The sequence below is a fragment of the Pseudomonas sp. KB_15 genome, assembly GCF_052114525.1.
In the GTDB taxonomy this organism is placed as follows: Bacteria; Pseudomonadota; Gammaproteobacteria; order Pseudomonadales; family Pseudomonadaceae; genus Aquipseudomonas.
Genome location: NZ_JBFREX010000054.1, coordinates 1 through 47,287, shown reverse-complemented (window position 1 = coordinate 47,287; position 47,287 = coordinate 1). Strand labels below are relative to the sequence as shown.

The window sequence follows — 47,287 nt, the reverse complement described above, 5'->3', positions numbered from 1 at the left end:
CTGCTACAAAGGGTGGCGCGGCTGAAATTGCTTAACTGACTGGCATTAGGCGTTGCGCCTGCGTTTTGTTGTGTGGGAGAAAAGAATGTCAGATGAGTCAAATGATCAGTTCGACGTTGTGAGTCAAGTGATCAAGGTGCTGTCGGAGCATTTTCCGGTTGGTCGTCGAGAAATTGCGTTGACTTCGCGATTGGTCGAGGATTTGTATGTTGACTCCATCAGTCTGGTTGAGATTGTCATGGCGCTAAATGAGACGTTCGGTATTGAATTTCCTGAGGATAAAGTTGGGTTGTGGAGGACAGTGGAAGATGTTTGTGAGTCGGTGATGACTTCAACAAGTTGCCGGGCGTTGGATTTGAAGTAAGTAAGCAGGTGCCTTGCGTCTATAGATGCAAGGCGTTTTGTATGCTTTTGGTTTGTTTTTGGTGATTTTTCCTACAAAAAAAATCGTAGTTTCATTTGGTAATAAATCAGTTTTCCTACGGAATCCTCCCACTCAACTTCCTATAGTCACGCAGCTTGTCATCTTGAGCCTGACCACCCCTGGGCTCAATTGCGCTTCAGTACCTTTCTATAGAGATGTCTCAGAGTATGGACAGTGCAGCTGATCAAACGCCGGTCAAGGCATTCGTTTTTGACCACTGGCTATTGCAAAGTGATGGAACGCTGATGCGAGATGGAGAAGGCGTTCACGTCCCGCCCAAAGAGTTGAACGTATTGCGCCTGCTGCTGAAGTCGGCGGGGTCGGTCGTCGGCAAGGATTATTTGCTGGACCATGTATGGCCCGAGATGGATGCCGCCGAAGAATCGTTGACCCGCTGCATTTATGCATTGCGCAAGCTGCTCAGGGAAAACAAGGATTACATTGCGACGGTGTACGGCCAGGGTTATCGATTTACCTGTGCGGTTGTCGAACTCGACACATCCGGTCAGACGAGGGCGGTGGCGCCTTCGCTGGCTGTTCTGCCGTTTCGCAATCTGGGGGAGACGGCAGCGCTGGATCTGCAGGATCTGATGATCCGTCAGCTGACTTTGGCGTTCGGCGAGGTGTTGCACGTCATCCCCTCGGGATTGATGGCGGCCTATGTGCAACCGGTCGATGTGCGGTCGCTGGTCGGGCAGTTGTCTGCGGACTACTGCTTGAGCGGGCGTTGTAGCGGTCCGAGCGATCAGCAGCAATGGTCGGTCGAGTTGATCCGTGGCCGCGATCACGCTCTGCTGCATGGGCAGACACTGGATGCCCGTGATCTCGGGGCGTCGCTTGGGGCATTGACGTGCCTGGTTGCGCAGCGCATTCCCGGTTTGAGCCTTGTCGGTGATGCCTGCGCGTCATACCCGGCAGCGGTGGCATACCTGCGTGGTTTGTGTAGCGTGCAGCAGCACACTCCGCAAAGCCTGCGCGATGCGCTGGTACAGTTTCGCCAGTGCCTGAAGCTCGATGCCGGGCACACACTGTCCTGGTACGGTTTGGCGGATGCGTGGCTGGGGCAGGCAATGATCGGATCGTGTGATCAGGGCCGGGCAATCGATGAGGCACAATCGGCGATTTCCAAAGCCTTGGCGTTGGATCCTGGCAACATCCCCGCATTGGCTCGCCTGGCTTTGCTCACCAGTTTGCGCGGCAGCGAACAGGCGGCCCAGGTGCTTTTCCGACGCTGTTTGCTGACTGCCGATCAGGCTGACGTTCATTACTTTCATGCCTGGCATCACTGGTTCTGGCGGCGCAACGATCAGGCAGCGCAAAGCATCGACAATGCTCTGCAGTACGATCCTGATTGCGTAAGGGCGCAGGTCTTGCGTATGCGCATTACGCTTGCCGCAAATCCCGAGTCGGCCTTGTCGATGGCTCGTCGAGCCCTGCAACAAGGCGCCTCGGGCAATTCGTTGCTGATGATTCTGTATGCCGTGGTGTTGGCTTATTTTGACCAGCACGCGGCAGCCTGGGACGAGCTCGAACAGGCCGGGCTCTGCGAAAGCGCAATCGGTGAACAGGGACTGGCTGCCTGGAATGTGCTGTTCGGCGCCAGTCCATTCAATGCCCGCGACCTGTATGTGAACTGGGTGGCTCTGACCAGGCTGCGATCCGTTGACGGCATTCCATTGTCAGGTTGGTCCGGTTTGTCAGGTGCTCCGGTGATCGAGCCGCTCTGGAGTTCTTTGCAACGAGCGCCTGATGTGCGCTACCAGGCATCGACGCAGGATGATCCTGCACGCGAGCGACCGACGCCGGTCAGCGAGCGGCGTCTGGCATGACACAGTGCAGAATCAAGTGGCTGACGGTGCTGGTGTGCCTTGGCGCGGGTCAGGCGCAAGCCTGGTGCTGGAGTCAGGCGGGGGCGCGACATGCGATCGAACCCGAACTGCTCCGCGCGATTGCCGATGTCGAATCGGGACAGAATCCGAACGCAATGAACTACAACAAGGATGGCTCGCGAGACATCGGGTTAATGCAGATCAACAGCCATCATCTCCCCCGGTTGAGTGCCCAGGGCATCACTGAGCAGCGACTGCTGGGTGATCCTTGCCTGTCGGTTGAAGTCGGTGCGTCGGTGCTTGCCGATTTTATCGCGCGTTACGGCTACAACTGGACGGCGGTGGGTGCCTACAACGCCGGTAATTCACCCCACCGGCAAGCCGCGCGCCTGCACTATGCACGCAAGGTCTGGCAGCGCTATCAGGTGTTTTCCCTGGCTCGACAATGACGGTGCCATGAGAGCTGGCGCAAGATTCTGATCCTCTGCAGGGAGCGATCGGCAGATTTCGATCAGGAAGCCTGCAGCCAGCCTGTCTACCATGCCCGTTCATTTCACAGCCCAGGAGCTGGAACGGTGACAGTTCTGCCGACCCCTGACCCACAACCCTGCGTTCTACGGATACTCAATGGCGCGCTGCAAGGTTGCGAATTTCCCCTCGGCGAAACTACAACATTGTTTGTGGTAGGGACTGTGGATCTGCTGGGAGAGGGGACATTGACTGCCAGCGTCCCAGAGGATGCCATCTTCGTTCCCCTGGAGTCGGGGGGCTGCAATTTTGAGGTATTGGCCGATCAAGTCACGCCGGATGGTCTGCCGCTGCGGGTGCTCAATGAGTCAACGCAAATACGCCACTGTGCCTTCCACACCAGGGTGCAGATCGGCGGCCTGCACATCGCCTTGCGGCCTGAAGACCAATCCTGGGCACCTGAACTGCTCGGGCTGCAACCTGACGCTACCGCTGACGCCGCTGTTGTGTGGTGGCGTGCCCCTCTGTCTGGATGGGTCGCCAGCGGTCTGGCGCTGGCCGCACTGGTCACCGCGGTTGGCATCTGGTCAATGCCCGGGCCCACACCTGAAACCGATGTTCGCGCGTTGATCGCCGGGGTCAGTGACGAGGCCAGGGTGTTGAGCGGTCGTGACAATGCGATCTATGTGTTCGTGGCTTCCGAACGCGATGCCGGCTGGAGTCGGCAAGTGCTGGTGCGCCATAACACGCTGAGCGGCAAAGTGCTGGTGATGGACCAGGAGCGTCGTCGGCTGGAGCATTTGCTGGTCGACCATGATCCACAACTGGCCTGGCACTCCATTGATCTGAAGGATCCATCGATACCGCGACTGTTGCTTAGTGCACAACGCAATCTGCTCACCCCTCAAAAACAGGCAAAACTGCTCGAAGCACTGCTCTCGGCCGCGCCTTATGCCCAGGACATCGCGGTGCAAATACAGGATGACAGCCTGCTCGTCGATCTGGCGCAAGAGGGGTTGCAGCGCCTGTCACTGGCCTTCAGCCGCGTCGAGCACGAGGACAGTGTCACGTTTGCCATTGCAGGCAATTTGCAGGATTCCGAACTGGCGAACGCTCGCCGGTACGTCGACAGCTTTTACCGGCAGTGGGGTAATCGCTACGTGCACTTCACCGTCGAACTCAAGGATGACTCGCTCAAGGACAAGTCGTTCCAGACCGGTCCGCAGGGCTACATCAAGATGACCTCGTCATCCTGGCATTTTCCTACACAACTCTAAAAGGTGACTCATGGCCGACATTGGTATCTCCATCGACTTTGCCGATGACTTTCTCGGGCGTCAGGCCCAGGCATTCGAAAACGGTGCATCCAAACTCAAGGACGCATTGGACAAAGCGCTGGATGACTTGAAGAAAGATGCATCGGACCCTGGCCTGCTGGCCGCTTATCAGGCCGCGTTTTCATCCTACACGGTGTTTCGAAACGCTCAGACCAACACCATCAAGGGCTTCAAGGATATCGACATGGCGATCATCCAGGCAGCTCGCTGACTCTTCCTTTTTGACCGGCCATTGGTACGCGTCAATGGCCATTTTCATGAGTGCATCGCATGGCTATTCAAAACATTTCCCTGTCTGGCATCGGCCAGCCAGCCTTTACGGAATTGCGCGGCCCCCAGGAAGGACCGATCGTATCCCTTGAGTCCCGATTGATCGAAGCGTTTGCCGGTTCCGCGGTCAACAGCGAGCAAGACGTTTCAGCCATCAATCAGATAATGCAGCGCCCGGATATCACCAGTCCCGAAGTATTGGCCCAGTTGCAGGAGCTGACAGGACAATACAACGTGGACATCAACTTGCTTAACGTACTGGTCCGCAAAGCGGTAGGTACTGCCGAAACCCTGTTGCGTGCCTCATGAAGCCTGGCGTGTTGCTGATACTGTTGTGCCTGGCGCTGTCGGGGTGTCGCCAACCCAATCTGCTCGAAGGGCTGGATCAGCAGCAGGCCAATGAAGTGCTTTCGGTGCTGCAGCGCAACAATATTGCTGCGGTGAAAGTCGATGCCGGCAAAACCGGCTACGCGGTGAAAATCGATCAGGTCGATTTTTCCGCGGCCGTCGATTTGCTCAACCTCTATTCCTTGCCTTCGCGGCCGCGCCTGCAAGTGGCAGAGATGTTTCCTGCCGACTCGCTGGTGGCCTCGCCCCGCGCTGAAAAAGCCCGGCTTTATTCGGCGCTGGAGCAGCGAATCGAACAGTCGCTGGGTGTGCTCGAAGGCGTGGTGTCGGCGCGAGTGCATGTCAGTTACGACCTGGAGGCCGGCGAAGGCGGACGCAAGATGCCGCCTGTCCACCTCTCGGCAGTGGCGATCCATGAGCTCGACGCCGACCCGCAATTGCTGATCACCGACATCAAGCGTTTTCTCAAGAACAGTTTTGCGGCGGTCGAGTACGAGAACATCTCGGTGGTACTGTCCAAGCGTTCCCCGACCCAGCATGTCGCGCCGTCCGTGGCCGCAACGCAAGGGCATTCGCACTGGGTCTGGTGGTTGACCGCGGTGACCGCATTGCTGGTGGCCAGTGGCGCAACCTGGGCTTACCGCCAATCAAGCGCAGGGCGGCAGAATGTCCCACGCTGAGTGTTTGGCGCAGATTCTCGCCGAGCCCCTGAGTTATCTGCATCCGCAGCGCCTGCCGATGCCGGAGGGATTTGACCGGCCCGAGGCACGCCATTGGCTCAACCAGATCCTGCTTGAAGGTCTCGAATGGCCAGGCCCGTGGCCTTCGACGCCGTTGACAGCCGTAGCGAAGCAATGGGTTCGCCATTGGCGCCAGCTGACCTACATCGCCAGGCTGATGGGCGCTTATCGCTTGATGCCCGACCTGGCGCGAGGCGCGGCGTTGCTAGGCCTGCCCTTGTCGTTGCGCCGGTTCGCCGGTTACAGCCTCGGTGTTCGATGCGGCCTGCCGATCGGGGGCTCGCCCGTTTCGATAGAGCAGATCGAAGCCGCCGGCCTCAATGCGTTATGGAGTTGGTACGAGCAGGTACCGCCAGCCTTGCTCGAACGCCTGACCTTGCAATTTTCCGAACCGGTTGTTCGCTTGCACAGGCAATGGCCGGTCACGCAACCCGATACAGCTCTTTTCTTTTTGGCGGTGCAACATGCTCGACGCTATCCGAACCCTGACTGAACTCCCCGAGTCGAGCGACGCCCATCTGGCCCGCGAGGACATCGCCGCCGCACGTCGACGCCGGACCTTGCAGCGACAGGCGCAGCGCTGGGCCCGCGATTGTGTCGAGCAGGCCCGGCGTGATGCCGAAGCGCTTCATGCCCAGGCCTTTCAGGAGGGCTATGCCGCGGGCATCCTGCGCGCGACCGGGCAGCTGGCTGACGGCTTGCTGATGTCCCAGGCACTGGGGCTGCAATTGCGCAAAGACCTTGCGCAGGCCGCCCGCGATTTGCTCGCACAAGCCTTGAGTCGTCCCGAATGGCTGGATGACATGCTGGAGCGCTGGCTGAGCGAACAACCGGGCGATTCGAGCGCGGTGTTGCAAGTGCTGCTGCCGATGCATTGTCGGCCGCAGGGCAATGAACTGCGCGAGCGCTTGCGCAGGCATTGGCCCGGTGAACTGGTCCTCGACTATCACCCGCAAGAGCGCTATGTGGCGCGACTTGCGGATCAGTTGCTGGAGTTCGATCCGGAAACGACGCGGCAACGACTGGAGCCGCGGTTGCTGGCGTGCGTTGCGAACCTGCCGGAGTCGGTTCGCGCTCTGGACCGGGCTTCCATGCAGGCGCTCACGGATCTGTATTCGACCTTTGCCGAACGCTCGGCCGGTTCCACTGAAACTGCCCCGACCGAGGTCCGCCATGAAGATTGAAAGCGGTTTGAGTCTGCGCACAACCGAGAGCGCAGAGAGCACAACGGTCGAGTCGCTTGAGTCACATGTGCTTGCGGCCAGCCGGAACGTGCCTGAAAACAAGCGCCCGGACCCCGAATTCGAGCGCTTGTATGAGTTGCTGTCAGCCATGGAGGGGCAGGGAGAAAAGCTCATCCATGAGTTTCTCCGTTCACTTCGAGGTGCAGATGGCGAATCACCCGCGTACCCCACTGCCAAGGCGTTGATGGCGGTCACGCTCCAGGTACTGGTTCGATTGAAGGACGACGGGCTGGAAAAGTCGCAGCTTTACAAGGAAGTCAAAGGTGCCAATGGCCTGGCGTTCAGCATGGACGTCTTCGTCAAGGGCTTCATGCGTGATGTGTTTCAACCGATGGAGGATGAGGCTTGGGAGAGGAGTGAGTGGTGAGTTCAGGGTGCGTCCCGCCGAAATGACGGAACGCACCGGAAGGGTTACACGGTTGTATTGTCCACTGGTCTATTGCCCTGATGAGCGTAGAAAAAACCTGGTAAGCCGGCGATGGCGACGGCGGCTACCACAGCATTGACCGCGTGATTTACCGCTGAAGCGGATAAACCCAGACTGCCAAAGTAAGTCCCGGCGGAAATCGCGGCAGCCATGATCGCTCCGCCGAACGAGGTTCGCATTGCTGAGGTAGTCAGAAATTGATCGGCTACTTGTGAGGTGGAGGGGACGCGCGGGGCGAAAGTGATTCGAAAGCCGTCAGGCGCTGTTTCGCTCTGGAGCCTGTGCATCATTTCGCCACCTGCCACGTCGCTCATGATTTCAACCCCCGCATTGTAGACGCCCCGCAGAATGTCGTGCCCTAGAACTGGAACAAGGGATTCAAGGATCTCTGCGGCCCGGGTCTCCGGGGTTGTGTTTGAAGTGACGAATGTGTCACCAGCGTGTTGCATCCAGTTCATCAGTTGCGCTGTGAACCCGCCATCAGCAGTGGATGGCCCACTACCGGCCGACATGGCATATCCGGCGCCTGAGTTGGGCGCTGTGTGGTCCATGGCTGTACCGAGAAGAAACTGTAAGGCTCCGTACAGGCCTGCATTGGCTGCCGTACCTGGCGGATTGATTTGTGCGTTGTCGTTTAAAGGAACAAACACCTGTGTCAGGTCGCGGGCCAAGGTGAAGAAAGCCATCTGCGGGCCGAATGAGGCGAGGGCGGGAAGCGCCTGCGGCGTGACCAGTGCAACTGCGAATGCGGCCAACGATAAAGATAAAGTGAGCAATCGTGACAGTCGCGTCTGGGTGTTTGCCGTGCCGTTGCATTCATCCCGAAGCGCGCCAAGGATGTTCAGCGCCGGACCGATCATCAGAGAAACTCCGCCAATGACGTTGCGTGTCAGCGGGGAGGCGGCGTTGGACTGCAAGCATTTTTCCAGGGCGAATCCGATCAGTTGGCGGATCGTTGTCAGGGTACCCACGATGAGCCCGGTTCGCAGGCCGTTAATCGTCAGGTTGCTGGCCAGGCGTCCGAGATCTCCTTCGAATTCGTTGCGGCCCAGTTTGCCCAGCAGTTCGCCAAGGGAGTCAACGATGGTTTGGGCGCGTTGTAGAGCGATGCTGGTCCCGTGCTGATGCATTGAGCCTTCGAACAGCGACGGATCATCGATCTCCACGACGGTGTATTCATTTTCCCGATTGACACTGTCGGTGTTGCCATTCATCTGCGATTCGAGGTTGTCCGCAAACTCTTGAACCTGGGCAGGGGCGTTCTCTAATTCTTCTGCAATGACGACATCGAGTTCTTTGGTGAGGTCCTCCATTAGGATTACTGTGTATTCCATTGGCAATGGAGCATTGGACTCGTGAGAGGCGTTTGATTTTTCGTTGAGATGCTGTGCGATGGCTTGGGAGGATTCGTCTGTTTCTATAACCGTTTCATTACGACGAGTCGTCGGAGAGGTGGTGTCGGTCGCGGATGCAGTAGATGAGGTTGAGGTTGAGGATGAGGATGAGGATGAGGATGAGGCAGTTATTCCGGCTATAGTCATGTTTCGCTCTGTATGACGGAGGGGCTTGCTTGCGATCATTCAGCCTCTTGCGCCGTTGCGACTATCAAATAACGCTTCGCACGCGGTACCTGCGACGGTTAGCCGCAAAAAGTGATTTCTAATTAACAGGGGTCCTCGCTCGCAACGTGCTGGCCCGGCTATAATCGCCGCCTCAATTTGCCGCCAATCGAGTCAAACCCGCCCATGTACACCCTGGCCCGTCAGCTGTTGTTCAAACTTTCCCCGGAAACCTCCCACGATCTGTCCCTGGACCTGATCGGCGCGGGTGGGCGTCTTGGGCTCAACGGCTTGCTGTGCAAGGCCCCGGCGAAAATGCCGGTGAATGTCATGGGCCTGGACTTCCCGAATCCCGTGGGGCTGGCCGCCGGTCTGGACAAGAACGGCGCGGCCATCGACGGTTTTGCCCAATTGGGTTTCGGTTTTGTCGAAATCGGCACCATCACCCCGCGTCCGCAGCCGGGCAACCCCAAGCCTCGCCTGTTCCGATTGCCGGAAGCCGAGGCGATCATCAATCGCATGGGCTTCAACAACCTCGGCGTCGATCACCTGCTGGCCCGCGTGGCGGCGGCCAAGTACAAGGGCGTGCTGGGCATCAACATCGGCAAGAACTTCGATACCCCGGTCGAGCGTGCCGTGGACGACTACCTGATCTGCCTGGACAAGGTTTACGCCCACGCCAGCTATGTGACGGTCAACGTCAGTTCGCCGAACACACCGGGCCTGCGCAGCCTGCAATTCGGCGACTCGCTCAAGCAGTTGCTGGCCGATCTGGCCGAGCGCCGCGCGGAACTGGCATTGCGTCATGGCAAACATGTACCGCTGGCGATCAAGATCGCGCCGGACATGAGCGACGAAGAAACCGCACAAGTTGCGCAAGCGCTGATCGAAACCGGCATGGATGCCGTCATTGCCACCAACACCACCCTGAGCCGCGTAGGCGTCGAAGGCATGGAGTATGGCAACGAGGCCGGTGGTTTGTCCGGCGCCCCGGTTCGCGACAAGAGCACCCACACCGTGAAAGTGCTGGCATCGGAGCTGAGCGGTCGCCTGCCGATCATCGCTGCCGGCGGCATTACCGAAGGCAAGCACGCGGCGGAGAAAATCACCGCAGGCGCAAGCCTGGTGCAGATCTACTCGGGCTTCATCTATAAAGGCCCGGCGCTGATTCGTGAATCCGTAGACGCCATCGCAGCCTTGCGCTGAGTTGTAGCAGCTGCCGAGCCTGCGAGGCTGCGTTCGGCGGCGCAGCCGTCGCAAACCCTRTGTGCACGGTGCATCTACAAGACGACGGTATCTGATTTCACGACGGCTGCGCCGCCGAACGCAGCCTCGCAGGCTCGGCAGCTGCTACACCGGATCGTCAGAGTTTTTTGCAGGCATAAAAAAGGGCTCCTCGAAGGAGCCCCTGGGCCGCAGCCCGCCGTCCGGATGGGACGTGCGTGGTTAATTCAGTACAAAATCAGATTGYCGTGTCGGAGTGTTTTGCCCTGTAATTAGCCGACGGCGTGAAGTTCGTTGAGTCTGTGGATTCCCGCAGTGCCGGTCATACCGTCCCAGTTGTCGCCGCGTCCTTCTCGCCAGCCGTTGATCCAGGCTTGACGTACCGACGGTAGAGTAAATGGGCAAAGCTCACGGGATTTACCACCAACGCCATATTGATATCCGCGCAAAAATGCTCTTTCCAACGGATCACGCTTAAGTCTTCTCATAGGGTGTTGCCCTCACTTGTTGACTGTATTTATCGCGTCGACCTCTATTGAGGTCTGGCAGAAAAACTCTGCCGTTGGCGGCTCGTTGCCGGCGTGACGAGCCAAGGTGTTGGCGTCATTGCGGCGCCAACCTGTATTGAGTTCTAACCAATGCGTCACATCGAGGGAATGATCGTTTTGTCATAAGAACGTAACTATTGATGTGCTAAGGCCATAAGTAACAGCGTGTTTTTACCGTATTTATTGGCCAAACCCCGGTATGATCGGCCCTGCGCTGGATGATGGGCTTAATCCTTTAGTGAGAATGGCTCCCGTTGCCGGGAGGCACTATTCGACGAAGGGTCGACTTATGACATTTTGTTGCATCAACTTTTTTATCTGTCCTTGCATCTAAGCTCATTTAACCCGGGCAGCAGGGGTGGAACGGCACACCTTCGTGCCACGCGGGCGCTCTTCGAGAAAAGCGCCTGATTGAAAACCGGACCGGCAATGCGTTGCCCGGTCACTCAGCTAAAGGTTCTGGAATTCCCATGTCCGATCGTTTCGAACTCTTCCTCACTTGCCCAAAAGGCCTTGAAGGCCTGCTCATCGAGGAAGCCGTCGGGCTTGGCCTTGAGGAAGCGCGGGAGCACACCTCTGCCGTGCGCGGCATGGCCACCATGGAAACCGCCTATCGCCTGTGCCTGTGGTCGCGCCTGGCCAACCGCGTGCTGCTGGTGCTCAAGCGTTTCCCGATGAAGGACGCCGAAGACCTGTACCACGGCGTGCTGGACATCGAGTGGCAAGACCACATGCTCAATGACGGCACCCTGGCCGTCGAATTCAGCGGCCATGGCTCGGGTATCGACAACACCCACTTCGGCGCGCTGAAGGTCAAGGACGCCATCGTCGACAAACTGCGCACCCCGCAAGGCGACCGTCCGTCCATCGACAAGCTCAACCCGGACCTGCGCATTCACCTGCGCCTGGACCGCGGCGAAGCCATTCTGTCCCTCGACCTGTCGGGCCACAGCCTGCACCAGCGCGGCTATCGCCTGCAGCAAGGTGCGGCGCCGCTCAAGGAAAACCTCGCGGCCGCCATCCTGATCCGTTCCGGCTGGCCACGTATCGCGGCCGAAGGCGGCGCGCTGGCCGACCCGATGTGCGGTGTCGGCACCTTCCTGGTCGAAGCAGCGATGATCGCCGCCGACATCGCGCCGAACCTGCGTCGTGAGCAGTGGGGCTTCACCGCCTGGCTCGGTCACGTTCCGGCGCTGTGGAAAAAACTGCACGAAGAAGCCAGCGAGCGCGCGGCGGCCGGCATGGCCAAGCCACCGTTGTGGATTCGCGGCTACGAAGCCGATCCGCGGCTGATTCAACCGGGTCGTAACAACGTCGAGCGGGCCGGCCTGAGCGAGTGGATCAAGATCTACCAGGGCGAAGTCGCGACCTTCGAGCCGCGCCCGGACCAGAACCAGAAAGGCCTGGTGATCTGCAACCCTCCGTACGGCGAGCGTCTGGGCGATGAGGCGAGCCTGCTCTACCTTTACCAGAACCTCGGCGAGCGCCTGCGTCAGGCCTGCCTGAACTGGGAAGCGGCGGTGTTCACCGGCGCACCGGACCTGGGCAAGCGCATGGGCATCCGCAGCCACAAGCAGTATTCGTTCTGGAACGGCGCCTTGCCGTGCAAGCTGCTGCTGATCAAGGTACTGCCGGACCAGTTCGTCACCGGCGAGCGTCGTACTCCGGAACAGCGCCAGGTCGAGCGTGAGCAAGCCGCCTACGATCAGGCGCCGAACGAACCGCAAGAACGCAAGTTCAACAAAAACGGCAACCCGATCAAACCGGTGCCGGCACCGGCGCCGGTGGTCGAGCAACCGCGCCTGAGCGAAGGCGGGCAGATGTTCGCCAACCGCCTGCAGAAGAACCTCAAGGCCCTGGGCAAGTGGGTCAAGCGTGAAGGCATCGACTGCTACCGCGTCTACGATGCCGACATGCCGGAATATTCCATGGCCATCGACCTGTATCAGGATTGGGTCCATGTTCAGGAATACGCCGCGCCGAAATCCATCGACCCGGAAAAGGCTTCGGCCCGTATGTTCGATGCCCTGGCAGCAATTCCGCAGGCGTTGAACATCGACAAGAGCCGTGTGGTGGTCAAGCGCCGCGAGCGTCAGAGCGGAACCAAACAGTACGAACGCCAGGCGGCACAGGGCAAGTTCGTCGAGGTCAATGAAGGCGGCGTGAAGCTGCTGGTCAACCTCACCGACTACCTCGACACCGGTCTGTTCCTCGACCATCGGCCGATGCGCATGCGTATCCAGAAAGAGGCCGCCGGCAAACGCTTCCTCAATCTGTTCTGCTACACCGCAACGGCCAGTGTGCATGCGGCCAAGGGCGGCGCGCGCAGCACCACCAGTGTCGATCTGTCGAAAACTTATCTGGACTGGGCGCGTCGCAACCTGTCGCTGAACGGTTTTTCCGACAAGAACCGCCTGGAGCAGGGAGATGTGATGGCGTGGCTCGAAGCCAGTCGTGACGAGTACGACCTGATCTTCATCGACCCGCCGACGTTCTCCAACTCCAAGCGCATGGAAGGCGTCTTCGACGTGCAACGCGACCAGGTGCAACTGATCGACCTGGCCATGGCGCGTCTGGCGCCCGGTGGCGTGTTGTACTTCTCCAACAACTTCCGCAAGTTCGAACTGGAGGCCAATCTCGGTGAGCGTTATGCGGTCGAGGACATCACCGCCCAGACGATCGATCCGGATTTTGCCCGCAACGCCAAGATCCATCGCGCCTGGAAAATCATGGCTCGTTGATGGTTGAACCCTCCTGTAGGAGCGAGCTCGCTCGCGATGAACCTGAGAGCGCGACGTTTACCCAGTAAGCACGCGTTTTCGTTATCGACCATCGCGAGCAAGCTCGCTCCTACAGGGCGCCGATCAGTGCTGGTCAAATTAGTGGCTAATAGCTATAACTCAACGCATGGCCAAAGGGTTTCTCCGCACCTGGCGTTTTGAGTTTGCGTTTTATGTCGTTGCACGCCGTGCGCCCAAAGATCCTGGGTTTTATCCGTGAAGATGTCTCGGCCTGGCTGGTCGCGCTGCTGGTATTGCTTGTCGGCGGGGTGCTCACCGGGTTGTTGGCGTGGTCGACGCTGAATCTGTTTCACCATCAATTGCGGCAACGTTTCCAACTGCTGGCCAGTGAACGTTACAGCCGTATCGAAGAACGTTTCGAAGATCAGGAGCAGCGCCTCGATGGCCTGCGCCGGTTTTTCGCCAATTCCGATTCGGTTTCCCGAGCGGAATTCGACGGTTACACCCAGCCTTTGCTGCTGCGAACCCAGGCGTATTCCTATGCCGAACGGGTCACTCGTGACCAGCGGGCGGCGTTCGAGCGTCGAGTGCGTGACGAAGGCTTGAGCAGCTTCACCCTGAGAGAGCTCAACGCCGCCGGCCAATTACAACTGGCGGGAGAGCGAGATGAGTACGTCGTGGTGCTGTATAGCCAGACTCAAAGCAAACTCGGCTCTCCCCTCGGTTACGACTTGCTGGCCCAGCCATTGCGGCGTGCCACGCTCGATCGGGTCGATCAGCATGGCGGCATGGCGGTGTCGCAACCGATGCATCTGGTGAGCATCGAGCCGGCTTATGCGCGAGGCGTGCTGCTGGTCGCGCCGGTCATGCAGCGCAACAGTCAGAACCGCACAACCACGAAACCCTACGGTTATGTGATGGCCGTGATCAGCATGCGCCAGTTGCTGGCGGACGGACTGCCGGAAGCGAGCCGCGACTATCTCTCGGTGCGCATTCTCGATTTGTCGACCGCCGACCAGCACGAAGTGCTGTTCGAATCGCCCAACCCGGCGGCCATCAGCGAGTTGTCCGCCACTCGCCTGTTGCGCATGGCCGACCATGACTATCAAGTCGATATCCAGCCCAGCGACGCATTCTTGCAGGCCAACCATTCCTCGGTCACCAGCCTGGTGGTGTTGGGTGGATTGCTCAGCGTGTTGCTCAGTGCCTTGCTGTATGTGTTGGTCAGTCAGCGTCAGCGCGCACTGAAAATGGTCGAGCAACGTACCCGCGAGTTGCGCGATCGGGAACAGGAGCTGCGCGGCACCCATGGTCAGTTGCGTGGCGTGCTGAATGCCGCCACCCAGGTAGCGATCATTGCCACCGACCTGCGCGGCGTCATCAACACCTTCAACGCGGGTGCCGAGCAAATGCTTGGCTACACCAGCGCCGAAGTGGTCGGCCATATGACCCTGGAAAACCTGCACCTGCCCCGGGAACTGGTCGCTCGCTCGGCAGAGTTGAGCGCACGCTATGGCAAACCGGTGCCGACCTGCCACGCGATGCTGGTCGAAGGCGACGTGGAGGGCGGTCAAGAGGCGCGGGAGTGGACGCTGGTGCGCGGCGACGGCAGCCATTTGATGGTCAACATGCTCACCACGCCAGTGCTCGACGAGCAAGGCCTGTGGGTCGGGCACCTGGCGGTGTGCATCGACATCACCGAACGCAAACGGGTCCACGAAGCGCTCGCTGCGCGGGACCTGCTGTTGAAGAAACTCAGCGCCCATGTGCCCGGTGGCATCTATCAGTTCAAGATGGAGTTCGACGGGCGTTTCAGCGTGATCTACGCCAGCGACGGTATTCGCGAGATCTACGAGCTCGAACCCGACGTGTTGCTGCTCAATGCCGAAGCGATATTTACCCGGATTCACCCTCAGGACTCTGTCCGTGTCCGCGCCTCGATCCGTGCCTCGGCCGAGACCCTCAGCCCCTGGCGCGAGGAATACCGCGTGCAACTGCCACAACGCGGTTTGCGTTGGGTTCGCGGCGAAGCCACTCCGGAGGAGCTGCCCGGTGGCGGCGTGCTGTGGCATGGCTATATCTCGGACATTTCCGATATGAAGCGGGTGGAAGAAGAGTTGCGCGCGTTGTCGGTCACCGATTCGCTGACCGGAATCCACAATCGGCGTTATTTCCAGGAACGCCTGACCACCGAAATGGCCCGGGTGGAGCGCGGCGGTGGGGATCTGTCGGTGATCATGCTCGATATCGACCATTTCAAGCGCATCAATGACCAGCATGGCCACGCCATCGGTGATCGGGTGTTGCAGGCCGTGTGCGAACGAATCGGCCACCGGCTGCGCCGCACCGATGTGTTCTGCCGTTTGGGCGGAGAGGAGTTCATGGTGCTGTGCCCGGATATCGGTGGCGAACAGGCCTATATGTTGGCCCAGCAATTGTGGCAAGGCTTGCGCAGCTCACCCATTATCCCTGTGGGAGCGGGCTTGCTCGCGAAAGCGKCYTGTCWGTCACATCRATGYTGGATGTGCCGCCGTCTTCGCGAGCAAGCCCGCTCCCACATTGGTTAATGCAGTGCTTACAACACCGAAGCCGTCTGCGGCAGTTTCTGTTGACGGTACAGGTCCAGCAGCACCTGGTCGAGCACCGAAGATGCGCCGAACGGGGCCTTGTCGTTGAGGATCGCCACCACTGCCCAGGTATTGCCGTTGACGTCGCGACTGAAACCGGCAATCGCCCGCACGGTGTTCAGGGTGCCGGTCTTGACGTGGGCTTCGCCGCGCATCGCCGTGGTCTTCAGGCGTTTGCGCATGGTGCCGTCGGTGCCGGCAATCGGCATCGAACTGATGTACTCGGCGGCATACGGGCTGTGCCACGCCGCTTCGAGCATCGAGGCCATTTCCCGGGCGCTGACGCGCTCGGAACGGGACAGGCCGGAGCCGTTCTCCATCACCAGATGTGGCGCGGTGATGCCCTTTTTCGCCAGCCACTGACGCACGACACGCTGGGCGGCCTTGGCGTCGTCACCATCGGCATCGGTGCGAAAGCGTTGGCCGAGGCTCAGGAACAACTGCTGGGCCATGGTGTTGTTACTGTACTTGTTGATGTCGCGGATGATTTCCGCCAGGTCCGGGGAGAATGCCCGGGCCAGGACCTTGGCGTCTTTCGGTGTTGGCGCCAGCACATCCTTGCCCTGAATGCTGCCACCCAGTTCCTTCCAGATCGCGCGAACGGCACCGGCGGTGTAGGTCGCGTGGTCGAGCAGTGACAGGTAAGTCTGCGAGCTGCAGCCTTCACCCAACTGACCGCCGACCGTCACGGTCACGCTGCCATCGGCCTGTGCCACCGGGTTGTAACGCACGCCACCGGTGCATTGTTTGGAATTCAGGGCTTTGACCTGGTTGTCGATACGGATGCTCGCAATCGGCGGTTCCACCGAGACCAGCACCTTGCCCGAGTCATTGCGCGCGACGAAGCGCAGCGCCTTGAGGTTGACCAGCAGCGAGTCGGGCTTGACCAGGAACGGCTTGTTATCGTCATTGCCGTCGTCATTGAACTCCGGCAGTTGCGGTTGCACGAAGAAGGTTTTATCCAGCACCAGGTCGCCGGTGACCTGAGTGACACCGTTGGCGCGCAGGTCGCGCATCAACAGCCAGAGTTTTTCCATGTTCAGCTTCGGATCGCCGCCACCCTTGAGGTAGAGGTTGCCGTTGAGAATGCCGCCACTGAGGGTGCCGTCGGTGTAGAACTCGGTTTTCCACTGGTGGTTCGGGCCGAGCATTTCCAGCGCCGCGTAGGTGGTGACCAGTTTCATGGTCGACGCCGGGTTGACCGACACGTCGGCGTTGAACACTGTCGGGGTGCCGGGGCCGGTGAGCGGGATCATCACCAGCGACAGGGCGTTGTCCTGCAACTTGCTGGCTTTCAGGGCTTTTTCAACGTTGGGCGACAACGCAGTATTGATCGGGGCAGCGGAAACGGAGAGGGCCAGGGGAAGAAGAAAACCGGCCAGGAGCAATGGACGCAAAGATTTGATCATCTGAAATAAAACCCTACAGTCGAGGGGAAAAAGACGAGGGCATGGAGATAAATTCCCTCAATGGTCATGAAAGTGTCGGCATTATGCCCCAAGGTGCCACGGCTTGTGCCGTGCGCTGGCCGTCTGATCAGCTATTTTTTTACCGACGGTAGGTGTCGTGGACCAGAGAGTCAGGCAATCGGCGGCTTAAACTGCTAAAGTGCCGCCCGTTATTACTTAAGAGGATTGTTCCAATGGCGACTAACCGTTCCCAGCGTCTGCGCAAAAAACTGTGCGTGGATGAATTTCAAGAGCTGGGTTTCGAACTGAACCTGGATTTCAAAGAAGATTTGGCTGATGAAGCCATTGATGCTTTCCTCGATGCGTTCCTCAAAGAAGCCATGGAAGCCAACGGTCTGGGCTATGTTGGCGGCGACGACTACGGTCTGGTTTGCCTGCAGAAGCGTGGCTCGGTCAGCGCTGAACAGCGCGCTGCCGTTGAAGCCTGGCTCAAAGGCCGCACCGAGCTGACCAGCGTTGAAGTCAGCCCGCTGCTGGACGTCTGGTACCCGGAAAAGCCGATCAATCCGGTAGCTTGATGTTCTGAAAAAACGGCGACCCAAGGGTCGCCGTTTTTTTTTGCGAAGATCAAAAGCTCGCAGCCTCGTTTCACTCGACAGCTGCTACATGGATTGCATTGCCCTGTAGCAGCTGTCGAGTGAAACGAGGCTGCGAGCTTTTAGGTTTTGCGCCAGTTCAGAATCAGCAGCGTCACCACCCCCGCGACAATCCCCCAGAACGCCGAACCGATGGAAAACAGCGTCAGCCCCGATGCCGTGACCATGAAGGTGACCAGCGCCGCTTCACGTTCCTTCACTTCGCTCATGGCGATGCTCAAGCCGTTGATGATTGAGCCGAACAGCGCCAGCGCAGCAATCGACAGCACCAGTTCCTTGGGCAGCGCGGCAAACAATGCCGCGAGCGTTGCACCGAACACCCCGGCGATTCCGTAGAAAATTCCGCACCAGACAGCTGCGGTGTAGCGCTTGTTGCGATCCTCGTGGGCATGCGGCCCGGTGCAGATTGCCGCGCTGATCGCCGCCAGATTGATCCCGTGAGAGCCGAACGGTGCCAACAGCAAACTGGCGATGCCGGTGGTGGTGATCAGCGGTGAGGCAGGCACCGTGTAGCCATCGGCGCGCAATACGGCGATGCCAGGCATGTTTTGTGAGGTCATGGCGACGACAAACAACGGGATGCCGATGCTGATGGTCGCGGCCAGGGAGAAGTGCGGCGTGGTCCAGACCGGCGTCGCCACTTCCAGGTGAAAACCGCTGAAGTCCAGCAACCCCATGAACCCTGACAATGCCGTGCCGATCAGCAATGCAGCCAACACCGCATAGCGCGGCGACAGGCGCTTTACCACCAGATAACTGACAAACATCCCCAGTACCAGGGCGGTGCGGTGTTGCGCCGCGACGAAAATCTCGCTGCCGATCTTGAACAGGATCCCTGCCAGCAGGGCGGCGGCCAAGGATGCCGGGATTTTTTTCATCAGCCGTTCGAAGCTGCCGGTCAGCCCGCAAATCGTCACCAGCACCGCGCAGGTCATATAGGCACCAATGGCTTCGCCGTAGCTCACGCCGCCCAGGCTGGTGATCAGCAGCGCGGCGCCGGGGGTCGACCAGGCAATGGTGATCGGCGTGCGGTAGCGCAGGGACAGGCCAATGGAGCACACCGCCATGCCGATGGAAATTGCCCAGATCCACGAAGAAATCTGCCCGCTGCTCAGACCCGCCGCTTGCCCGGCCTGCGCGAAAGCGGTTTGTCAGTCACATTGATGTTGAATGTGCCGCCGCATTCGCGAGCAAGCCCGCTCCCACAGGGATCGTGCCAAAAAGGCGGATTCTGCGAACAAGCCTAAACTCAAAAGTAACCAGGCGTTGCGATACAGCCGAGGCAACATTCAGCCGTACAGTCGTGTTGCCACCCTCCATTGTGTACAATCGCGGTGTTTTTTACGCGATACTTGCCAGCGACCCACTGTGCCGTATTACAGTCACCGTCAATTCGCCGCAGTTCTTCCGACTCGAGTGCCCATGAACGAACAGTTGCAACCCCTAAAGAAACAACCGCGAGCAGGCAAAGCCGGCCGCAGCGGTACTCAGGACGATATTGTCTACGCGCATATCTTCGAGGCCATCCTCGAACAGCGTCTGGCGCCCGGCACCAAATTGAGCGAAGAAGCGCTGGGGGAAATTTTCGGGGTCAGCCGCACCATCATTCGCCGCGCCTTGTCGCGCCTGGCCCATGAAGGCGTGGTGTTGTTGCGTCCGAATCGCGGCGCCGTGGTCGCCAGCCCGAGCGTCGAAGAGGCGCGCCAGGTGTTCATGGCCCGGCGTCTGGTCGAGCGCGCGATCACCGAATTGGCGGTGCAGCACGCCACCGCCGAGCAGATCGCCGAATTGCGCCAGATGGTCAACGACGAGCGCGACAGCTTCTCCCGTGGCGACCGGGGTGCCGGCATCCGCCTGTCGGGCGAATTCCACCTGAAACTGGCCGAAGCGGCGAAGAACGCCCCGTTGATCAGCTTCCAGCGCAGCCTGGTGTCGCAGACCTCGCTGATCATCGCCCAGTACGAAAGCGGCAACCGTTCCCATTGCTCCTACGACGAGCACACCCAGTTGATCGACGCCATCGAAAAACGCGACGCTGAACTGGCGGTCGACCTGATGATGCATCACATGGATCACATCGACAGCAAGCTCAACCTCGACGAGGAAAGTGCTTCGGATGATCTGCATGCGGTGTTCTCGCATTTGCTGCAGACCAAGAAGCCGGGGCGGTCGCCAGCGAAAATCTGATAGACCGCGTCGCGGCCATCGCGAGCAAGCTCGCTCCCACAGGGTTTTGTGTCGAATGCAAAATTTGTGATCACTGAAGATCAATTGTGGGAGCGAGCTTGCTCGCGATGACGATCTGACAGGCAATAGAAATCCCCCGGGCTGTAAAGCAGCGGGGGATTTTTTATGCCCGGAATTTCTTAGCGCTGATGCACCAGATTCCCCGCCGCATAAGTCTGCAGCACAGTCCGGTCATCCCCCAGGGTCATCAACACAAACAACGTCTCGGCGATGTTGTTGGCCTGCTTCAGGCGATAGCTCAGCAGCGGCGTGGCGTTGTAGTCCAGCACGAGGAAGTCGGCATCGCTGCCCGGTTGCAGGTTGCCGATCCTGTCTTCCAGGCGCAGCGCGCGGGCGCCGCCGAGGGTGGCCAGGTACAGCGACTTGAACGGACTCAGGCGTGCACCTTGCAGCTGCATGACCTTGTAGGCTTCGTTGAGGGTTTGCAGCAGCGAGAAACTGGTGCCACCGCCGACATCGGTGCCGATGCCGACATTGAGTTTGTGCTTCTCGGCCATCGGCAGGTTGAACAGACCGCTGCCGAGGAAGAAGTTCGAGGTCGGGCAGAACGAGATGGCCGAACCGGTTTCAGCCAGTCGMGCGCACTCTTCATCGCACAGGTGCACACCGTGGGCGAACACCGAGCGCTCGCCGAGCAACTGGTAGTGGTCGTAGACGTCCAGGTAACCCTTGCGCTCCGGGAACAACGCCTTGACCCACTCGATTTCCTTGAGGTTTTCGCTGATGTGGGTCTGCATGTACAGATCCGGGTATTCGCTCAGCAACTGGCCAGCCAGGGTTAGCTGTTCCGGGGTGCTGGTCGGTGCGAAGCGCGGGGTGACGGCGTAGTGCAGGCGACCCTTGCCGTGCCAGCGCTCGATCAGCGCCTTGCTTTCCACGTAGCTGGATTCGGCGGTGTCGGTCAGGTAGTCCGGGGCGTTGCGGTCCATCATCACCTTGCCGGCGATCATCCGCAGGTCGAGCTGCTCGGCGGCTTCGAAGAACGAGTTCACCGATTGCGGATGCACGCTGCCGAATACCAGCGCAGTGGTGGTGCCGTTGCGCAGCAGTTCCTTGATGAAAATGTCCGCGACTTCGTCAGCGTGGGCCTTGTCGGCGAACTGGCTTTCGCACGGGAAGGTGTAAGTGTTGAGCCAGTCCAGAAGTTGCTCGCCATAGGCACCGACCATGCCGGTTTGCGGCAGGTGGATGTGGGTATCGATGAAACCGGGGGTGATCAGTGCATCCTGATAGTGGGTGATTTCGACGTCAGCCGGCAGGGTCGGCAGCAATTCGCTGGCGTGGCCGAGGGCGCTGATCTGGCCGTTCTCGACCACCAGCAAGCCGTCTTCGAAATACTCGTAGGAGGCTTCGATACCGACTTCGGCTGGGTCGGCGATGCTGTGCAGGATGGCGGCGCGGTAAGCTTTGCGAGTCAAAGGCATGAGATTCTCAGTTCGAGGCTTTCAAGTTTGCGGTTTGGCTGCGGCGTGACGCGGGCAGCAGTTTGGCAATCGGTTCGGCGCTGGACGTCTGCTGGCCGAAGTTCGCGTTATAGGTGGCGATGATCTCGCCGGCGATGGAGATGGCGATTTCCACAGGCAGCTTGCCTTTGACTTCGCCGATGCCCATCGGGCAGCGCATGCGTTGCACGACGCTGTTGTCGAAACCTCGGTCGCGCAGGCGATGTTCGAACTTCACCCGTTTGGTCTTCGAACCGATCAGGCCGAAGTAGGCGAAGTCGTTGCGCTTGAGAATCGCGGCGGTGAGTTCGAGGTCGAGCTGGTGGTTGTGGGTCATGACGATGCAGTAGCTGCCGGCGGGCAGGTCGTCGATTTCATCGACGGGTTCTTCGCTGACGATCTTGCGCACGCCATGGGGGATCTGTTCGGGAAATTCCGCATCCCGCGAGTCGATCCAGCGCACCCGGCAAGGCAGGCTGGCCAGCAATGGCACCAGCGCCCGGCCGACGTGGCCGGCACCAAACACGGCGATCTGCGCCTGTACCTGGCCCATCGGTTCGAACAGCAATACCGTGGCGCCACCGCAGCACTGGCCCAGGCTGGCACCGAGGCTGAAGCGCTCCAGATGGGTGTCCTGTTTGCCGCTGGCGAGCATCTCGCGGGCGATCTGCATGGCCTTGTATTCCAGGTGCCCGCCACCGATGGTGTCGAAGGCCTGGTTCGCGCTGATGACCATCTTCGAGCCGGCATTGCGCGGCGTCGAGCCGAGCTCTTCGATGATGGTTATCAGCACGCAGGGCTCACCCCGGTTTTGCAGGTCGGCGAGGGCGTCGATCCAGTTGTACATGTTCACCTCGACATCGTTGTTGTCTGTTCGGGCCTCTTCGCGGGCAAGCCCGCTCCCACAGGTTCAGCGCAATCCTTGTGGGAGCGAGCCTGCTCGCGATAGCCGCACCTCGGTCTTAAAGCGAAGCCAACTCGGTCTCAGCCTCGACAGCCTTCGCCGCCTTCAACTGGCGCATCTGCTCACAGCCCCACAACACCCGCTCCGGCGTCGCCGGTGCGTCGATTTTCGGTTGATGCCTGTAATCGCCCAGGCTCGCCACCGCGTCCTTGATTGCACACCACGAGGCGATGCCAAGCATGAACGGCGGCTCACCCACGGCCTTGGAATGGAACACCGTGTCTTCCGGGTTCTTGCGGTTTTCCACCAGCTTCACCCGCAGGTCCAGCGGCATGTCCGCCACGGCCGGGATCTTGTAGCTGGCAGGGCCGTTGGTCATCAGCTTGCCCTTGTTGTTCCACACCAGCTCTTCCATGGTCAGCCAGCCCATGCCCTGGATGAAACCGCCCTCGACCTGGCCGATGTCGATGGCCGGGTTCAGCGAGGCGCCGACGTCGTGGAGGATGTCGGTGCGCAGCATCTTGTATTCGCCGGTCAGGGTGTCGACCAGCACTTCGCAGCACGCTGCGCCAAAGGCGAAGTAGTAGAACGGCCGGCCACGGGCCTGGCTGCGGTCGTAGTAGATTTTCGGGGTCTTGTAGAAGCCGGTGCTCGACAGCGACACCTGGGCGAAGTACGCCTGCTGGATCAGCGCTTCGAAGGTCAGGATGTGATCGCGGACCCGCACGTGGCCGTTGTGGAAAACCACGTCTTCTTCGCTGACCTTGTATTGGCGGGCAGCGAATTCCACCAGGCGTTTCTTGATGATTTCCGCCGCGTTCTGCGCGGCCTTGCCGTTCAGGTCGGCACCACTGGAGGCAGCGGTCGGCGAGGTGTTCGGTACTTTGTCGGTGTTGGTCGCGGTGATCTGTACGCGATCCATTTCCACCTGGAACACTTCGGCCACGACCTGCGCGACCTTGGTGTTCAGGCCCTGGCCCATTTCGGTGCCACCGTGGTTGAGGTGGATGCTGCCGTCGGTGTAGACATGCACCAGGGCGCCTGCCTGGTTGAGGAAGCTGGCGGTGAAGGAAATGCCGAATTTCACCGGGGTCAGCGCCAGGCCTTTTTTCAGGATCGGGCTGTTGGCGTTGTAGCGACGGATCGCTTCGCGGCGCTCATGGTACTGGCTGCTTTCTTCCAGTTCGGCGGTCATTTCCTCGAGCATGTTGTGCTCGACGGTCTGGTAGTAGTGGGTGACGTTACGCTCGGTCTTGCCGTAGTAGTTGGCCTTGCGCACGGCCAGTGGATCGAGGGCCAGATGGCGGGAGATGGCGTCCATCACCTCTTCGATGGCGACCATGCCTTGCGGGCCGCCGAAACCACGGTAGGCGGTGTTCGACGCGGTGTTGGTCTTGCAGCGGTGACCGTTGATGGTCGCATCGCCCAGGTAATAAGAGTTGTCCGAGTGGAACATCGCGCGGTCAACGATCGACGCCGACAGGTCAGGCGAACAACCGCAGTTGCCGGCCAGTTCCAGGTTGATGCCGTGCAGGCGACCGGTGCTGTCGAAGCCCACGTCGTACTCGACATAGAACGGGTGACGCTTGCCGGTCATCAGCATGTCTTCGACCCGTGGCAGACGCATCTTGGTCGGCTGGCCGGTGAGGTGCGCGATCACCGCGCACAGGCACGCCGGGCTCGCCGCCTGGGTTTCCTTGCCGCCGAAACCACCGCCCATGCGACGCATGTCGACGACGATCTTGTTCATCGACACGTCCAGCACTTCGGCCACCAGTTTCTGTACTTCGGTGGGGTTTTGCGTGGAGCAGTAGACGATCATGCCGCCGTCTTCAGTCGGCATCACCGAAGAGATCTGGGTTTCCAGGTAGAAGTGTTCCTGGCCGCCGATGTGCAGCGTGCCCTGGATGCGGTGCTCGGCGGTGGCCAGCGCCGTGGCCGAATCGCCACGTTGGTGGGTGTGGCTGTCGAGTACGAAGTGGCGCTTGCGCAGGGCTTCGACCACATCCAGCACTGGCTCGAGATCTTCGTATTCGATGATCGCGGCCATTGCCGCCTTGCGTGCGGTTTCTAGGTCTTTCGCCGCAACGGCGACCACCGGTTGACCGACGAATTGCACGGTGTCGATGGCCAGCAGTGGATCGCCCGGCAGCAACGGGCCGATGTCTTTCAGGCCTGGCACGTCTTCGTGGGTGATGGCGATGCGCACGCCTTCGAAGGCGTAGCAGGGCGCGGTGTCGATGCTGATGATCCGGGCGTGGGCACGGTCCGACATGCGCGCATAAACGTGCAACTGGTTCGGAAACTCCAGGCGATCGTCGATGTACTGCGCTTCACCGGCGACATGCTTGGCAGCGCTGTCGTGCTTGACGCTGCGACCGACACCGGTGGTCAGGTCCTTGGCGAACAGTTCAGCCAATTCGGCTTGGGTCTTCTCTACGGCGTGATGATTAGACATAAGCGGTCACCCGAGTCTCGATGTGCGGTGTTTGCAGTTCGATGAAGTATTTGCGCAGCAGGTTCTGCGCGCCGAGCAGGCGATATTCCTTGCTGGCGCGGAAGTCCGAGAGCGGCGTGAAGTCTTCGCCCAGGGCTGCGCAGGCGCGTTCAACGGTGGCGTTATTGAATGGCGAGCCAAGTAGCGCGGCTTCGCAGGCTGCAGCACGTTTCGGGATGGCCGCCATGCCGCCGAAGGCGACGCGGGCCTCGGCTACCACGCCGTTTTCCAGGCGAATGTTGAAGGCGGCGCACACCGCAGAAATGTCATCGTCGAGGCGCTTGGAGACTTTGTAGGCGCGGAACAGTTTTTCGACGCTGGCGCGCGGCACGATGATCTTTTCGATGAACTCGCTTTCCTGACGCGCAGTGACGCGGTAATCGATGAAGTAATCTTCCAGCGCCAGAGTGCGGCGGGTTTCGCCTTTGCACAGCACGATTTGCGCGCCGAGGGCGATCAGCAGGGGCGGCGAGTCACCAATCGGCGAGGCGTTGCCGATGTTGCCGCCGAGGGTGCCCTGGTTGCGGATTTGTAAGGAGGCGAAGCGGTGCAGCAATTCACCGAAGTCCGGGTATTCGGCGTTCAAGGCCTCGTAGCAATCGGAAAGAGCCGTGGCGGCGCCGATTTCCAGGCGATCGTCAAAACGGTCGATGCGCTTCATCTCGGCGACGTTGCCGACGTAGATCATCACCGGCAGGGTGCGGTGGAACTGCGTGACTTCCAGCGCCAGGTCGGTACCGCCGGCCAGCAGGCGGGCCTGTGGATAAGCGTCGTAGAGGTCGGCCAGGTCGGCCACGGTCAGCGGCACCAGGCAGCGTTTGTCGCCGCTGTTGAGTTCGCCGATATCGGTCGGGGCAATGGCTTTCAGGCGCGCGATGGTGTCGGCCTCGCGGGCGTCGAACTGGTCCGGTTGCTTGCCGCAGCAGGACTGCTCGGCGGCTTCCAGGATCGGCCGGTAGCCGGTGCAACGGCAGAGATTGCCGGCCAGTGCTTCGTGGGCCTTGGCATGATCCGGTGCATCGCTGTTCTTTTGCAGGGCAAACAGCGACATCACGAAGCCGGGAGTGCAGAAGCCGCATTGCGAGCCGTGGCACTCGACCATGGCTTTCTGCACGCTGTGCAGTTCACCTTTGTGCTTGAGGTCTTCGACGCTGATCAGTTGTTTGCCGTGCAGGGACGACACGAACGTCAGGCACGAGTTGAGGCTGCGATAGCGAATGTGTTCGCGACCGTCGTCATCCGTTTGCAACTCGCCGACCACCACGGTGCAGGCGCCGCAGTCACCGCTGGCGCAGCCTTCTTTGGTGCCGGGTTTGCCCACATGGTCGCGCAGATAATTGAGCACGGTCAGGTTCGGGTCCAGGGCGTGCTCGCTACGGAGTTCCTGGTTTAGTAAAAACTGGATCACGGAAGGCCTCGCAGACTCATTATTGTTGTTAACCGACAGGAACTGAATTTAGCAGGTCTGACTTTTCGGTCAATGATTTTCTGACTTAAAGGTCAGGAAATTGCAAATTGTCGATTAACCACCTGTTCCTTAATTATTGTCGTTGGTTCGATAGCCTGCTTTTTTGCTTGAATCGTGCCAAAAACCACCGGGCGGGCACTCCGCTCTGACGCAGCAATTGCGCTACACTGCGCCGCTTGTACAGATCGAAGAGTTTGAAGGACAACCATGACGTTCAAGGCGCCGGACAGCCTCGCCGAGCAAATCGCTCACCACCTCGCCGAACGCATCATTCGCGGCGAAATGAAGCCCGGGGAGCGCATCCAGGAACAGAAGGTCACGCTGGCCCTCAATGTCAGCCGCGGTTCGGTCCGCGAGGCCTTGCTGATCCTCGAGCGTCGGCACCTGATCGCGATCCTGCCGCGTCGTGGCGCCCACGTCACCGAGCTCACTGCGCACAAGGTGCAGAGCCTGTGCGCGCTGATGAGCGAGCTCTATATTCTGCTCGGTAACTCGGTGGCCAGCGGCTGGAAAACCCAGGCCGACATGGCGCCGTTCGTGCAGATCCAGCAACGCCTGACTGCCAGCTACGAGCGCCAGGACATCCGCACTTTCGTCGACGACAGCTTCAATGTGATGCGTGCCGCGTACCCGTTCGCCAACAACCCGTACTTGCAGGAAACCGTCGAGAATCTGCAGCCGGCCATGAGCCGTGCCTATTTCCTCGCCCTGGACCAGCGCAAAGCGTCGATGAGCGAGTTCCTCGAGCTGTTCGAACGCTTGCTTGCTGCCGTGCTGGCCCGTGACTTTCCGCAGATCCGCGAAGTGCTGACGGCTTACGCCCAGCGCAGTTGCGATCTGGTGGTTTCTGCCCTGACGGACGCCTGAGCGTGCGGCTCAAGTGCATCAAGCTGGCGGGATTCAAGTCCTTCGTCGACCCGACCACGGTGAACTTCCCCAGTAACATGGCGGCGGTGGTCGGGCCCAATGGCTGCGGCAAATCGAACATCATCGACGCCGTACGCTGGGTGATGGGCGAGAGTTCGGCGAAGAACCTGCGCGGCGAGTCGATGACCGACGTCATCTTCAACGGCTCCACCAGCCGCAAACCGGTGAGCCAGGCGAGCATCGAACTGGTGTTCGATAACTCCGACGGCACCTTGCTCGGTGAATACGCCGCCTACGCGGAAATCTCCATTCGCCGCAAAGTGACCCGCGACAGCCAGACCACCTATTACCTCAACGGCACCAAATGCCGGCGTCGTGACATTACCGACATCTTCCTCGGCACCGGCCTTGGCCCACGCAGCTACTCGATCATCGAGCAGGGGATGATCTCCAAGCTGATCGAGTCCAAGCCCGAAGACCTGCGCAACTTCATCGAAGAAGCGGCGGGCATCTCCAAGTACAAGGAGCGCCGGCGCGAGACCGAAAACCGCATCCGTCGTACCCACGAGAACCTGGAACGCCTGACCGACCTGCGCGAAGAGCTGACGCGTCAGCTTGAGCGCTTGCATCGCCAGGCCGAGGCCGCCAGGAAGTATCAGGAATACAAGGGCGAGGAGCGTCAGCTCAAGGCCCAGTTGTCGGCCCTGCGCTGGCAGGCGCTGAATGATCAGGTCGGCCAGCGTGAAGCGATCATCGGCAACCAGGAAGTTTCTTTCGAAGCCCTGGTGGCCGAACAGCGCAATGCCGACGCGAGCATCGAGCGCCTGCGTGACGGGCACCACGACCTGTCGGAGCGCTTCAATCTGGTGCAGGGGCGCTTCTACTCGGTCGGCGGCGACATAGCCCGGGTCGAGCAGAGCATCCAGCACGGTCAGCAGCGTTTGCGCCAGTTGCAGGATGACCTGAAAGAGGCCGAACGCGCACGCCTGGAAACCGAATCGCACCTGGGCCACGACCGCACACTGCTGCTGACCCTCGGCGAAGAGCTGGACATGCTCACCCCGGAGCAGGAAGTCACCAGCGCCGCCGCCGAAGAGGCCGCCGCCGCGCTGGAAGAATCCGAAACCACCATGCATGGCTGGCAAGAGCAGTGGGATACGTTCAACCTCACCGCCGCCGAGCCGCGCCGTCAGGCCGAAGTGCAGCAATCGCGGATCCAGCAGCTGGAAACCAGCCTGGAGCGCCTGGCCGATCGCCAGAAGCGTCTTGGCGAAGAACGCGCCTTGCTCTCGGCGGACCCGGAAGACGCGGCGATCATGGAGCTCAGCGAGCAGCTCGCTGAATCCGAGGCGACCCTCGAGGATTTGCAGACCAGTGAAGAGGCTCAGGTCGAAAAGCTCGAGCAACTGCGCCAGCAATTACAGCAAACGCTGACGGCGCAACAACAGGCCCAGGGCGATTTGCAGCGGCTCAACGGTCGGCTGGCTTCGCTCGAAGCCTTGCAGCAAGCCGCGCTCGATCCGGGCACCGGCACCGCCGAATGGCTGCGCGAACAGAATCTCGCTGATCGCCCTCGCTTGGCCGAAGGCCTCAAGGTTGAGGCAGGTTGGGAGCTGGCGGTAGAGACCGTGCTCGGCGCCGACCTGCAAGCGGTGCTGGTGGATGATTTCAACGATTTCGATCTGTCGGGCTTTGCCCAGGGCGATTTGCGTTTGCTCAGCCCGGCCAGCGATGGCGTCCGAGTACCGGGCAGCTTGCTGGACATGGTCGAGGCGCAGATCGATCTGTCGCCATGGCTGGGGCAAGTCAAACCGGTCGACAGCCTTGAACAGGCCTTGGCCTTGCGCGGGCAATTGACTGCCGGCCAGAGCCTTATCAGTCGTGACGGTTACTGGGTCGGTCGGCATTTTCTGCGCGTGCGTCGGGCCAGTGAAGCGGAAAGCGGCGTGCTCGCCCGTGGTCAGGAAATCCAGCAGCTGGGCCTTGAGCGCGAAGAGCGCGAAGCCGCTGTCGAAACCCTGGAAACCCAACTGCAGAATCTCAGGGCGCAGCAGCGTCAGCAGGAAAACGGTCGCGAACATTTGCGCCGTTTGCTGCAGGACGAAGCCCGTCAGCAAGGTGAGTTAAAGGCTCAATTGTCCGCCGGCAAAGCCAAGGCCGAACAGTTGACCCTGCGCCGCACCCGTCTCGACGAAGAGCTCACCGAGCTGGACGAACAGCGGGCCTTGGAGCACGAACACATCGGTGAAGCGCGCCTGCAATTGCAGGAAGCCCTCGACAGCATGGCGCTGGACACCGAGCAGCGTGAGTTGTTGCTGGCACAGCGCGACAGTTTGCGCGAGCGCCTGGACCGGGTGCGTCAGGAAGCGCGGCAACACAAGGATCACGCCCACCAGTTGGCGGTGCGTTTGGGTTCGCTCAAGGCGCAGCATGATTCGACACGCCAGGCGCTGGAACGGCTGGAGATGCAGTCCGAGCGGCTGACCGAAAAGCGCGAACAACTGAGCCTCAATCTGGAGGAGGGCGAAGCGCCACTGGAAGAGCTGCGCCTGAAGCTCGAAGAACTGCTCGACAAGCGCATGACCGTCGACGAAGAACTCAAGACCGCGCAGATCGCCCTCGAAGACGCCGACCGCGAACTGCGCGATGCCGAGAAGCGCCGCAGTCAGGCCGAACAACAATCCCAGTTGATTCGCAGCCAGCTCGAAACCCAGCGCATGGAATGGCAAGCCCTGACCGTGCGCCGCAAGACCTTGCAGGACCAGTTGCTGGAAGACGGCTACGATCTCCACGGCGTACTCGCGACGTTGACCGCCGAGGCCAGCGAGAAGGAAGCCGAGGAAGAGCTCGAGCGCATCGCCGCGAGGATTCAGCGCCTGGGCGCGATCAACCTGGCAGCCATCGATGAGTACCAGCAACAATCGGAGCGTAAACGTTATCTGGATGCGCAGAACGACGATCTGGTGGAAGCATTGGAGACACTGGAAAACGTCATCCGCAAGATCGACAAGGAAACCCGTAACCGTTTCAAGGATACCTTTGATCAGATCAATGGCGGTTTGCAGGCGCTTTTCCCAAAAGTTTTCGGTGGAGGTCGCGCTTATTTGGAACTGACGGGCGAAGATTTACTCGATACAGGGGTAACAATCATGGCGCAGCCGCCAGGAAAGAAGAACAGCACCATCCATTTGCTCTCCGGTGGCGAAAAGGCCCTGACCGCATTGGCCCTGGTTTTTGCGATCTTCAAGTTGAATCCGGCGCCGTTCTGCATGCTCGATGAGGTTGACGCGCCACTGGATGACGCTAACGTTGGACGCTACGCGCGGTTGGTAAAAGAGATGTCGCAGACAGTGCAGTTCATCTATATCACCCACAACAAGATCGCCATGGAAATGGCCGAACAACTGATGGGTGTGACGATGCACGAACCCGGCTGTTCACGTCTGGTGGCCGTGGATGTCGAGGAGGCGATGGCGATGGTGGACGCCTGAGTCGTGGTTGCAGGAAGKGGTGTTTATGGGTTGTAGGACTCTTTTACTGGCTTCGACTTGCTGGCTAATCGACATATTCGCGCTAGCCAAGGTGGTAGACGGTGTAAAGTTGCCTTTGGTCGTGCTAGTTTAATGTCAATTTTTCGTATACGTGGGCAAAACGCCTGTCAGAACATAGAGTTGGCGCCACGTTTTAAAGCGGTTTGCACGTTGTAAACCCCTTATTTTTCAGCATTTTTCATAGAGGCACGGGATTACATGGAAATCGGTCTGCGCGAGTGGCTGATCGTCATCGGCATTATTGTCATTGCCGGTATTCTTTTCGATGGCTGGCGCCGTATGCGCGGCGGCAAGGGAAAACTGAAGTTCCGTCTTGACCGAAGTCTGTCCAATCTGCCGGACGAGGACAGCAGCGCCGAGCTGCTGGGCCCGCCGCGCGTGCTGGACACGCATAAAGAGCCGCAACTGGACGAGCAGGATCTGCCGTCGGTGAGCATGCCGGCCCGCGAACCTCGCGAGTCGGGTTCCAAGCGCGGCAAGCGCAGTCACGGCGAGCCTTCCCAGGGTGACATGAACCTCAGCCTGGATCTGGACGGCGGCCCGAGCTTCAGCAGCCGCGACGACGATTTCCCGAATGACACCAAGGCTTCGCCATCGGTCAGCGACAAAGAGCAACCGCAAGCTGAAGAAGTGCTGGTGATCAGCGTGATCTGTCGTGACGCTGCCGGCTTCAAGGGCCCGGCGCTGTTGCAGAACATTCTGGAAAGCGGCCTGCGTTTCGGCGAGATGGATATCTTCCACCGTCACGAAAGCATGGCGGGTAACGGGGAGGTGTTGTTCTCCATGGCCAACGCCGTCAAGCCAGGTGTATTCGACCTGGACGACATCGACCACTTCAGCACTCCGGCGGTGAGCTTCTTCCTGGGTCTGCCAGGCCCTCGCCATCCGAAGCAAGCCTTCGACGTCATGGTGGCAGCGGCGCGTAAATTGTCCCAGGAGCTCAACGGCGAACTGAAGGACGACCAGCGCAGCGTACTGACCGCCCAGACGATCGAGCACTACCGTCAGCGCATCGTGGAATTCGAACGCCGCGCCCTGACCCAGAAACGATAAAGGCAAAAGATCGCAGTCTCGTTTCACTCTGTAGGAGCTGTCGAGTGAAACGAGGCTGCGATCTCTTGATCTTAATGAGATGAGATAGAGCAGCCTCGGCTGCTCTTTTGCTTTACGAGAGAACACCCATGACCGCCGCCAAGAACCGTATTTTAGAGCTGCGCGCTGAACTCGATCAGCACAACTATCGTTATCACGTGCTGGACGAGCCGAGCATTCCGGACGCCGAATACGACCGCTTGTTCAACGAACTCAAGGCCCTTGAGGCGGCCAATCCCGAACTGATCACCAGCGATTCGCCGACCCAGCGAGTGGGCAGTGCGGCGCTGTCGGCGTTTACCCAGGTGCGTCACGAAGTGCCGATGCTCAGCCTCGGCAACGCCTTCGAAGAAACCGACATGCGCGAGTTCGACCGCCGGGTGAGCGAAGGCCTGGACCTGCCGGCCGGCGACCTGTTCGGTGGCGGCGCAACAGTCGAATACAGCTGTGAACCCAAGCTCGATGGCCTGGCGGTCAGCCTGCTGTATCAGGATGGCGTACTGGTGCGCGGCGCCACGCGCGGCGATGGCACGACTGGCGAAGACATCAGTGTCAACGTGCGCACCGTACGCAATATTCCGCTCAAGCTGCACGGCACTGGCTGGCCGGCGACCCTGGAGGTGCGCGGCGAAGTGTTCATGTCCAAGGCCGGTTTCGAGCGGCTCAACGCCACGCAACTGGAAGTCGGCGGCAAGACCTTCGCCAACCCGCGCAACGCCGCGGCAGGCAGTTTGCGGCAGCTGGATTCGAAGATCACCGCCAATCGTCCGCTGGAGTTCTGCTGCTACGGCATCGGCCAGGTGTCGGCGGACATTGCCGATACGCACATCGGCAATTTGCAGCAGCTCAAAGCCTGGGGCATGCCGATCAGTCATGAGCTGAAACTGGCGCACGGTATCGCCGAATGTCTGGATTACTACCGCGACATCGGTGAGCGGCGTAACGCGCTGCCGTATGAAATCGACGGCGTGGTGTTCAAGGTCAACAGCATCGCCTCCCAGCGCGAACTGGGTTTCCGCGCCCGTGAGCCGCGCTGGGCCATCGCCCACAAATTCCCGGCGATGGAAGAACTCACCGAACTGCTCGATGTGGAATTCCAGGTCGGCCGCACCGGGGCTGTGACGCCCGTGGCGCGCCTGAAACCGGTCAAGGTCGCGGGTGTCACGGTGGCCAATGCCACGCTGCACAACATGGATGAAGTGGCGCGTCTGGGCTTGATGATCGGCGACACGGTGATCATCCGCCGCGCCGGTGACGTGATTCCGCAAGTGGTGCAAGTGGTCATGGAACGTCGTCCGGAAAACGCCCGGCCGGTGCAGATTCCCGAGCAGTGCCCGGTGTGCGGCTCCCATGTCGAGCGCACGCAACTGATCAAGCGCAGCAAGGGCCGTGAGACGGTCAGCGAAGGCGCGGTGTACCGCTGCGTCGGCCGCCTGGCCTGTGGCGCGCAACTCAAGCAGGCAATCATTCACTTCGTTTCCCGTCGCGCCATGGACATCGAAGGGTTGGGGGAGAAAAGCGTCGAGCAACTGGTCGACGAAGGCCTGGTGAGTTCGCCGGCCGATCTGTACGCCCTGACGTTCGAGCAGATCGTCGATCTGGAAGGCTTTGCCGAACTGTCGAGCAAGAACCTGCTCGGCGCCATCGAAGACAGCAAGAAACCGGGCCTGGCGCGGTTCATCTACGCCCTCGGGATTCCCGATGTCGGCGAGGAGACCGCCAAGGTTCTGGCCCGCTCCCTGGGTTCGCTGGAACGGGTGCAACAGGCCTTGCCACAGGTGCTGACGTACTTGCCGGATGTTGGCCTGGAAGTCGCGTACGAGATCCACAGCTTCTTTGAAGACGCACATAACCAGCAGGTGATCGCTGATTTGCTCAGACATGGCATGCAGATTCAGGATCAGGGCGAGTTGGGTGCCGAGTTTTCGGCGAGCACCACGCTCGGCGGTTTCCTCGACAAGCTGCATATTCCGTCGGTCGGTCCGGGCGGGGCGCAGAAGCTGGCGGACAAATTCGGCTCGCTGCAGGCGGTGATCGGCGCTGACTGGCTCGATATGCGCCAGGCGCTGCCGGAGAAACAAGCCAATTCGGTGCGTGAGTTCTTCGCGGTCGAGGCCAATCGCCAATTGGCCGAAGCGGCCGAGAAGCAACTGGCCGATTTCGGCATGCACTGGCAGAGCGAGAAGAAGGTCGTCGAAGGCTTGCCGCTGGCCGGGCAGACCTGGGTGCTGACCGGCTCGCTGGAGCTGATGAGTCGCGATATCGCCAAGGAAAAACTCGAAAGCCTGGGGGCCAAGGTCGCTGGCTCCGTGTCGGCCAAGACTCATTGCGTGGTGGCCGGGCCCGGCGCGGGCTCCAAGTTGACCAAGGCCAATGAGCTGGGCCTGAAGGTGCTGGATGAAGAGGCGTTTGTCGAGTTTCTGCGCGAGCACGATATTTCAGTGTGAAGCCATTCGCGAGCAAGCCCGCTCCCACATTCGATCGGATTCCTGCAGGAAGAACCCGGTTAAAGGTGGGAGCGGGCTTGCTCGCGATGGCGATTTCAGCACCCCGGCAGAAAGCGGGAAGGATCACGTCACGGTAATGATCTAGTCTCTGCAAGCCCCCGGGAGAGATCGCCATGTACCGTTTCTTCGAACAGCTCAGTTCGCGCATTGCCGCACCGTTCGTGGGCGAAAGCTCGCGCAACAGCAAGGTCTGGTCCTGTCGTTGCGGGCAGTCGCTGTTCTTTCGCAACAGCCAGTGCCTGGCGTGTTCGGCAGCCCTTGGATATCAGCCTGAGCAAAGCCGCTTGTCTTCGCTGCAACCGGGCGAGCGCCCCGACACCTGGTTGCTCGACGCCGATCCGGAGGCGGGTGCGTTCCGCCGCTGCGCCAATCTCGATTCACCTGCAGCCTGTAATTGGCTGCTCCCGGTCAGTCATCACGAAACCTTGTGCATGGCTTGTAGCTTGAATCGCACGATTCCCGACCTGTCGATAACGGACAATCACGAACGCTGGCGCAAGGTAGAAACCGCCAAACGCCGCTTGGTGGCGCAACTGGTCAGCCTTGGATTGCCCGTCATCCCGAAAAGCGTGGATGAAGAAACCGGCCTTGCGTTCGATTTCATCGGCGTCGACCTCGAGGGCAAGCTGCCGACCACCGGCCACGCCAATGGCTTGATCACCCTCGATATCAAGGAGGCAGACGATGCCCATCGCGAGCAGGTGCGGGTGCAAATGCGCGAACCCTATCGCACGCTGCTCGGGCATTTCCGTCACGAGGTCGGGCATTTCTATTGGGATCGATTGATCGCCAACAGCCATTGGCTTGAGCCGTTTCGTGGATTGTTTGGCGATGAGCGCGCCAGCTATGCCGATGCCCTCGAACGACATTATCAGCAGGGCGCACCGCTCGGCTGGCAGCAGCACTACGTCAGCGCCTACGCGACCATGCACCCATGGGAAGACTGGGCGGAAACCTGGGCGCATTACCTGCACATGATGGATGCGGTGGACACCGCGTTGGGCTTTGGCATGAGTGCCCGGGAATGGGACTTCGACTATCAGCCGTTTGCGCTGGATACCCTCTACGATCCACTGCACCCCGGCGGCGTGGCTTTTCTGTCGTTCGTCAATGCGTGGATCGAGCTGGCGGGTATGCTCAATGAACTGTCACGCAGCATGGGGCAGCCGGATTTCTATCCATTCGTCCTGCCGCCGGCGGTGATTGCCAGGCTGCACTTTATCCACCTGGTGATTCAGCAGGAGGGCGGCAGGGCGGACGAGGTGCTTCAGGCGCAATAGCAAGTGCTTGAACCCCTTCATATTTTTTATCCGAAACCAACGGTTGTAACTTCGCCTCAGATAGGTACAATGGCGCGGCTCGCCGACAGGTGAGCGTCGTTATGGTGACCCCATCGGTCCCCCCGCAACGATCAGCCGTGAACCCGGTCAGGCCTGGAAGGGAGCAGCCGCAGCGGTGACATTGTGTGCCGGGGTGTGGCTGGTGGGGTCGCCACCTATCTCTGAATCCTTGAGTCTACAAGGATTTGTCAGCACAAAAATCTCGAAGTGTGACAGCGTTCAGGTACGCCGAAGTGGTGCGCCATACGAGACGCGCAGGCTTTACGTTTGCACTCTTCAAAACCTTGCTGCGCTCTCCACTTTCCTTGCTGTGGCATCTCTGCGCACCTTCTCGCTGCTGGCCCAGGTTGGCAAACTACTTCGTATTAAGTGCGCCGTGAGTCAGTCGAGGGATATGGCAAGCTCACCGTGGTCCTGTTGTCTACGTGTCCTGGCCCGATCAGGAGCAATGTCCTGCTGATTTTTTGGGCTTGACGGAGTCATCGCCATAGGCAAATCGAATAGTTGGGCATGTTGTTATGAGGATTCGATATTTGCGCAGACAGCTATTTGGTCCTATTGGTTATTATGGGTAGATGCTTAATTCTATCAAGTTGTAAGGGATAATAGTTCCAAGGCATCAAGGCAGACGTGCGTTTTGCCAGAAGTCGTGAGAGTGTCGGAGTTTTGTCTTGTCGCAGAGTCAGGCGGGGACGGATTTCAGTCTTGCTATCAGAGTGTTTTCAAGATGGAGCTTGAAGTCTGATTTTTGGCTAGGCTGTGATGATCAGTGATGACGCAATCACGGTGTCGACAATGTCAGTGGGTAAGGGGGGGCAAATCAAGGCGCCTCAAAACGGATTTTGGTTACTTTTCGGACAGGAGTTTCTGGCATGAGTTCATTGTCTGCAGTGCTGCAGTCGAGATGGGTCGGATTTTATAGCGGAGTTATCCTGGCGGGGGTGTGGAGTGTTTTTGCTTATGTTCATTTGGTCCKATTTCTAGAAACGCAACAACTGACGATGCTTTTGTTCTGTCTCTCCGAGACGCTGACAGCAGTTTTGTACATTTTTCGAAGCGAGCCAAAGACGGTTTCGCTCATTCCGCTCGACTGGTTGATGGCGGCAGGTGGGACTTTTACCCCATTGTTTTTCCGGCCGGAGGCTTGGGGGGTACTCCCGTGGGCAAGTTTTCTGATAGTTGTGGGAACGATCATTCAGGTGCTGGGTATACTTTCTCTAAACCGCAGCTTTGCGCTCGTTGCCGCAAAGCGGGTTATCAAGACTGCGTGGATGTATCGCTTGGTGCGTCATCCTATCTATGCCAGTTATTGTCTGACATTTACGGGCTATGTATTGGCAAATACATCACTGGCTAATATAGCTATCTATGTGGGAACTATCAGTTTTCTGGTCGCGCGAATATTTCGAGAAGAGGCGCATCTTTCTCTTGATCCATTATATCGAGAGTATATGCAGGGTGTTCGTTATCGGCTTGTTCCATTCTTGTTTTAGTTTTCCGGTGTTGGCCGACGCCCTTAGATGGTTGTCAGGTCAGGAGCAGCCGCAGCGGCGGCATTGTGTGCCGGGGTGTGGCTGGTAGGGTTACCGCCTTAACGCCACGCGAGTGTTCTCTCGCGTTATCTTTCTGAAAAAACTTTCGCTAGCTGCCAGGAACTTGTCCGGGGCGGTTTTTTGTCGTTTCCGATTTATCCACAGCCGCCGGCTCGCCACCGGTATACAACCGGACAATCTTATCGATCTCCCCGGACATCTTCATCCGCACCAGGGTGCGCAGAATGCTCTGTACCGGCACTTGTGGGTCGTTGCGCACGTAGCAGCCGACATTCTGCTCCTGCAGCACTGCCACGCTGCGCAGCTGTTGCGCCGGTAGCAGGCGCTGATTGAACCAGTCCAGGCTCCATTGATTGCTGACGGCATAGCGGTTGCGGCCGGCGAGGAGCTTTTCCAGCACCAGTTCCTGATTGCGTGCGTCGTCGCGATGCAGTTGATCGGTGTCGAACAGCGGTTGCAGGGTCGGGTAGCTGTAGCCCAGCACGGTGCCGATGGACTGTTGTGGCAAATCCGCCGGATTCACTGGAGCGGGGCGCGCATTCGGGGTGATCAGCAGGTCGGGCTGGGTAAAGAGCGGGATGCTCCAGAGGTAGTCGCCGGACTGACGGGGCAGCCACGATTGCGCGGCATAACAGCGGATATCGACCTCGCCTTGTTTCATGGCGTTTTCCACCCGCCCGCGGGGCAACACATGGAATTCGGCCGGTACGCCGACCTGAGTCGCGAGACTGAGCATCACGTCATACAGAATGCCCTGGGTCGGTTTGCCTCCTTCAAGCTGCACCATGGGCATGGTCCAGCTGTCGGATATCACGAAGCGCAGCGGAGCTTGCGCGGCCTCGCCGTCCAGGCTGATCAACAGCAATGCTCCCAAGGCCAGCCGCATAAACACTCCATTAAATGCCTGCGATGTGCAGCTTAGCCAGAATACACGAGCGCACCGGATGCAATTTGTGCCTTGCTCCGCTAGCATTAGCCGCTTCTGCTTCCTTCGCTGCGACGGTTTTCGATGAGTTATCAGGTTCTTGCACGTAAATGGCGTCCGCGCTCGTTCCGCGAAATGGTCGGCCAGACCCATGTGCTCAAGGCTCTGATCAATGCCTTGGACAGCCAGCGGCTGCACCACGCGTACCTGTTTACCGGTACCCGGGGAGTCGGCAAGACCACCATCGCGCGGATCATTGCCAAATGCCTGAACTGTGAGACAGGTATCACTTCGACSCCTTGTGGCGARTGCTCGGTGTGCCGCGAAATCGAYGARGGCCGCTTTGTCGACCTGATCGAGATCGACGCCGCGAGCCGCACCAAGGTCGAAGACACTCGCGAGTTGCTCGACAATGTGCAGTACGCCCCGAGCCGCGGGCGCTTCAAGGTCTACCTGATCGACGAAGTGCACATGCTCTCCAGCCATTCCTTCAACGCACTGCTCAAAACCCTCGAAGAGCCGCCACCCTACGTCAAGTTCATCCTGGCCACGACCGATCCGCAGAAACTTCCTGCAACGATTCTGTCGCGGTGCCTGCAGTTCTCCCTGAAGAACATGACGCCGGAACGCGTCGTCGAGCATTTGACCCACGTGCTGGGCGTCGAGAACGTGCCGTTCGAAGACGATGCGCTGTGGTTGCTGGGCCGTGCCGCCGACGGGTCGATGCGGGATGCCATGAGCCTGACCGACCAGGCGATTGCCTTCGGTGAAGGCAAGGTCATGGCCGCCGACGTGCGGGCGATGCTCGGGACCCTCGATCACGGGCAGGTCTACGACGTCCTGCATGCGCTGATCGAAGGCGATGCCAGGGCGTTGCTCGAAGCCGTCCGCCACCTGGCCGAACAAGGGCCGGACTGGAACGGCGTGCTCTCGGAAATTCTCAATGTGCTGCACCGCGTTGCCATCGCCCAGGCCTTGCCGGAAGGTGTCGATAACGGTCACGGCGACCGTGATCGCGTGCTGGCACTGGCCCGGGCCTTGCCGGCCGAAGACGTGCAGTTCTACTACCAGATGGGCCTGATCGGCCGCCGCGACTTGCCGCTGGCGCCCGATCCCCGGGGCGGTTTTGAAATGGTGTTGCTGCGGATGCTGGCGTTCCGGCCCGCAGACACCGCGGATGCCCCAAGGCAACCGCTAAAGCCAGTGGGGATCAGCCAGGCCACAGTTGATTCCGCAAACTCAGTGGCTGCCGCGCCGGTTGTTGCGCCGGTAGTCGCTGCGGCCGTTGCACCGATGGCGGCTGCGCCAGTGGCGGCACCTGTACCTGCACCTGCACCTGCACCGGTCGTTGTGCCAGAGCCTGCGCCTGTGGTTGAGGCGGTCGTGGTCGAAGAAGTTGTCGACCTGCCGTGGAATGACCCGGTCGAGCCGGCGCCCGTTCAGCAACCGGCGGTGGAGCCGGTGCTGGAAACCGCCAGCGAACAACCCGATTTACCGCCGATGCCGTTGCCGACACCGGACAGCGTGGTGCCGGACGCCCCGGAATGGGCTGCCGCGCCGATCCCTGAACCTTCGGTGGCCGACGTCGATGCCGCGACGCCGGGCATGGACCTGGATGACGAGCCGCCGCTGGACGAGGATTACATCGAGCCGGACATGGATTCGGCCTACAGTTACCTCGACGAGTTGGCCAGCGAGCATGCCGCCGAGGCTGCTCCGGAGCCAGAGCCTGAGCTCGCGGCAATGCCGGCCACCGGTCTGGCCCTGCAATGGCTGGAGCTGTTCCCGAAATTGCCGATCTCCGGCATGACCGGCAGCATCGCCGCCAACTGCACGCTGATCGCGGTGGATGGCGACAATTGGCTGATGCACCTGGACCCGGCCCACAGTGCCTTGTTCAACGCCACTCAACAGCGTCGCCTCAACGATGCGCTGAACCAGTATCACCAGCGCACGCTGACCCTGAGCATCGAGCTGATCAAGCCCGAGCAGGAAACCCCGGCACAAGCGGCTTCGCGCCGCCGCGCCAATCGTCAGCGCGAGGCGGAGGAATCGATCCACGGCGATCCGTTCATCCAGCAAATGATGCAGCAGTTCGGTGCGGTGGTCCGTAACGATACTATTGAACCTGTCGACGCCCTGGTCACTCAGGGCTAATAACTGAAGGCGCTCGGCTACACTCCGCCGGGCGCTGTTTTGATCCAAGTACTTTTGAGGTGATTACCATGATGAAAGGTGGCATGGCCGGCCTGATGAAGCAGGCGCAGCAGATGCAGGAAAAAATGGCCAAGATGCAGGAAGAGCTGGCCAACGCCGAAGTCACCGGTAAGGCCGGTGGCGATATGGTCACCGTGGTGATGACCGGTCGCCATGACGTCAAGAGCGTGACCATCGACCCGAGCCTGGTCGAAGGCATGAGCGAAGACGACAAGGAAATGCTGGAAGCGGTCATCGCATCCGCGGTCAACGATGCCGTGCGCAAGATCGAAGCCAACAGTCAGGAAAAAATGGGCAGCATGACCGCCGGCATGCAACTGCCACCGGGCATGAAACTGCCATTCTGATTCGCCTTCAGGCGGCAGATGAGCTACAAAAAATGCTAGGCATTGCGCCTGGCATTTTTGTTTCTGGCTGTTGGGTCGGTGGTGACAGGTATGCCGCCATCGCGAGCAGGCTCGCTCCCACAGGGGATTGCATTCCAAATGTGGGAGCGAGCTTGCTCGCGATGAAGTCGCCCCGGTACAACTGAAAACACATCGAACGCCAAACCGCCACAAAGGTCTGCTCCCTATATCACCGAACCCCATCGATCACAGGAGACGCTGCCATGTCCGACCCCATTACCCTCAATCAACGCATTGTCCTGGCTTCACGCCCGGTCGGCGCGCCGACGCCGGAAAACTTCCGCATGGAGCGGGTAGCGTTGCCGGATCTGGCCGACGGTCAGGTGCTGCTCAAGACCGTTTTCCTGTCACTGGATCCCTACATGCGCGGACGCATGAGTGACGCACCTTCCTACGCCGCACCGGTGGAAATCGGCGAAGTCATGACCGGGGGCGCTGTCAGCCGGGTCGAGCGGTCGCTCAATCCAAAATTTCAGGAAGGTGACCTGGTGGTCGGTGCCACCGGTTGGCAAAGTCACAGTATCAATGACGGGCGCAGCATCATCCCGGTRCCGTCGGGGTTGCCAAGTGCCTCGATGGCCCTCGGGGTGCTGGGGATGCCGGGCATGACCGCGTACATGGGGCTGATGGATATCGGCCAACCCAAGGCCGGCGAGACCCTGGTGGTTGCAGCGGCGTCCGGCGCGGTGGGTTCGGTAGTCGGCCAGGTGGCGAAGATCAAGGGCTTGCGCGTGGTCGGCGTGGCCGGCGGTGCGAACAAGTGCCGTTATGTCGTCGAAGAGTTGGGCTTCGATGCCTGCATCGACCACAGGAGTCCGGACTTTGCTGATGAGCTGGCGCAGGCTTGTCCCAAGGGCATCGACATTTATTATGAAAACGTCGGTGGCAAGGTGTTCGACGCCGTGGTGCCGTTGCTCAACCCCAAGGCGCGGGTTCCACTGTGCGGCCTGATTGCCTCCTATAACGCCAATGAAGCGCCGAGCGGGCCGGATCGTCTGCCACTGTTGCAACGCACCCTGTTGACCAAACGGGTACGCATTCAGGGCTTTATCGTGTTCGATGACTATGGTGATCGCCAGCCGGAATTCCTCAGTGCCATGGCGCCCTGGGTACGCGACGGCAAGGTAAAGTTCCGCGAGGACGTGGTCGATGGCCTGGAACAGGCGCCCGATGCGTTCATCGGCCTGCTGGAGGGCCGCAACTTCGGCAAATTGGTGGTTCGGGTTTCCCGGGACTGAGTAATTGACGCTGCAATTTGACGCTCAACCGAGGCGCGGGTATAAACCGCGTCTCGTTGTTTTGTCGGACTTTTCCACCATGAGCTTCAGCCCTTTGATTCGCCAACTGATCGACGCCCTGCGAATTTTGCCCGGCGTGGGTCAGAAAACCGCCCAGCGCATGGCGTTGCAGTTGCTTGAGCGTGACCGCAGCGGCGGCTCACGACTGGCACTGGCCCTGAGCCAGGCGATGGAAGGGGTCGGCCACTGCCGTTTGTGCCGTACGCTGACTGAGGATGATCTTTGCCCGCAATGCGCCGATACCCGTCGCGACGACACCTTGCTCTGCGTGGTGGAAGGTCCGATGGACGTCTATGCGGTGGAGCAGACCGGTTTCCGCGGCCGCTATTTCGTGCTCAAGGGGCATCTGTCGCCGCTCGACGGTTTGGGCCCGGAAGCCATCGGCATTCCGCAATTGATGGCGCGGATCGAAGAGGCGGGCACCTTCACCGAAGTCATCCTGGCCACCAACCCGACCGTGGAAGGTGAAGCCACCGCACACTACATCGCCCAGTTGCTCAGCAACAAAGGCCTGATCGCCTCGCGCATCGCCCACGGCGTACCGCTGGGTGGTGAGCTGGAGCTGGTGGATGGCGGGACGCTGGCGCATTCGTTTGCAGGGCGTAAGCCGATCTCACTGTAATTTGTGTTGTTCGGGCTGACGCCATCGCGAGCAAGCCCGCTCCCACAGGGGGGCTGCGGTGCACACAAAACCAATGTGGGAGCGGGCTTGCTCGCGAAGGGCGCACCTCGGTATCGCTGATTCACACAATCCTGTTGAAAACCAAGCAAGCGCTCGGTTAACTTCACTGACCCCTTCAGTGGAGCTCGCCGATGTCTGCCTTTCAGGAATACTTCGACCCCAGCCACCAATTGGTCCGTGACAGCGTCAGACGCTTCGTCGAACGCGAGATTCTTCCCGATATCGAGCAGTGGGAAGAAGCCGAAAGCTTTCCTCGCGAGCTCTATCTCAAGGCCGGCGCGGCGGGGATTCTCGGCATCGGTTACCCCGAAGCTTACGGAGGCAGCCATGAAGGGGATCTGTTCGCCAAGGTTGCCGCCAGTGAAGAGTTGATGCGCTGCGGCTCAGGCGGGCTGGTTGCCGGTCTGGGCTCGCTGGATATCGGCTTGCCGCCCATTCTCAAGTGGGGTCGGCCCGAAGTGCGAGATCGGGTGCTGCCCCAGGTGCTGTCGGGAGAGAAGATCAGCGCCCTGGCCATCACCGAGCCTGGCGGTGGATCTGACGTCGCCAACCTGCAAACCCGCGCAGTGCGCGATGGCGATTTCTATCGGGTCAGTGGCAGCAAGACCTTTATTACCAGCGGCGTGCGCGCGGATTTCTATACCGTCGCGGTGCGAACCGGCGAGCCAGGTTTCGCGGGTATCAGCTTGTTATTGATCGAGAAGGGCACGCCCGGTTTCACCGTAGGACGGCAGCTGAAGAAAATGGGTTGGTGGGCGTCGGACACGGCTGAACTGTTCTTCGATGATTGCCGGGTGCCCGCAGGAAATCTGATCGGCACCGAGAACATGGGCTTTGCCTGCATCATGGGCAATTTCCAGAGCGAACGCCTGGCCCTGGCATTGATGGCCAACATGACTGCACAGCTTGCACTGGAAGAGAGCCTGAAATGGGCGCGCCAGCGCGAAGCCTTTGGCAAGCCGATCGGCAAGTTCCAGGTGATCAGGCATCGCCTCGCCGAGATGGCGACCGCGCTGGAAGTGTCCCGGGAGTTCACTTACCGCCAGGCCGCGAAAATGGCGGCGGGGCAGAGTGTGATCAAGGAAATTTCCATGGCCAAGAACTTTGCGACGGATACGGCAGACCGGATCGTCAACGATGCGGTGCAGATATTGGGTGGGCTGGGTTACATGCGCGAAAGTCTGGTGGAGCGGCTGTACCGCGACAACCGGATACTGTCGATTGGTGGCGGGACGCGGGAAGTGATGAACGAGATCATCAGCAAGCAGATGGGGCTTTGAGTTTGGTGGTGTGGCGGCTGACGCTTTCGCGAGCAAGCCCGCTCCCACATTCGACCGCGTTCTTTCAGGAAGAATACAGTCCAGTGTGGGAGCGGGCTTGCTCGCGAATGGCGTCGGCCCAGTCGCCGCTTACTTGTCGGTTAATGCAAACTGCGTCAGGCAGAACGTAGGAATGCCCATGTCTTCCAGGCGCTGCGAGCCACCCAGCTCCGGCAAGTCGATGATCGCCGCCGCTTCATGCACCCGCGCGCCCATGCGGCGGATCAGGTTTGCGGCGGCAATCAGGGTGCCGCCGGTGGCGATCAGGTCATCGAACATCACCACCGAATCACCCTCGCACAAGCTGTCGGCATGCACTTCCAGAAAGGCTTCGCCGTACTCGGTCGCATAGCCCTCGGCCAGCACGTCGGCCGGCAGCTTGCCTTGCTTGCGGAACAGCACCAGCGGCTTGTTCAACTGATAGGCCAGTACCGAACCGATCAGGAAGCCGCGGGCGTCCATGGCGCCGATATGGGTGAAGTCAGCCTCGACATAACGATGGGCGAAGCTGTCCATCACCAGGCGCAGGGCCGTGGGCGACTGAAACAGCGGGGTGATGTCGCGAAAGATCACGCCCGGTTTCGGGAAGTCGATGACAGGGCGGATGAGGGATTTGATGTCGAAGGAGTCGAAGGCCATAGTCGAAGAATCCTGGCAGGGCTGCAAACGACGAAGTATAACGGCGGCTGAACCGTTTCGCTCAGCCGCAACGGTTTGTTTCAGCTTTCCAGTGAGCCACCGGCCAGGGCGCACAGCTGGATCGGGTCGATAATCCGGATCTCCTTGCCTTCTGCCGCGATCAGTTCGTTTTGCTGGAAGCGCGTAAAGACGCGAGACACGGTTTCCACCGCCAGGCCCAGGTAGTTGCCGATTTCGTTGCGCGACATGCTCAGGCGGAACTGATTGGCGGAAAAACCCCGGGCGCGGAAGCGTGCCGAAAGGTTGACCAGGAAGGTGGCGATGCGTTCGTCGGCGGTCTTTTTCGACAACAGCAGCATCATCTGCTGGTCATCGCGAATTTCGCGGCTCATCACGCGCATCAACTGACGGCGCAACTGCGGCAGTTGCAGGGCCAGTTCGTCGAGGCGTTCAAAGGGGATCTCACACACTGAAGTGGTTTCCAGGGCTTGCGCCGACACCGGATGCTTTTCGGTGTCCATGCCCGACAGGCCGACCAGTTCGCTGGGCAGGTGAAAGCCGGTGAGCTGTTCTTCGCCGGTGTCGCTCAGGCTGAAGGTCTTGAGGGCGCCAGAGCGGACTGCGTAAACAGAATCGAAGGTATCGCCCTGGCGAAACAGAAATTCGCCTTTTTTCAGCGGCCGGCCACGTTTGACGATTTCGTCCAGCGCATCCATGTCTTCCAGATTCAACGAAAGTGGCAGGCAAAGAGGGGCCAGGCTGCAATCCTTGCAATGGGCTTGATTATGAGCGCGCAGTTTTACTGGCTCGGACATTTCTTCAATCCTTGTGGGAAAACACACATAAGATGTAAGGGTAACTCACCCGAGGAGATTGAGGCCAGTCCGTGGCGCTTTGTCGCAGTGGCCTAGATCACCCGGGAAAAGCGCTGGCGGCTGTGTTGTTCCAGATACGCGTCGAAGACCATGCACACCGAGCGTACCAGCAATCGCCCGGCGGGCAGGATGGTGATCCGTTCGCGGTCGAGCTCGATCAGCCCGTCTTTGGCCATGTCTTGCAGTTGGGGCCAGAGTTCGCCGAAATAGCCCTGAAAATCGATGTTGAAGGCCTGTTCGATGTCGGAAAATTCCAGGCTGAAGGTGCAGATCAATTGCTGAATGACCGCGCGCCGCAGGCGGTCGTCGGCATTGCACAGCAGGCCGCGACTGGTGGCCAGCTGCGACGCTGCGAGCGCGTTCTGATACTGGTTCAAGTCGCTGCTGTTCTGGCAGTAAAGGTCGCCGATCTGGCTGATCGCCGAGACGCCGAGGCCGATCAAATCGCAATGACCGTGGGTGGTGTAGCCCTGGAAGTTGCGTTGCAGGGTCGACTCTTCCTGGGCAATCGCCAGCTCATCGTCGGGCAGGGCGAAGTGGTCCATGCCGATGTAGCGGTAGCCGGCGTTGATCAGTTGCTCAATGGTGCGGTGCAGCATTTCCAGTTTCTGCGCGGGTGTCGGCAGATCATTGCTGTTGATGCGCCGCTGCGGCATGAAGCGTTCCGGCAAGTGGGCGTAGTTGAACACCGATAACCTGTCCGGTTGCAGGTGGATGACCTCTTCGACGGTGCGGGCGAAATTTTCCGGCGTCTGTTTTGGCAGGCCGTAGATCAGGTCGATATTGATCGAGCGAAACTGCAAAGTACGGGCGGCGTCGATCACCGCGCGGGTTTCTTCCAGGCTTTGCAGGCGATTGACCGCTCGCTGGACCGCCGGGTCAAGGTCTTGCAGGCCGATGCTGACCCGATTGAAACCCAGTTCGCGCAGCAGGCCCATGGTCGACCAGTCGGCCTCGCGCGGGTCTATCTCGATGCCGTAGTCGCCGGAGTCGTCGTCCAGCAAATTGAAGTGTTTGCGCAAATGCGCCATTAGCTGGCGCAGCTCGTCGTGGCTGAGAAAGGTGGGCGTGCCGCCACCGAAGTGCAGTTGCTCGACTTTCTGCGTGGTGTCGAGATGGCAGGCGATCAACTGGATTTCCTGTTCCAGGCGCTGCAAGTAAGGCAGCGCCCGGCCGCGATCCTTGGTGATGACCTTGTTGCAGGCGCAGTAATAGCAAATGTTCGCGCAGAACGGCACGTGCACGTACAGCGACAACGGGCGTTGAGTCTTGCGGCTGTCGCGCAGGGCATGGAACAGGTCAAAGGTGCCGACCTGGCTGTTGAATTGCACGGCAGTCGGGTACGAGGTGTAGCGTGGTCCCGCCAGGTCATAACGGCGGATCAGATCGGTGTCCCAACGAATGGCGTCGAGCATCATGCGGGCATTCCCCCGGATAGGCTGGCAGTGTCAGCCACTTTATGCGAGGGCGGGGTGGGGCATCTTGATTTGCATCAAGGGTGTCATTGCCAAACATCCCCCTGTAGCAGCTGCCGAGCCTGCGAGGCTGCGTTCGGCGGCGCAGCCGTCGTGAAATCAGACTGTGCGGTGTTTCAGGTGAATTTGGT

Annotated in this window: 37 protein-coding genes, 1 other RNA gene and 1 pseudogene; 27 read left to right on the top strand and 12 right to left on the bottom strand. The window is 59.9% G+C overall.

Annotated elements, in window-relative coordinates; translation table 11 throughout:
• Positions 1 to 52: 52 nt before the first annotated feature.
• From AB4Z35_RS26895 to AB4Z35_RS26850, 10 genes are all read left to right on the top strand, one after another.
• A complete protein-coding gene (locus AB4Z35_RS26895; protein ID WP_442100442.1) occupies positions 53 to 364 on the top strand; it encodes an acyl carrier protein in 312 nt (103 codons plus the stop codon).
• Between the two features lie 305 nt (positions 365 to 669).
• Entirely contained in the window at positions 670 to 2,253 is a 1,584-nt protein-coding gene (locus tag AB4Z35_RS26890) for a winged helix-turn-helix domain-containing protein (protein ID WP_442100440.1), read from the top strand.
• The gene (locus AB4Z35_RS26885) at positions 2,250 to 2,702 is read left to right on the top strand and encodes a transglycosylase SLT domain-containing protein (protein WP_442100438.1); all 453 of its coding nucleotides are present in this window, start codon (positions 2,250 to 2,252) and stop codon (positions 2,700 to 2,702) included. Before AB4Z35_RS26890 ends, AB4Z35_RS26885 begins: the two co-directional genes overlap by 4 nt.
• A 126-nt stretch (positions 2,703 to 2,828) precedes the next feature.
• Positions 2,829 to 3,998 (top strand): PrgH/EprH family type III secretion apparatus protein, encoded by a 1,170-nt coding sequence (locus AB4Z35_RS26880; protein WP_442100436.1) that lies wholly within the window; start codon positions 2,829 to 2,831, stop codon positions 3,996 to 3,998.
• Positions 3,999 to 4,008: 10 nt separating this feature from the next.
• Positions 4,009 to 4,269 (top strand): type III secretion system needle filament subunit SctF, encoded by a 261-nt coding sequence (gene sctF, locus AB4Z35_RS26875; protein WP_442100434.1) that lies wholly within the window; start codon positions 4,009 to 4,011, stop codon positions 4,267 to 4,269.
• A gap of 59 nt (positions 4,270 to 4,328) precedes the next feature.
• Positions 4,329 to 4,637, top strand: coding sequence for a type III secretion system inner rod subunit SctI (gene sctI, locus AB4Z35_RS26870; protein WP_442100432.1), 309 nt, complete (start codon positions 4,329 to 4,331; stop codon positions 4,635 to 4,637).
• Positions 4,634 to 5,356: an EscJ/YscJ/HrcJ family type III secretion inner membrane ring protein gene (locus AB4Z35_RS26865; RefSeq protein WP_442100430.1), complete on the top strand. Its 723-nt coding sequence runs from the start codon at positions 4,634 to 4,636 to the stop codon at positions 5,354 to 5,356. The genes sctI and AB4Z35_RS26865 overlap by 4 nt, the downstream gene beginning before the upstream one ends.
• The gene (locus AB4Z35_RS26860) at positions 5,343 to 5,909 is read left to right on the top strand and encodes a secretion system protein (RefSeq protein WP_442100428.1); all 567 of its coding nucleotides are present in this window, start codon (positions 5,343 to 5,345) and stop codon (positions 5,907 to 5,909) included. Before AB4Z35_RS26865 ends, AB4Z35_RS26860 begins: the two co-directional genes overlap by 14 nt.
• Positions 5,881 to 6,600 (top strand): oxygen-regulated invasion protein OrgB, encoded by a 720-nt coding sequence (locus tag AB4Z35_RS26855; protein WP_442100426.1) that lies wholly within the window; start codon positions 5,881 to 5,883, stop codon positions 6,598 to 6,600. The genes AB4Z35_RS26860 and AB4Z35_RS26855 overlap by 29 nt, the downstream gene beginning before the upstream one ends.
• The gene (locus AB4Z35_RS26850; RefSeq protein WP_442100424.1) at positions 6,590 to 7,027 is read left to right on the top strand and encodes a hypothetical protein; all 438 of its coding nucleotides are present in this window, start codon (positions 6,590 to 6,592) and stop codon (positions 7,025 to 7,027) included. Before AB4Z35_RS26855 ends, AB4Z35_RS26850 begins: the two co-directional genes overlap by 11 nt.
• A gap of 44 nt (positions 7,028 to 7,071) precedes the next feature.
• Here the strand turns inward: AB4Z35_RS26850 and AB4Z35_RS26845 are convergent, their stop codons facing one another.
• Positions 7,072 to 8,628: a hypothetical protein gene (locus AB4Z35_RS26845; protein WP_442100422.1), complete on the bottom strand. Its 1,557-nt coding sequence runs from the start codon at positions 8,626 to 8,628 to the stop codon at positions 7,072 to 7,074.
• A gap of 204 nt (positions 8,629 to 8,832) precedes the next feature.
• Here AB4Z35_RS26845 and AB4Z35_RS26840 point away from each other — a divergent pair, with 204 nt between their 5' ends.
• Positions 8,833 to 9,852: a quinone-dependent dihydroorotate dehydrogenase gene (locus AB4Z35_RS26840; RefSeq protein WP_442100420.1), complete on the top strand. Its 1,020-nt coding sequence runs from the start codon at positions 8,833 to 8,835 to the stop codon at positions 9,850 to 9,852.
• Positions 9,853 to 10,142: 290 nt separating this feature from the next.
• Here the strand turns inward: AB4Z35_RS26840 and rmf are convergent, their stop codons facing one another.
• Entirely contained in the window at positions 10,143 to 10,358 is a 216-nt protein-coding gene (rmf, locus tag AB4Z35_RS26835) for a ribosome modulation factor (RefSeq protein WP_003223300.1), read from the bottom strand.
• 530 nt (positions 10,359 to 10,888) lie between these two features.
• Here rmf and rlmKL point away from each other — a divergent pair.
• Together rlmKL and AB4Z35_RS26825 are read left to right on the top strand one after the other, a co-directional pair.
• Positions 10,889 to 13,159, top strand: coding sequence for a bifunctional 23S rRNA (guanine(2069)-N(7))-methyltransferase RlmK/23S rRNA (guanine(2445)-N(2))-methyltransferase RlmL (gene rlmKL, locus AB4Z35_RS26830; RefSeq protein ID WP_442100418.1), 2,271 nt, complete (start codon positions 10,889 to 10,891; stop codon positions 13,157 to 13,159).
• A 212-nt stretch (positions 13,160 to 13,371) separates the two neighbouring features.
• Entirely contained in the window at positions 13,372 to 15,726 is a 2,355-nt protein-coding gene (locus tag AB4Z35_RS26825) for a sensor domain-containing diguanylate cyclase (protein WP_442100416.1), read from the top strand.
• A gap of 8 nt (positions 15,727 to 15,734) precedes the next feature.
• On the opposite strand, the gene dacB is transcribed toward AB4Z35_RS26825, so the two are convergent.
• The gene (dacB, locus tag AB4Z35_RS26820) at positions 15,735 to 17,195 is read right to left on the bottom strand and encodes a D-alanyl-D-alanine carboxypeptidase/D-alanyl-D-alanine endopeptidase (protein ID WP_442100414.1); all 1,461 of its coding nucleotides are present in this window, start codon (positions 17,193 to 17,195) and stop codon (positions 15,735 to 15,737) included.
• 233 nt (positions 17,196 to 17,428) lie between these two features.
• Here dacB and AB4Z35_RS26815 point away from each other — a divergent pair, with 233 nt between their 5' ends.
• Complete coding sequence (locus AB4Z35_RS26815) at positions 17,429 to 17,773, top strand: YggL family protein (protein WP_007971486.1); 345 nt, start codon at positions 17,429 to 17,431, stop codon at positions 17,771 to 17,773.
• A 140-nt stretch (positions 17,774 to 17,913) separates the two neighbouring features.
• Here the strand turns inward: AB4Z35_RS26815 and AB4Z35_RS26810 are convergent.
• A pseudogene (locus AB4Z35_RS26810) lies at positions 17,914 to 18,987 on the bottom strand (benzoate/H(+) symporter BenE family transporter); the annotation flags it as partial.
• 286 nt (positions 18,988 to 19,273) lie between these two features.
• On the opposite strand from AB4Z35_RS26810, the gene AB4Z35_RS26805 reads away from it, so the two are divergent.
• On the top strand, positions 19,274 to 20,038 hold the full coding sequence (locus AB4Z35_RS26805) for a GntR family transcriptional regulator (RefSeq protein ID WP_008021853.1): 765 nt from the start codon (positions 19,274 to 19,276) through the stop codon (positions 20,036 to 20,038).
• Positions 20,039 to 20,217: 179 nt separating this feature from the next.
• Here the strand turns inward: AB4Z35_RS26805 and guaD are convergent, their stop codons facing one another.
• The 4 genes from guaD to xdhA form a co-directional block, all read right to left on the bottom strand.
• Positions 20,218 to 21,522 (bottom strand): guanine deaminase, encoded by a 1,305-nt coding sequence (gene guaD, locus AB4Z35_RS26800; RefSeq protein ID WP_442100411.1) that lies wholly within the window; start codon positions 21,520 to 21,522, stop codon positions 20,218 to 20,220.
• 7 nt (positions 21,523 to 21,529) lie between these two features.
• The gene (gene xdhC, locus AB4Z35_RS26795) at positions 21,530 to 22,387 is read right to left on the bottom strand and encodes a xanthine dehydrogenase accessory protein XdhC (protein WP_442100409.1); all 858 of its coding nucleotides are present in this window, start codon (positions 22,385 to 22,387) and stop codon (positions 21,530 to 21,532) included.
• Positions 22,388 to 22,502: 115 nt separating this feature from the next.
• On the bottom strand, positions 22,503 to 24,902 hold the full coding sequence (gene xdhB, locus AB4Z35_RS26790) for a xanthine dehydrogenase molybdopterin binding subunit (RefSeq protein WP_442100407.1): 2,400 nt from the start codon (positions 24,900 to 24,902) through the stop codon (positions 22,503 to 22,505).
• The gene (gene xdhA, locus AB4Z35_RS26785) at positions 24,895 to 26,349 is read right to left on the bottom strand and encodes a xanthine dehydrogenase small subunit (protein WP_442100405.1); all 1,455 of its coding nucleotides are present in this window, start codon (positions 26,347 to 26,349) and stop codon (positions 24,895 to 24,897) included. Before xdhA ends, xdhB begins: the two co-directional genes overlap by 8 nt.
• 267 nt (positions 26,350 to 26,616) lie before the next feature.
• Between xdhA and AB4Z35_RS26780 the strand changes: the two genes are divergently transcribed.
• From AB4Z35_RS26780 to AB4Z35_RS26750, 7 genes are all read left to right on the top strand, one after another.
• Positions 26,617 to 27,276 carry a GntR family transcriptional regulator gene (locus tag AB4Z35_RS26780; protein ID WP_442100403.1) on the top strand — a complete coding sequence of 220 codons (660 nt, stop codon included), beginning with the start codon at positions 26,617 to 26,619 and terminating at the stop codon, positions 27,274 to 27,276.
• A 2-nt stretch (positions 27,277 to 27,278) separates the two neighbouring features.
• Entirely contained in the window at positions 27,279 to 30,767 is a 3,489-nt protein-coding gene (smc, locus tag AB4Z35_RS26775; RefSeq protein WP_442100401.1) for a chromosome segregation protein SMC, read from the top strand.
• 258 nt (positions 30,768 to 31,025) lie between these two features.
• Positions 31,026 to 31,880 carry a cell division protein ZipA gene (gene zipA / locus AB4Z35_RS26770; protein WP_442100399.1) on the top strand — a complete coding sequence of 285 codons (855 nt, stop codon included), beginning with the start codon at positions 31,026 to 31,028 and terminating at the stop codon, positions 31,878 to 31,880.
• A gap of 128 nt (positions 31,881 to 32,008) precedes the next feature.
• A complete protein-coding gene (gene ligA / locus AB4Z35_RS26765; RefSeq protein ID WP_442100397.1) occupies positions 32,009 to 34,366 on the top strand; it encodes an NAD-dependent DNA ligase LigA in 2,358 nt (785 codons plus the stop codon).
• A 173-nt stretch (positions 34,367 to 34,539) separates the two neighbouring features.
• A complete protein-coding gene (locus tag AB4Z35_RS26760; RefSeq protein WP_442100396.1) occupies positions 34,540 to 35,706 on the top strand; it encodes a zinc-binding metallopeptidase family protein in 1,167 nt (388 codons plus the stop codon).
• Between the two features lie 111 nt (positions 35,707 to 35,817).
• An RNA gene (ffs, locus tag AB4Z35_RS26755) (signal recognition particle sRNA small type) lies at positions 35,818 to 35,914 on the top strand.
• Between the two features lie 724 nt (positions 35,915 to 36,638).
• Complete coding sequence (locus tag AB4Z35_RS26750) at positions 36,639 to 37,259, top strand: methyltransferase family protein (RefSeq protein WP_442100394.1); 621 nt, start codon at positions 36,639 to 36,641, stop codon at positions 37,257 to 37,259.
• Positions 37,260 to 37,407: 148 nt separating this feature from the next.
• Here the strand turns inward: AB4Z35_RS26750 and AB4Z35_RS26745 are convergent, their stop codons facing one another.
• Positions 37,408 to 38,205 carry a substrate-binding periplasmic protein gene (locus AB4Z35_RS26745; protein ID WP_442100392.1) on the bottom strand — a complete coding sequence of 266 codons (798 nt, stop codon included), beginning with the start codon at positions 38,203 to 38,205 and terminating at the stop codon, positions 37,408 to 37,410.
• 123 nt (positions 38,206 to 38,328) lie between these two features.
• On the opposite strand from AB4Z35_RS26745, the gene dnaX reads away from it, so the two are divergent.
• The 5 genes from dnaX to AB4Z35_RS26720 all read left to right on the top strand — a co-directional run bounded on the left by dnaX (position 38,329) and on the right by AB4Z35_RS26720 (position 44,128).
• Complete coding sequence (gene dnaX / locus AB4Z35_RS26740; protein ID WP_442100391.1) at positions 38,329 to 40,401, top strand: DNA polymerase III subunit gamma/tau; 2,073 nt, start codon at positions 38,329 to 38,331, stop codon at positions 40,399 to 40,401.
• A 68-nt stretch (positions 40,402 to 40,469) separates the two neighbouring features.
• On the top strand, positions 40,470 to 40,808 hold the full coding sequence (locus AB4Z35_RS26735) for a YbaB/EbfC family nucleoid-associated protein (RefSeq protein ID WP_007995811.1): 339 nt from the start codon (positions 40,470 to 40,472) through the stop codon (positions 40,806 to 40,808).
• A gap of 263 nt (positions 40,809 to 41,071) precedes the next feature.
• Positions 41,072 to 42,106, top strand: coding sequence for an NADP-dependent oxidoreductase (locus AB4Z35_RS26730; RefSeq protein ID WP_442100389.1), 1,035 nt, complete (start codon positions 41,072 to 41,074; stop codon positions 42,104 to 42,106).
• 79 nt (positions 42,107 to 42,185) lie between these two features.
• Positions 42,186 to 42,788: a recombination mediator RecR gene (gene recR / locus AB4Z35_RS26725; protein WP_007995809.1), complete on the top strand. Its 603-nt coding sequence runs from the start codon at positions 42,186 to 42,188 to the stop codon at positions 42,786 to 42,788.
• 191 nt (positions 42,789 to 42,979) lie between these two features.
• Positions 42,980 to 44,128: an acyl-CoA dehydrogenase family protein gene (locus AB4Z35_RS26720; protein ID WP_442100386.1), complete on the top strand. Its 1,149-nt coding sequence runs from the start codon at positions 42,980 to 42,982 to the stop codon at positions 44,126 to 44,128.
• Positions 44,129 to 44,257: 129 nt separating this feature from the next.
• Here AB4Z35_RS26720 and AB4Z35_RS26715 read toward each other — a convergent pair whose 3' ends face one another.
• The 3 genes from AB4Z35_RS26715 to hemN all read right to left on the bottom strand — a co-directional run bounded on the left by AB4Z35_RS26715 (position 44,258) and on the right by hemN (position 47,096).
• Positions 44,258 to 44,806 carry an adenine phosphoribosyltransferase gene (locus AB4Z35_RS26715; protein WP_007985920.1) on the bottom strand — a complete coding sequence of 183 codons (549 nt, stop codon included), beginning with the start codon at positions 44,804 to 44,806 and terminating at the stop codon, positions 44,258 to 44,260.
• A gap of 80 nt (positions 44,807 to 44,886) precedes the next feature.
• On the bottom strand, positions 44,887 to 45,621 hold the full coding sequence (gene fnr, locus AB4Z35_RS26710) for a fumarate/nitrate reduction transcriptional regulator Fnr (protein WP_007995802.1): 735 nt from the start codon (positions 45,619 to 45,621) through the stop codon (positions 44,887 to 44,889).
• A gap of 92 nt (positions 45,622 to 45,713) precedes the next feature.
• Positions 45,714 to 47,096: an oxygen-independent coproporphyrinogen III oxidase gene (gene hemN, locus AB4Z35_RS26705; RefSeq protein WP_442100444.1), complete on the bottom strand. Its 1,383-nt coding sequence runs from the start codon at positions 47,094 to 47,096 to the stop codon at positions 45,714 to 45,716.
• Between the last annotated feature and the right edge of the window lie 191 nt (positions 47,097 to 47,287).

Coding starts and splice junctions, on each gene's coding strand:
- recR (WP_007995809.1), top strand. CDS start 42,186: ATGAGCTTCAGCCCTTTGATTCGCCAACTGATCGACGCCCTGCGAATT.
- xdhB (WP_442100407.1), bottom strand. CDS start 24,902: ATGTCTAATCATCACGCCGTAGAGAAGACCCAAGCCGAATTGGCTGAA.
- AB4Z35_RS26780 (WP_442100403.1), top strand. CDS start 26,617: ATGACGTTCAAGGCGCCGGACAGCCTCGCCGAGCAAATCGCTCACCAC.
- AB4Z35_RS26720 (WP_442100386.1), top strand. CDS start 42,980: ATGTCTGCCTTTCAGGAATACTTCGACCCCAGCCACCAATTGGTCCGT.
- AB4Z35_RS26715 (WP_007985920.1), bottom strand. CDS start 44,806: ATGGCCTTCGACTCCTTCGACATCAAATCCCTCATCCGCCCTGTCATC.
- AB4Z35_RS26815 (WP_007971486.1), top strand. CDS start 17,429: ATGGCGACTAACCGTTCCCAGCGTCTGCGCAAAAAACTGTGCGTGGAT.
- rmf (WP_003223300.1), bottom strand. CDS start 10,358: ATGAGAAGACTTAAGCGTGATCCGTTGGAAAGAGCATTTTTGCGCGGA.
- xdhC (WP_442100409.1), bottom strand. CDS start 22,387: ATGTACAACTGGATCGACGCCCTCGCCGACCTGCAAAACCGGGGTGAG.
- zipA (WP_442100399.1), top strand. CDS start 31,026: ATGGAAATCGGTCTGCGCGAGTGGCTGATCGTCATCGGCATTATTGTC.
- hemN (WP_442100444.1), bottom strand. CDS start 47,096: ATGCTCGACGCCATTCGTTGGGACACCGATCTGATCCGCCGTTATGAC.
- AB4Z35_RS26760 (WP_442100396.1), top strand. CDS start 34,540: ATGTACCGTTTCTTCGAACAGCTCAGTTCGCGCATTGCCGCACCGTTC.
- AB4Z35_RS26885 (WP_442100438.1), top strand. CDS start 2,250: ATGACACAGTGCAGAATCAAGTGGCTGACGGTGCTGGTGTGCCTTGGC.
- sctI (WP_442100432.1), top strand. CDS start 4,329: ATGGCTATTCAAAACATTTCCCTGTCTGGCATCGGCCAGCCAGCCTTT.
- AB4Z35_RS26855 (WP_442100426.1), top strand. CDS start 5,881: ATGCTCGACGCTATCCGAACCCTGACTGAACTCCCCGAGTCGAGCGAC.
- fnr (WP_007995802.1), bottom strand. CDS start 45,621: ATGTCCGAGCCAGTAAAACTGCGCGCTCATAATCAAGCCCATTGCAAG.
- AB4Z35_RS26840 (WP_442100420.1), top strand. CDS start 8,833: ATGTACACCCTGGCCCGTCAGCTGTTGTTCAAACTTTCCCCGGAAACC.
- dacB (WP_442100414.1), bottom strand. CDS start 17,195: ATGATCAAATCTTTGCGTCCATTGCTCCTGGCCGGTTTTCTTCTTCCC.
- AB4Z35_RS26860 (WP_442100428.1), top strand. CDS start 5,343: ATGTCCCACGCTGAGTGTTTGGCGCAGATTCTCGCCGAGCCCCTGAGT.
- AB4Z35_RS26735 (WP_007995811.1), top strand. CDS start 40,470: ATGATGAAAGGTGGCATGGCCGGCCTGATGAAGCAGGCGCAGCAGATG.
- AB4Z35_RS26845 (WP_442100422.1), bottom strand. CDS start 8,628: ATGACTATAGCCGGAATAACTGCCTCATCCTCATCCTCATCCTCATCC.
- AB4Z35_RS26850 (WP_442100424.1), top strand. CDS start 6,590: ATGAAGATTGAAAGCGGTTTGAGTCTGCGCACAACCGAGAGCGCAGAG.
- AB4Z35_RS26865 (WP_442100430.1), top strand. CDS start 4,634: ATGAAGCCTGGCGTGTTGCTGATACTGTTGTGCCTGGCGCTGTCGGGG.
- ligA (WP_442100397.1), top strand. CDS start 32,009: ATGACCGCCGCCAAGAACCGTATTTTAGAGCTGCGCGCTGAACTCGAT.
- AB4Z35_RS26890 (WP_442100440.1), top strand. CDS start 670: ATGCGAGATGGAGAAGGCGTTCACGTCCCGCCCAAAGAGTTGAACGTA.
- sctF (WP_442100434.1), top strand. CDS start 4,009: ATGGCCGACATTGGTATCTCCATCGACTTTGCCGATGACTTTCTCGGG.
- rlmKL (WP_442100418.1), top strand. CDS start 10,889: ATGTCCGATCGTTTCGAACTCTTCCTCACTTGCCCAAAAGGCCTTGAA.
- AB4Z35_RS26805 (WP_008021853.1), top strand. CDS start 19,274: ATGAACGAACAGTTGCAACCCCTAAAGAAACAACCGCGAGCAGGCAAA.
- AB4Z35_RS26745 (WP_442100392.1), bottom strand. CDS start 38,205: ATGCGGCTGGCCTTGGGAGCATTGCTGTTGATCAGCCTGGACGGCGAG.